This window comes from Mesorhizobium sp. WSM4816, assembly GCF_055811535.1.
The window spans coordinates 64,364-120,845 of sequence record NZ_JBVVQR010000005.1 but is presented as its reverse complement, the minus strand read 5'-3'; the positions used below and the strand labels follow the sequence as shown (position 1 = coordinate 120,845).

Here is a 56,482-nt window from a genome sequence, read left to right as displayed (position 1 = left end):
CAGCCCCGTATCCGGGTTCCGACAAGTCGGTTGCCGACACCATCAAGGACGCTGTCGGCACCATTGGCGAGAATCTTGGCTTCCGCCGTTCGGCCAAGCTCACCGTCGAGCAGGGCGCCGTCGCAACCTACGTCCACAATGCGGTTGCCGACGGCCTTGGCAAGCTCGGCGTGCTGGTCGCCATCGAGACGTCAGGCAACGCGCAGGCCGCCAACGCCTTTGCGCGTCAGGTCGCCATGCATGTCGCCGCCACCAACCCGATGGCGCTGACCGCGGAAGAACTCGACCCGGCGGCGGTCGAGCGCGAGAAGGCGATCTTCGCCGACCAGGCGCGCCAGTCCGGCAAGCCGGAAGCGATTATCGAGAAGATGGTCGAGGGCCGCCTGCGCAAGTTCTACGAAGAGGTCGTGCTGCTCAAGCAGGCTTTCGTGCTCAATCCCGACATCACCGTCGAGAAGGCGCTGCAGGATGCCGAGAAGGAAATCGGCGCACCGGCCAAGATCACTGCCTATCTGCGCTTCGCGCTCGGCGAGGGCATCGAGAAGGACGAGACCGATTTTGCGGCGGAAGTCGCGGCGGCGGTCAAGAAGTAAAACGCACTCTATCTTTCTGAAAGACTTTACGGCCGGTTGTCCGCGAGGATGCCCGGCCGATTTCTTGCGCGGTATCGATGAAGGCCAGGCGTCGGCGACAGGCCGGCTGGCTATCTGCTCATGCCCGGATCTGCTCATGCAAGATTCTGCATGCACAAGTTGCATTTTCCGGTGTAAGCCAATGGCTGGAAGAGCGTTTGCCGGTTCCGGCGCCGCGTGACATCGCAGCGCCCTTCGTGTATCGGAACGCCAATGTTTCGGGGCAGCGCCTGAGCGGGGAAGCCGCCCCGGGCGCGTCACACGCATAATGATGAGGACCAGATGACGGTGAAGCCCCTCTACCGACGTGTCTTGCTGAAAGCGTCGGGCGAAGCGTTGATGGGTGAGCAGCATTTCGGCATCGACGTGTCGGTGGTCGATCGCATCGCCGCCGACATCGCCGAGGCCCGCACCCTTGGCATCGAGGTTGGGGTCGTCATTGGCGGCGGCAACATCTTTCGCGGCGTGGCCGTTGCCTCCAAGGGCGGCGATCGCGTCACCGGCGACCATATGGGCATGCTCGCCACCGTCATCAACTCGCTGGCGCTGCGCACCTCGCTGAACAAAATCGGGGTCGACGCTGTGGTGTTGTCTGCAATCGCCATGCCTGAGCTTTGCGAGAGCTTTTCGCAGCGCCAGGCGACCGCCTACATGAACCAGGGCAAGGTCGTCATCTTTGCCGGCGGCACCGGCAATCCGTTCTTCACCACCGATTCGGCCGCGGCGCTGCGCGCGGCGGAAATCGGCGCCGACGCGCTGTTCAAGGGCACCCAGGTCGATGGCGTCTATTCCGCCGATCCCAAGAAGGACCCGCATGCGACCCGCTTCGAGCGCATCAGCCATGGCGAAGTCATAAAACGCGGTCTTTCGATCATGGATACGGCCGCGATTGCACTTGCGCGCGAAAACAACATCCCGATAATCGTCTATTCGATCCACGAGAAGGGTGGTTTCGGTGATATTCTGAGGGGCGGCGGACGTTGCACGGTCGTCACGGACGACTGATCGGGAGCCCGATGCCGAACCGAAGGTTTTCCGTAGGCGAAAAACGGGAACCGGTTTTCGGATCGAGGCTTGAATACGGGTTACCCTGAAGTGAACCCGGCTAACGGGTCGAGGAGACGATGATGAGTGGCGAATACGATGATCTCAAACGGCGCATGGACGGGGCGATCGCTGCGTTCAAGCACGATCTGGCTTCGCTGCGGACCGGCCGCGCGTCGAGCAACCTGCTCGACGCGATCCAGGTGCAGGCCTACGGCACCACCATGCCGATCAACCAGGTGGCAAACGTGTCGGTGCCGGAGCCGCGCATGATTTCGGTTTCGGTCTGGGACAAGTCGATGGTCGGTGCGGTCGATCGCGCCATCCGTGAATCCAATCTCGGCTTCAATCCGATCGTCGACGGCACCAATCTCAGGATTCCGCTGCCCGAGCTCAACGAACAGCGCCGCAAGGAGCTGGTCAAGATCTCGCATGGTTATGCCGAGAATGCCCGCATCGCCGTGCGCCACGTGCGCCGGGACGGCATGGAATTCCTCAAAAAGGCGGAAAAGGACGGCGATATCAGCGAGGACGATCATCGCAAGCGGTCCGACCAGGTCCAGAAGCTCACCGACGAGATGATCGGCACCATCGACCATCTGCTTTCCGATAAGGAAGCTGAAATCATGCAGGTTTAGGGTCTGGCCACTGCTGGCTCGAAAGCGAGAACATGACAAGCCCCGCGCATGTCGCAATCATCATGGACGGAAACGGACGCTGGGCCAAGGCGCGTGGCTTGCCACGGCTTGCTGGGCATCGTGCCGGCGTTGAGGCGCTGCGCAACACGGTGCGCGCCGCTCCTGGCCTTGGCATCTCGTTCCTCACCGTCTACGCCTTCTCGTCGGAAAACTGGTCGCGGCCGAAGTCCGAAGTCAGCGACCTGATGGGCCTGTTGAAAATCTTCATCCGCCGCGACCTCGCCGAACTGCACCAAAATGGCGTGCGGGTCAGGATCATCGGCGACAGGGCAGGGCTGCAGCCTGACATCAGGAGCCTGCTTGAAGAGGCCGAAACGCTGACCGTCCGCAACGAAGCGCTGACCCTGGTCATCGCTTTCAACTATGGCGGACGCGACGAGATCGTGCGCACCGCGCGCAAGCTTGCCGCGGCGGTGGCGCGCGGCGAGCTCGACAGCGAGGCGATCACGGCCGAATCCTTTGCCGGCTCTCTCGACACCCAGGGTATTCCGGATCCGGAACTGGTCATCCGCACCAGCGGTGAGCTCAGGCTGTCGAATTTCCTTCTGTGGCAAGCGGCTTACAGCGAACTTGTCTTCCTGCCTTGCTACTGGCCCGATTTCAGCCGCGAGCATTTGGCTGACGCATTGCGCGACTTTGCCGGTCGCGAGCGCCGTTTCGGCGGGCTTGGCGCTGAAGGCGTCGCCGTGACAGCCAAGGGATGAGCAACCTCCAGCTTCGCGTTATTTCTGCCGTCGTGCTTGCGGTCGTCACGCTCGGCCTGACCTGGCTCGGCGGACTGCCCTTCCGGCTGCTTTGCGCCGCCATGACGATCCTGATCTTCTACGAATGGACGCGAATGTGCCGCCCGGTCGCCGCCACGGGTCTTGGTCTTTTGCCGGAAGCGCTGCTTCTGGTTTTCGTCGGCGCCTTGGTCGCCGGCCTGCCGGCGTCCTGGCTGCTGCTTCTTGTGGCGGTGATGGTCGTTGTCACCGTGGTCGTGGCTTCGATGCACCAGACTTCGATACATCAAACGGGACAGTGGGACGCGTCCGGCCTTGCCTATGCCGCCATTTCCGGACTGTCACTTGCTCTTTTGCGTGACGGCGACCATTCCGGCCTCGTCGCCATTCTCTTCCTGTTCGCGGTGGTTTGGGCGACCGACATAGCAGCTTATTTCGTCGGTCGCGCTGTCGGCGGGCCGAAGCTGGCGCCATCGATCTCGCCCGGCAAGACGCAGAGCGGTGCGCTCGGCGGCGCCGTCGGCGGCGTGGTTGCCGGGCTGCTTCTGGCCGCTGCGGCCGGAGCCGGCAATCTCGCAGTGCTCGGCGTCGTCGCGCTGGTGCTTTCGCTCGTCTCCCAGGCCGGCGACCTTTTCGAATCATGGGTGAAGCGGCGCCACAACCGCAAGGATTCGGGCACGCTGATACCGGGCCATGGTGGCGTCATGGACCGGGTCGACGGGCTTGTCGCGGCGGCTTTCGCCCTGTACGTCATCGGCTGGATTTCGGCGACCGCCGACCATCCGGCACAGGGGCTGTTTCCAGCTTGATCGGCATTGGCTCTTTATCGGCATTGGTTCGGGGGCCTGGTTTCTTGACCTGCGCAGGATGCGCCATGGATTCGCCTGGATTGATGCCACAGTCGCGGTACCACCGTGCTGCGGACGAATTTTGAGGACATGAATTGAACGAGATTCTTCACGCGGTTTTCAGCACGGAGGGCTTTGTCCTCGGCACGCTGGTGCCTTTCCTGTTCGTGCTGACCGTCGTCGTGTTCGTTCACGAGATGGGCCATTATCTCGTCGGTCGCTGGTGCGGCATCGGCGTGAAGGTCTTTTCGATCGGCTTCGGCCCGGAACTCTTCGGCTTTAATGACAGCCATGGCACGCGCTGGAAGCTCTGCGCCATTCCACTCGGCGGCTACGTCAAATTCGTCGGCGACATGAATGCCACCTCGAGCCAGCCCAGTTCGGAGGAGATCGAAACGCTGACGGCTGCCGAACGCAAGATCGCTTTTCACACGCAGCCGGTCTGGAAGCGCGCGGCAACTGTGGTGGCTGGCCCGCTGTTCAATTTTCTGCTGACGATCGCCGTCTTCGCGGTGCTGTTTTCCGCCTATGGCCGGCCCGTGTTGGAGCCAATGGTGGCTGAAGTCACCGCGGGCAGCCCAGCGGCCAGGGCCGGCATCCTGCCCGGAGACCGCTTCGTCAGCGTCGACGGCAGCAAGGTCCAGACCTTCGCCGACGTCCAGCGCCGGGTCTCGGGCCGCGGTGGCGACCCCATCACCTTCGTCATGCTGCGCGACGGCAAGGAGATCACCGTTACGGCGACGCCGGAATTGATGGAGCAGCAAGACGGGCTGGGCAACAAGGTCAAGGTGGCGGTGATCGGCGTCGTCAACAACCAGGAATTCGGCCAGCCCAGGCTGATCACCTATAACCCGGTCGGAGCGGTAGGGGCGGCGGTCGAGGAGACCGGATACATCATTCAGCGCACCGGTCAGTTCCTGCAGCGTTTCGTTGTCGGTCGCGAAGACAAATGCCAGCTGGGCGGCCCAATCAAGATCGCAAAGATGTCGGGGCAGGCGGCAAAACTCGGCTTCGACTGGCTTGTGCAACTTGTCGCGCTGCTGTCGGTCGGGATCGGTATTCTGAACCTTTTGCCGATTCCTCCGCTCGACGGCGGCCATCTCCTGTTCTACGGCGTGGAGGCCATCATTCGGCGACCGGTGTCGGAACGGATGATGGAGTTGGGGTACAGGGCTGGCCTGCTTCTCGTCTTGGGCTTCATGGGGTTCGTTTTCTGGAACGACCTGTTTGGATGCTGAAATCATGAAGAAATTTGGCTTCAGCACAGCCAATGTTGAGACGCCGTTTACCATGCGTGGGGATATGCGTGACGCGAAAGCCACGCAATTGGGTTAAGTAAATACAAATTAACCAGGAGCCTTGCGTGTAGGGAAAATCCGGTTAATACGGTAGGGGAAATTACCGCACGTCCGGTTTTCTCGCCGTGGGGACTTCGAGAAAAGGTACAAAAGCCCGATGAAGGCAGCATCCAAGTTTCTGAGCGCCGCGTCCGCGGTGGCCCTGTCCGCCGCCCTGGTCGTACCAGGTGCGCTCGCACTGCAGTTCGTTGCCACATCGGCGGCCGAGGCCGCTGTTGTTTCAAGAGTTGAAGTCAGCGGCAATCAGCGTGTCGACGCCGAGACGATCCGCAACTACGTCACGATCAAGCCCGGCAGGCCGTTTTCCAGCGCCGATATCGATGAGGCGGTCAAGGCGCTGTTCGGCACCGGGCTGTTCTCGGACGTCCAGATCAACCAGGTCGGTTCGACGCTGGTCATCAAGGTTTCCGAATATCAGGTCGTGAACCAGGTGCTGTTCCAGGGCAACAAGAAGCTCAAGGACAACGCGCTGGCGGCCGCGGTCCAGTTGAAGCCGCGTGGAACGTTCTCGCAGCAGGCGCTCGATGCCGATGTCGAGGCGGTCAAGGCTGCCTACGGGCGTATCGGCCGCGACGACGCCGCCGTGACCACCCAGATCATGGATCTCGGCGACAACCGCGTGAACGTGGTGTTCAACATCAACGAAGGCGGCCGCACGCAGATCGCCGCGATCAATTTCGTCGGCAACAGCGCCTATTCGAGCCGTCGCCTGTCCGATGTCATTTCGACCAAGCGCTCGACCATCCTTTCGTACGTGCTGCGCGACGACGTCTATGACGAAGACAAGCTCAACGCCGACCAGGAGTTGCTGCGCCGTTTTTATTACAATCACGGCTATGCCGACTTCCAGGTGATTTCCGCGGTCGGCGAGCTCGACGAAACCACCAATAAATACACAGTGACCATCACCGTGCAGGAGGGCGAGCGCTACACCTTCGGCGACATCAGCGTCGAGAGCACGATTCCCGAGGTCGACGGCGCATCGCTGCAGTCGGTGGTCGAAACCCACAAGGGCGATGTCTACAACGCCGAGAACGTCGAAGACACGATCATTGCATTGACCGAGAGGGTCGCCGGTTCCGGCTATCCCTTCGCCCAGGTGACGCCGCGCGGCGACCGCAATTTCGAGAACCACACCATTTCAGTGGTCTATACGATCGACCAGGGCACCAAGGCCTATGTCGAGCGCATCGAGATTCGCGGCAACGACCGGACACGCGACTATGTCATTCGCCGAGAATTCGACGTGAGTGAGGGCGATGCCTTCAACCAGGTTCTCATTCAGCGCGCGAAGAAACGGCTGGAAGCACTCGATTTTTTTGAGAAAGTCGAGGTTTCGACCGTGCCCGGTTCTGAGCCGGACCAGGTGGTGCTGGTGGTTGACGTGGTCGAGAAGTCGACCGGCGAGTTCTCCGTCGGCGCCGGCTATTCGAGCGGTGGCGACACCGAAGGCCCGACCGTCGAAGGATCGATCAGCGAACGCAACTTCCTCGGACGCGGCCAGTTCATCAAGCTCTCGGCGGGCGGCGGCAAGAATTCGCGCGACTACAGCTTCTCCTTCACCGAGCCCTATTTCCTCGGGCGGCGCATTGCCGCCGGTTTCGATGTCTTCAACCGGACCAGGGAACGCGACGACTACAAGAGCGAGACGCTAGGCGCGACAGTGCGCTTCGGCCTGCCGATCACCGACGACATCTCGACGCAGCTGGCGTACAATATCTCCCAGGAGAAGTACGAGCTCGACGAAGACTGCGAGACCGACGGCGACTACGACCCCCTCAAATGCAACATTTCTACGGCTATCCTGGACGGCATCGCGGAAAGCCCGTGGCTCAAGTCGTCGGTCAGTCTCGGCCTGGTCTACAACACCATCGACGACATGAAGAACCCGCATGAAGGCATCTTCGCCAATGTCGCCACGGAATTCGCCGGACTCGGTGGCGACGCCAAATTCGTCAAGGTGACAACGCGTGGCAGCGTCTACCAGACATTGTCCGAGCAGCTTGATCTGGTGGCGGTGATTTCCGGCGGGGCTGGCCATATCCAAGGCTACGGCGGCGATGGCGACCTGCGCATCTTCGATCATTTCCAGAGCAACGACCGCATGATCCGTGGCTTCGCTTACGGCGGTATCGGCCCGGTCGACAGTGAAGACGCCGGCGACCATCTCGGTGGCACCACCTATTTCAATGCCTCGGCGGAAGCCCAGTTCCCAATGCCGGTCATTCCGGAAAGCTTCGGCCTGCGCGGCGCGGTGTTCGCCGATGCGGCGACGCTCTATGGCAGCAAGATCGATGCTTCACTGGTCGATCAATCGACGGTCGACATGCAGTGGCGTGCCTCTGTCGGCGTCGGCCTGATGTGGGCGTCGCCCTTTGGTCCGATCCGCATCGACTATGCGATCCCGGTCCTCGAGGAGGACACCGACGACGTGCAGGAATTCAACTTCGGCATATCGTCCCGCTTCTGATCGGCGGGCAACGATACTTCCGGGCCGTAGCGGTCCGGAAGAGAGTAATTCGACACTACGGCGCCGCGCATCCTCCTGGACGCGCATAGGATGCTGCAGGACTTTGATTTTGCGCATTATCCTTTCCGAAAATCGATTCCGATTTTCGGGGTCATGCGCTAGCTGGATATAGCTTCTGGAATGACCGATCCGGTGTTCTTCGCGCCATCACGCCGGTATACGGCTGGCGAAGTCGCGAATCTGACCGGCTCGGTGCTTGTCGATTCCGACCTCTCCGATAGATCGATCGAAGCCTTGGCGCCCGCAAGCGAAGGCGGCGAGCACGCGCTTGTCTTTGTCGATGGCAGACGCAACTTCGCGCTGATGCAATCGCTGCGAGCAGCGGCGGTTCTATGCCCCGCCGAATTTGCCGGCAAAGCGCCGGCGGGTATCGCGGTTCTGATCCATCCGCGCCCGCAACAGGCTTTCGCAATGGTCGGCCGCCTGCTTTTCCCGGCGGCTGCGACACCGGCACCGATGACGGGCGAAACCGGTATCTCGCCGCATGCCCATATCGATCCATCGGCGCGCGTCGAGGTCGGCGCGATCGTCGAGGCCGGCGCGATCATCGGCCCTCGCGCTTCTATCGGCAGCGGAACCGTCATTGCTCCTCATGCCGTTATCGGTCCCTCCTGCCAGTTCGGCCGCGACGGCTATGTCGGCCCAGGCGCCAGCATCCAGTACGCGCTGATCGGCAACCGCGTCATCATTCATGGCGGCGCCCGCATCGGCCAGGACGGTTTTGGCTTCGTGGCCGGCGCCAAGGGTCCGGAGCGTGTGCCGCAAATCGGCCGGGTCGTCATCCAGGACGACGTCGAGATCGGCTCCAATACCACCGTCGATCGCGGCGCCATGTCCGACACGATTATCGGTCAAGGCACCAAGATCGACAATCTGGTCCAGATCGCTCATAACGTCCGCATCGGCCGCAATTGCATAATCGCCGGCCTTTCGGGTATTTCCGGTTCCGTAACGGTGGGCGACAACGTCACCATGGGTGGCGGTGTCGGTCTTGCGGATCATCTGACGGTAGGGACAGGGGCCAAGCTTGCTGCAAGAAGCGGGTTCATGAGCAACGTCCCCGCGGGCGAGATTTGGGGAGGGTACCCGGCGCAGCCGATGGCGGAAGCCATGCGGGAGATCGCGGCTCTGCGAAGACTGGCCAGGGCGCGCAAATCGGGCGACGGAGGGAAGAGCTGAGATGGTTGCGGCGACAACGCTCGAGGCGGTCGACATATTGGGGCTGATGAAGCTCCTGCCGCATCGCTATCCGTTCCTGATGATCGACCGCATCATCGATATCGATGGCGACGAGTCCGCCACCGGCATCAAGAACGTGACCATAAACGAGCCGCATTTCCAAGGTCATTTCCCGGATCAGCCGGTCATGCCCGGCGTGCTGATCGTCGAGGCGATGGCGCAGACGGCCGGCGCCATCTGCATCCGCAGCCTAGGCACCGAAAAACCGTCGCTGGTCTATTTCCTGACCATCGACAATGCCAAATTCCGTAAACCGGTCGTTCCCGGCGACCAGTTGAAGATCCATGTGAAGAAAATCAAGAAACGCGGCAACCTTCTCAAATTCGCCTGCGAGGCTCTCGTCGACGGCGTCAAGGCCGCGGAAGCCGAGATATCGGCGATGATGGTCACGAGCGACTGACGATCGAATGCTTATGAAAATCCAGACAGTCATCCATCCATCGTCGGTCATCGAGGCCGGCGCAAAAATCGGCGAAGGCGTCCGCATCGGGCCATTCTGCCACATCAGCGCCGACGCGGTGCTCGGCGACCGCGTCGAACTGGTCAGCCACGTCTCGGTGATCGGCGCGACCACCATCGGTGCGTCGACCAAAGTCTATCCGATGGCGACACTGGGCGCGCCGCCGCAAAACAACAAGCACAAGGGCGGCCGCACCACGCTGGTCATCGGTGAGAACTGCACGATCCGCGAAGGCGTGACCATGCACGTCGGCACCGATTCCAGCCGCGGCGAGACGACGATCGGTGACAACGGCAACTTCCTTGCCTATGCCCACATCGCGCATGATTGCATCGTCGGCAAGAACGCCACCTTCGCCAATCAGGCGACGTTGGGCGGCCATTGCGAGATCGGCGACAACGTCTATATCGGTGGTCTCAGCGCAGTTCATCAGTTTGTCCGCGTCGGCGACAACGCCTTTCTCGGCGGTTGCTCGGCATTCGTCGGCGATGTCATTCCCTACGCCATCGCCGTCGGCAATCGCGCCAGCCTTCGCGGCCTCAACATCATCGGCCTGAAGCGCGCCGGCCTGCCGCGCTCCGAGATCCACACGCTGCGCAAGGCCTACAAGACGATCTTCGATCGCTCCCGAACCGTCGGCGAAAACATCGAGTTCGCCAAGGCGGAATTCGCCTCGTCACCGACCGCCATGAAGATCATCGATTTCATCGCCAGTCGCGGTAAGCGGCACTATGCCGTCCCGTCGCTCAAGGCCGGTGGCGGCGACGATGCCGATGACGAAGATTGAGGGCACCCGAACGGGCCTTGATCTCGCGCCAGACGCCAAAATCGGCATCATAGCTGGCGGCGGCAGTTTACCGGTCGAAGTCGCCAGGGCGCTTGCTGTGCAAGGCAAGTCTCCCTTCGTGGTAATAGTGGCGGGCGAGGTCGACCGCATATCCGACTTCGACGCCTATGAGCAGGCGACGTTGAGGCTGGAGGATGTCGGCTCTCTGCTGCCGACGCTCAAAAATAGTCATGTTACCCATCTGGTGACAGCGGGCCATATCACACGGCGCCCCAGACTGAGCGCCATGCGCCTCAATCTCGGCCTGCTCGCCTGGGTGCCCAGCCTTCTTGTCGGTGTAACCCAAGGCGACGACACCGTGCTGAAACTGTTCGTGCGAAGGGTCGAGCGCAGCGGCATCAAGGTGGTCGGCGCTCATGAGATCGTGCCGGAACTGGTCGCCGCCGAAGGCGCGCTGACCAAGGCAGCGCCGCGGAAATCCGACTGGCGCGACATCAAAGCGGCCCACGCAGCGGCAATGGCCATCGGCGCGCTGGATATCGGCCAGGCGGCTGTTGCGATCGGCGGCCGCGCCATCGCGCTGGAAGGCATCGAGGGCACCGACGGATTGCTCGATCGAACACGGCAGTTGCGCGGCCATGGCAGGCTGGCCGGCAGAACGCGCGGCGTCCTGGTCAAATGCGCCAAGCCTGGCCAGGAGTTGCGCGCCGATCTGCCCTCCATCGGCCCGCAGACGATCGAGGCGGCGCATGCCGCCGGACTTGCCGGCATTGCCGTCGAAGCCGGCCGCTCGCTGGTTCTCGAAGGCCCGACAGCCGTCGCTCGCGCCAACGCGCTCGGCCTGTTCGTGATCGGCCTGCCTGCTGCGGAGCCGGTGCATGGCGACTGAGCGACCGCTGAAGATCGCCATCGTCGCCGGCGAGGAATCCGGCGATCTGCTTGGCGCCGACATCGTAGAGGCGCTCAAGCGCGTGACCGGCCGCGAGGTCCGGCTCGTCGGCATCGGCGGCCGGCATTTGCAGGCGCTCGGCCTCACGCCGCTGTTCGACGGCGGCGAGATCGCGCTGATGGGATTGAGCGCCATCCTGCGCGATCTGCCGCGCCTGATGCGACGGATCAGCCAGACGGCCGGTGCGGTCGCCAATGAAAAGCCCGACTGCCTGATCACCATCGACAGCCCGGATTTTTCGCTGCGCGTGGCGAAAAAGGTGCGTGCCGCCGATCCGGCAATCCCGATCGTCCACTATGTCTGCCCGAGCGTCTGGGCATGGCGGCCGGGCAGGGCGGTGGCGATGAAACCGTATGTCGACCACATCCTCTGCATCCTGCCTTTCGAAGTGAGGGAACTCGCCCGCCTCGGCGGTCCGACCGGCACCTATGTCGGCCATCGCCTTACCCACGATCCAGGCGTGCTCGGCGCCGCCAAGGCGCAAAGCCTGCCGCGCGACCTGTCCGACGATCGTGTGAAGACACTGCTTGTGCTGCCTGGCTCGCGTCGCGGCGAGGTGCGACGGCTGGCCGGCCCGTTCGGCAAGACGATCTCGATCCTGCGTGCGCGCGGACACCGCTTGCGCCTGCTGTTGCCGACCGTGCCGCATGTCGCCGACCTGATCAGGGCTTCGGTGGCAAGCTGGGACGAGAAGCCGGAGATCATCCTTGATCCCGAGCGCAAATGGCAGGCCTTCGGCAAGGCCGATGCAGCGCTGATCGCATCGGGAACGGTGTCGCTGGAACTGGCGCTGTCGGGTGTGCCGATGATCTCCTGCTACCGGCTCGATCCGGTCATGCGGATGGCCCAACGCCTGATCACCGTATGGAGCGCCTCCTTGCCCAATCTCATCGCCGACCGCCCGATCGTGCCGGAAAGCTACAACGAATATGTGCGACCGCACTACCTGGCGCGGCAGTTGGAGGCGCTGTTTTCCGACACCCCCTATCGCGCATGGCAGAAGGACGGTTTTGCCGAGGTGGCCAGACGCATGGCTGTCGACGGACCTTCGGGCGACATCGCTGCGGGGGTCGTGATGAAGTGTATCAAGCGGTGAATGGTGAAGTGGTGAATAGTGAATGGTCAAAATCGTGCTTGACCATAGGCCACAAAGAGACCCTGCTTCACTATTCACTATTCACTATTCACTATTCACCGTTTAGCAATCGGCACATAATCCCGTTCCGGCGCACCTGTATAGAGCTGGCGCGGGCGGCCGATCTTCTGGTGCGGATCCTCGATCATCTCTTTCCACTGCGCGATCCAGCCGACGGTGCGGGCGACTGCGAACAGTACGGTGAACATGGTGGTGGGGAAGCCCAGCGCCTTCAGCGTGATGCCGGAATAGAAATCGACGTTCGGATATAGCTTCTTCTCGATGAAATAGGAATCGGTCAGGGCAATCCTTTCCAGTTCCATGGCGATGTCGAGCAGCGGATCGTCCTTGATGCCGAGTTCGCCCAAAACCTCATGTGCGGTCTTCTGCATGATCTTGGCGCGCGGATCGTAGTTTTTGTAGACGCGATGGCCAAAGCCCATCAATCGGAACGGATCGTTCTTATCCTTGGCGCGGGCGATGAAATCCGGGATGTGGTCGACTTGGCCGATCTCGCCCAGCATGTTCAAGGCTGCCTCGTTGGCACCGCCATGGGCCGGTCCCCACAGGCAGGCGATGCCGGCGGCGATGCAGGCGAACGGATTGGCGCCCGACGAGCCGGCGAGGCGAACGGTCGAGGTCGAGGCGTTCTGCTCGTGATCGGCGTGCAGGATGAAGATGCGCTCCATCGCACGCGCCAGCACCGGGTTGATCTTGTATTCCTCGCACGGCACGGCAAAGCACATATGCAGGAAGTTGGCCGCGAAATTCAGCTCGTTCTTCGGGTAAATGAAGGGCTGGCCGATGTGGTATTTGTAGGCCATCGCCGCGATCGTCGGCATCTTGGCGATCAGCCGCATCGATGCGACCATGCGCTGGTAGGGGTCCGAGATGTCGGTGGAATCGTGATAGAAAGCTGACAGCGCACCGACCACGCCGCACATCACCGCCATCGGGTGGGCGTCGCGGCGAAAGCCGGTGAAGAAGCGCGACATCTGCTCGTGCACCATGGTGTGGCGCGTCACCCGGTAGTCGAAATCGTCCTTCTGCGCCTTGGTCGGCAGTTCGCCGTAGAGCAGGAGATAACAGACTTCGAGGAAGTCGCCGTGCTCGGCCAACTGGTCGATCGGATAACCGCGATGCAAAAGGATGCCGGCATCGCCATCGATGAAGGTGATTTCCGACTCGCAACTTGCCGTCGAGGTGAAGCCGGGATCGTAGGTGAAGGCCCCGGTGGTGCTGTAAAGCGCGCCGATATCGATGACGTCAGGTCCGACCGAGCCGCTTCGCACCTTGAGTTCGTGAGTTTTGCCGCCGAATTCAAGTTTCGCGGTCGACGCGTGGGTTTTGCCGCCAAATTCCATTTTTGTCGCAGCTTCGGACATTGCAAACTCCTTTTTGTTTTCTCATGTCGGCAAAGGCAAAATTTCTGCAACGCAACACGTCGAAAGTATCGGAGTTCGCGCGTTTGCGCCCGCAATTGGATTTGCGTGCCAAATTGGGCCAAGACCTAATGTTGCACTGCGAAACCCACCTTTCAATGCCAATCTTCTTGGGCCAGTTTTGCTAATCGATTTGATCCGCGACGCGCGCCAGGCTTTCCTCGCGGCCAAGCACGGCAAGCACGTCGAACACGCCGGGCGAGGTGCTTTTGCCGGTGAGCGCGGCGCGCAAAGGTTGGGCCACAGCGCCAAGCTTACGACCGCCGGCAAGCGCATATTGGCGGATCGCCGCTTCCGCCGCTGCGGCCGTCCAATCCCCTGAAATCGCCTTCAGCGCCGCATGCGCGCCCCGCAGGATCTCGCGCGCCTCACCGCCGAGCAGCGCCGCCGCCTTCTCGTCGATCGGCAGCGGCCGCTCGGCAAACAGGAAGGCGGCACCGTCAACCAGCTCGACCAGCGTCTTGGCGCGCTCCTTCAAGCCGGGCAGGGCGGCCAGCAACTGCGCCTTGCGTGTGTCGTCGAGGCGCGCTGCGATCGCCGGGCCGCCTTCGAGATAGGGCAAGGTGTTGATGAAGATATCGAGCAATTCGGCGTCGTTCATGCGCCGCATATGCACGCCGTTCAGCGCCTCGAGCTTGGCGAAGTCGAAGCGGGCGGCCCCCTTGTTGACATCGCCGATGTCGAACCACGCAATCATGTCGGCGATCGACATGACCTCGTCGTCGCCGTGGCTCCAGCCGAGCCGCGCCAGGTAGTTGAGCAGTGCCTCGGGCAGATAGCCCATGGCGCGATAGGCTTCGACGCCGAGGGCGCCGTGCCGCTTCGACAGCTTGGCGCCGTCGGCGCCATGGATCAGCGGGATATGCGCCATTGACGGCACCTCCCAGCCCAAGGCTCGATAGATCACCATCTGGCGGGCGGCATTGGTCAGATGGTCGTCGCCGCGGATGATGTTGGTGATGCCCATGTCGTGGTCGTCGACGACGACGGCATGCATATAGGTCGGATTGCCGTCCGAGCGCAGGATGATGAAATCGTCGAGGTCCTTGTTGGGGAAGCGGACTTCGCCCTGCACGCGGTCATGCACCACCGTCTCGCCTTCGGCCGGCGCCTTGATGCGGATCGCGCCCCTGGCGCCAACCGGCGCCTCTGACGGGTCGCGGTCGCGCCAGCGGCCGTCATAGCGGGGAGGCAAGCCCTTGGCCCGCGCACTCTCGCGCATTGCCTCCAGCTCAGCCGGCGCCGCATAGCAGTAATAGGCTTTGCCGAGGCGCACCAGCTCCTCGGCGACCGCGCGGTGGCGCGGCGCGCGCTCGAACTGCGATACCGGCTCGCCGTCCCAGGTGAGGCCGAGCCAGGAGAGCCCATCGAGGATGGCAGCGGTTGCCGCATCGGTCGAACGCTCGCGATCGGTGTCCTCGATGCGCAGCAGCATCCTGCCGCCGGTGTGTTTCGCATACAGCCAGTTGAACAGCGCCGTGCGCGCGCCGCCAATATGCAGGAATCCGGTGGGCGAAGGGGCAAAACGGGTGACGACCTTGTCGGGCATGGAACTCTCGGGGCAAGCGCAGGAAACGGATGTGGCTGCGCGGACTTTCGCGCGTTGCGCGTTCATGTAGCATAGGAGGTCAAGGGCGCAAGGGGCGAACCCTATGGCTGGACCAGGCCGCGGCGTGGACGAGAGCGAGGGCGCGAACGCAAGCGTCAGCGAACGATCGCTGTTCGCCGACGTTCCTCACGCTGAGCCGCTACCCGTTTCGCTGCCTGCGTCGCCGCCGGGCATCCAGCCTCTTTCGCCGGATCGCTCGGCGCCGATACCGGCTCCAGCACCCGGCCCTGTCATTCGTTTTCGCCGACAGCTCAGCCATCTTTCACCATCCGGTGTCCGCAACAAGGTGGCCTCGGCAGCCGGCCTGGAACTCGACCGCGGCGTCGCCTTCCTGCTGGTGCCGGTTTTTCTGGCATGCGGGGTGATCGTCTATTTTTCGCTTGCCGTCGAACCGGACTTTGCCCAGCCCATCTCCGTCGTGGTCCTCACGGCATTGTGTGCGGCCGTCACGCGCTCACGCCGCAAAACGCATCTGTGCTTCATGGCAGCGTTGCTGTGCGCGCTTGGTGTGCTCGCCGCCAAGGTGGAAACCTGGCGCGCCGGAACGAAGATGCTCGGTTCGGAAATTCAGACCCGGCTGACCGGCCGTGTCGTCAGGCTCGACCAGATGGCGAACGGCCGGATCAGGCTGACCATCGACGTGATGTCGACCGCCCGGCCGACACTGCGTTATGCACCCGAACGTGTCAGGGTATCGGCACGCAAGATTCCCGCTGAGATGACCGCAGGCTCGGTGGCAACCGGCTATGTGAGGCTTCTGCCTCCGACTGGCCCGGTCAGACCGGACAGCTTTGATTTCTCCTTCGACAGCTATTTCGCCGGTATCGGTGCCAGTGGCTTTTTCCTCGGCAGTCCAAAGATCGTCGTCTCCGAAGATGCACCGTTAACCGCACGCCTTTCTTCGTCGATCGAGAAGGCGCGCGAAACCATAGCCGACCACATCAGGGACAGCATCGGTGGTGCCGAGGGGGAGATTGCCGCTGCGCTGATCGTCGGCGTGCGTGCCGGCATCCCCGAAGAGATAAACGAATCGATGCGGCGCACCGGCATCTACCACATCATCTCCATTTCCGGCCTGCACATGGCGCTTGTCGCCGGCACCGTCATGGGATTGCTGCGCGGCGCCTTTGCGCTGTTTCCCGACTTTTCGTCGCGCCGGCCGGTCAAGAAATATGCGGCTGCTGCCGCACTCGTCTCCATCGCTGCCTATCTGATCTTTTCCGGTATCGTGGTCGCGGCTGAACGCAGCTTCATCATGCTGGCGGTAATGCTTGTCGCCGTGCTGTTCGACCGGGCGGCACTCACCATGCGCAACCTGGCGATTTCGGCCATCGTCGTCATCGTCGTGTCGCCGCATGAGGTGGTCGGCGCAAGCTTCCAGATGTCGTTCGCCGCGACTGCGGCTCTCGTGGGCGCCTATGCCGGTTGGTCCGACTATCGTGCCGACAAGGCCACGGCGCCGCAACGGCGACGGTCACCGGTCGCTTTTGTCACGCGCAAACTTGTCGCTGGGGCAGGCACCATCGCAATGACCTCCATCATTGCCGGCAGCGCCACCGCGCTGTTCGCCATCTGGCACTTCCAGCGCGTCTCGCCGCTTAGCCTGTTCGCCAATCTGGCCGTCATGCCGATCGTCACGATCGTCATGTTCCTGGCCGTCCTCAGCGCCTTGGCAATGCCTTTTGGCCTCGACGGCCCTTTCCTCTACATGATGGGCAAGGGCCTGACGGCGATGATCGCAATTTCGGGATGGATCTCGGAGCGTTCGCCGGTCGATGCAGTCGGCCTGATTTCGTTGCAATCGGTCCTGCTGGTGACGGTCGCCCTGGTCATCGCCACGATGGCGACGACATGGCTGCGGCTTGCCGCACTTCCCTTTGCGCTCGCCGGCCTGCTGACGATTTCCGAGACGCGCACCCCCGACGTGCTGATCTCGGAGGATGCGCACCTGGTGGCGATGCCGATCGGCGGCGGTGAACTTGCCGTCAACCGGGTGCGTTCGAACGAATTCACCACCGACAACTGGAAACATGCGCTGGTTTCAACGACGATCGTCGAGCCGGAGACATTCGAAAAAGGAGATGTGCGGTTCGACATCGCCGACCCGGCCGACCTGCCGCCGGGAGCGCCTTTCACCTGCACTGCCGGCCTGTGCCTGGCCCGGCATCCGTCCGGCGCGCTCATCGCGCTCGCCGACAACCGCAAAACCGCGCGGCCGGCCTGTGCCTTTGCGGATTTGATCGTCATCGACGATGCCACAGCCTATTACAAACCCTGCCGCAACCCGCTGGTTCTCGTCGTCACCAAACGGCAGCTCGCACGCATGGGCAGTGCCGCCGTGTTCTTCGATCCGCTATCGGCGACGACGCGCGCAGAAATCCGTTTTGCCGTCAGACAGCCATACAGACCCTGGCATGAGCAGCGGCGATTTTCGCGCGAGGCGAGGGGCCTGCCGCCATACCGCAGGGCCGAGAAACCCAAGAAGCCTGCTCTTCAGTAACGCCGGATCAGTCCGACGAGCTTGCCCTGCACCTTGACCCGGTCCGGCCCGAAGATGCGCGTCTCGTAGGCCGGATTGGCGGCTTCCAGTGCGATCGAGGCACCTTTGCGGCGGAATCGTTTCAGCGTCGCTTCCTCCTCGTCGACCAGAGCGACAATGATCTCGCCAGGCTGGGCGGTATCGGCGTTGCGGATGATGACCGTGTCGCCGTCGAAGATGCCGGCCTCGATCATCGAATCACCCTTGACCTCCAGCGCGTAGTGCGTGCCGCCGGTGATCATGTCCGGTGGCACCGAGATCGAATGCGTCTGGTGCTGGATGGCGTCGATCGGCACACCGGCAGCGATGCGGCCCATCACCGGTATGGAGACGGTGGCAACGACGTCGTCGTCATTGCCGGCAGCACGCATGCGCGAAGGCGCCGGCTTGATCTGGCGTCCGAGGCCGCCCTGTCCAAGCCCGCCCTGGCCAAGGCTGCCTTGAATGACGCTCGGCGAGAATTTGCGCGCCGCATTGAGGCCCGGCGCGATCGAATCGGGCAGGCGCAGCACCTCCAGCGCGCGGGCGCGGTTGGGCAGGCGGCGAATGAAACCGCGTTCCTCCAGCGCCGTGATCAGCCGGTGGATCCCTGATTTGGAGGCGAGGTCGAGCGCTTCCTTCATCTCGTCGAACGAGGGCGGAATGCCGCTTTCCTTCAGCCGTTCGTGAATGAACATCAGCAGTTCATGTTGTTTGCGTGTCAGCATCGCCACCCCCAACAGAATCAGAAAAACAAACCCAGAACAAACACTATCTGTTCCAGTTGTGTTCCGCAACCATTTAAAGTTTAATGAATGTGTTGACGTTTTGTTCAGCGTAGCATCAGCACGCTGCAGGCGGCGCCCGCTGCGGCTGCGGGAGCGAATGGCTCGCGCACGACCAGTCCGTTGGCGTCGGCCAGCATTCTGAGCATCGAGGAATCCTGGATACTGAACGGCGTTGCCTCAAGCGTGCCAGCTTCTTCCTTCACCACCGCGCGTACATAGTCCTGCCTGAGATCGTTGGCCGGCATGGCGGCGCCGAGCCGCGCCTGACGCATGTCCTGGCGGAAGGCGCGGCCGCTGAGCCGCGCCAGCAGCGGCTTCAGAAAGAGCTGCGTGCAGACCAGGCTGGCCACCGGATTGCCGGGCAGGCCGATGCAGCGGATGGCGCCCAGCCGCCCGAACATCAGTGGCTTGCCGGGCCGCATGGCGATTTTCCAGAAATCGAGCGCCATGCCTTCGCCGGTCAGCACGTCATGGACGAGGTCATGGTCGCCGACCGAGGCGCCGCCCAGCGTGACGATGACGTCCGCGCCTGCGTCGACGGCTTTTGTCACCAGCGCGGCGATCGCCTCCTTGCGGTCGGGGGCGATGCCGAGATCGAGTGCGCTGGCGCCGACCGAGCGGGCCGCGGCGGCGACACCATAGGCATTGGAGGAGATGATCTGGTCGGGGCCAAGGTCGCTGCCCGGCGGCAGCAATTCGTCGCCGGTGGCGATGATGGCGACCAGCGGCCGTTTCACTACGCGGACCTGCTGGTGGTTGGCCGACGCCGCCAGCGACAATGCCGCCGGATCAAGCAGGCGGCCTTTCTCCAGCAGCATGTCGCCCTTCGAGAAATCGAGCCCGAGGCGGCGGATGTTGCGGCCTTCAACCGTGGGCGCGGTCACTTCGACGATGCCGCCACCGAGGTCGCGGACATTCTCCTGGATGACGATGGTGTCGGCGCCTGCGGGAAGCGGCGCGCCGGTGAAGATGCGCACGGCCTGCGCCGGGCCGACTGTTCCGGTAAAGCCGCGACCGGCCGGCGCCATGCCGATCACCGAAAGTCTCGCGGGCACGGACGCGACATCGTCGGCCCGCACGGCATAGCCGTCCATGGCCGACGCGTTGAATGGCGGCTGGGTGCGGAGCGCCATGAGCGGCTCCGCCAGCACGCGGTCGGCGGCATCCATCAGGGCGACGCTTTCAGCCTGCAAGGGCGCAGCATCGGCAAGCAGGTGCTCGAGCGCCTCGGCGACCGCAAGCAGCGCCATTATTGGCCTGCCCCCTGGGCATCCGCCTTGTAGTCGCCGGATTTGCCGCCGGTCTTTTCCACCAGCCTGATGCCGGAGATCGCCATGCCGCGATCGACCGCCTTGGCCATATCATAGATGGTCAGGCAGGCGACCGAGACGGCGGTCAGCGCTTCCATCTCGACGCCGGTCTTGCCGGTGACGCGGGCCAGCGCCGTGACCTTCAGGCCGGGCAGCGTCGCGTCAGGTTCGATGTCTACCGATACCTTGGTCAACAGCAGCGGATGGCAGAGCGGGATCAGCTCATGCGTCCTCTTGGCCGCCATGATGCCGGCGATGCGCGCCGTGCCCAGCACGTCGCCCTTCTTGGCATCGCCGTCGAGAATCATTTTCAGCGTTTCGGGCCGCATCGAGACAAGACCTTCGGCGATTGCCGTGCGGGTCGTCTCCGCCTTGTCGCCGACATCGACCATATTGGCTTCGCCTTCCGCGCCAAGATGGGTGAGGGCGGCCGACATCGTCAGGTCACCCTGGAGCGACGTGCGTCCGTTTGGACGCACAAACTACACTCTGACGCTTTGTATCTATGCATCATGCTCTCCGAACATCGATTCCGATTTTCGGGCAGATGCATTGGCGGGCGCCTTGCCCGTCAAAAGCAGGTGCGTCGCAGTGGCCACGTCCTGTTGCCGCATCAGGCTCTCGCCGACGAGGAAAGTGCCAATGTCGCTCCGTTCCAGCCTGCGGCAGTCCTGGTGCGAGCAAATACCGCTCTCGCTGACCAGCAGTCGGTCGGCCGGCACCATCGCCGCGAGCCGCTCCGATGTCTCGATGCTGGTTTCGAACGTCCGCAGATTGCGGTTGTTGATGCCGATCAGCCGCGACCACAGTTTCAGCGCGCGTTCCGTCTCGGCCTCGTCATGCACCTCGACCAGCGCATCCATGCCGAGCTCGAACGCCGTCGTTTCGAGTTCCCTGGCCACGGCGTCATCGACGCTCGCCATGATGATCAGGATGGCGTCCGCGCCCCACGCACGGGCCTCGAACACCTGATAGGGCTCGAACAGAAAATCCTTGCGCAAAGCCGGCAATGTCACGGCGCTGCGCGCATCGGTGAGGAATTCAGGCGCCCCCTGGAAAGACGGCGCATCGGTCAGCACCGAGAGGCAGGCAGCCCCACCTTTGGCATAGGCCGTGGCCAGCGCCGGCGGATCGAAATCGGCGCGGATCAGGCCCTTGGACGGGCTCGCCTTCTTGATCTCGGCGATCAGCGCGAAACTGCCGGTTTTGCGTTTGGCTTCAAGGGCCGAGAGAAAGCCGCGTGGTGCGTCGGCATCCTTTGCCCGCGCCCTGATTTCGGCAAGCGGCACCCGCGCCTTCGCCGCCGCGATCTCGTCGCGCTTGTAGGCTTCGATCTTGCGCAGGATATCAGACACGGCGCTATCCGTTCGAAATCTCGACCAGCCGGTCAAGCACCTTTAGCGCCCGGCCGCTGTCGATGGCTTGCGCCGCCGTCGCCATGCCATCGGCAAGCGTCGTCGCCTTTCCCGCCACCACCAGTCCGGCGCCGGCGTTCATCAGCACCGTATCGCGAAAGGCGCCGGCAGCGCCGCCCAGCATGTCGCGCAGCGCCTGGGCGTTGTAGGCGGCATCGCCGCCGCGCAACTCGTCCTTGGTATGCCGCTTCAGCCCGACCGCTTCCGGGGTCAGCGTAAAGCTGCGGATCTCGCCGCCGACCAGTTCGGCGACCTGGGTTTCGCCGGTGGTGGTGATCTCGTCATAGCCGTCGCCATGGGCGACCCAGGCGTGCTCGGCGCCCAGTGCCTTCAACGTCTCGGCCACCGGCATGATCCATTCCGGCAAGAAGACGCCAACCATCTGCCTGACGACACCAGCCGGATTGGAGAGCGGGCCGAGCAGGTTGAAGATTGTGCGGGTGCCGAGCTCGACGCGGATCGGGCCGACATGCTTCATCGCCGGATGATGCGCCGGCGCGAACATGAAGCCGACGCCTGCGTCGTGGATGCAGCGGCCGATCGTTTCCGGCGGGATGTCGAGCTTGACGCCGAGCGCGGTCAGCACGTCGGCGGCGCCGGTCTGCGAGGACAGTCCGCGATTGCCGTGCTTGGCCACCGGCACGCCGCAGGCGGCGATTACGAAGGCGGATGCGGTCGAGATGTTGACGCTGTGCGAATTGTCGCCGCCGGTGCCGACGATGTCGATGGCGCCAGCCGGCGCGTCGACGCGCAGCATCTTGGCGCGCATGGTGGCGACGGCGCCGGAAATCTCGCTCACCGTCTCGCCGCGCACGCGCAGCGCCATCAGGAAGCCGCCGATCTGGCCGGGCGTAGCGTCGCCCGACATGATGATGTCGAAGGCATCGCGCGCTTCCTCGAAGGAAAGCGAGCTGCCGGCGGCGACCTTGGCGATATGGGTCTTGAGCGCGCTCATCTGGTCAGGGCTTGGGCAACGGCGGTCTGGTCGATGCGAACGTCATATTGCGTCTGCAGCTGCGCCACCAACTGGTCGAGCAGGTCGTCGGACATGCCGGCGGTGAACGATTTCTGCGCGTCGTCCGGCACCGAGCTGGCGTCGGCTCCGGCAGGCTCGAAGACTTCGGCGATCCTGAACAGGATCTGTCCGTCGCCGGTGGGCGAGGGGATCAATCCGGTCCCGCCTTCGCCTTCGCCGAACATCGCAGCCGCCCCTTCCTTGCCGAAATCGGCGTCGTCCGCCCCGCGCTTGACGCCGCGCTTGGTCTGCTTCTCAAGCTTGAGTTCGCTCGCGATCACGTCGAGCGTGGTGCCGGCCTCGAGACGCTTTTCGAGCTCCTGCGCTTTTGCGGTGAGCCGCTTGGTCGTTTCCGCCGCCGTCCAGTCGGCCACGACCTTCTGGCGGACTTCATCCAGCGTGCGGTCGCGGGCCGGCGTGATCGACGCCACCTCGTAGAACACGAAGCCATTGTTGGCGGTGGTGAGGTCGGGATTCTCGGTGCCGGGCTCGGCATCGAACACCGCCTTGATGAGATCCGGCGATTCCGGCAGATCCTTGATGATGGCGCCGTCCGGCCTCAGGCCGGTGCGATCGATCGCGTCGACGGTGACGACCTTCAGCTTCAGCTTTTCGGCCGCTTCCTTGAGCGTGCTGCCCGAAGCGCGGCTATCTTCGTAGCTGTCATGGACGTCGAGCAGAATGCGGCTTGCCTCGCCGAGCGCCAGGTCCTTGCGGATGTCGGCGGCCACTTCGGCCAGCGGCTTCACCACTTCGGGTTTGATCTCGGTGACGCGCAGCAGAACCGGACCGAAGGCGCCCTGAACGACCGGGCTGACTTCGTTGACCTTGAGCGCAAAGGCCGCATCCGCCACCGCCTTGTCGGCGATCTTGTCCTTGGACAGCGTGCCGAGCAGCGTGTCGGCCTGCGTCTTGCCCTCGGCGGCGACGAGTTTGTCGAAGGTCGCGCCGGTCTCGAGTGAATCGAGCGCGGCCTTCGCGGCATCGGGCGTTTTGAACACGAGCTGTTCGATGGTGCGCGTTTCCGGCGTGGTGTAGCGCCCCTTGTTCTTGTTGTAGTCGTCGCTGACCTGCTGGTCGGTCACGGCACTCACATCCATGATGTCTTCCGGCTCGAGCCTGACATAGGAGAATTTGCGGTATTCGGGCGCCGCATAGGTCTTCTTGTTTTCCTCGAAATAGGCCGAAAGCGTAGTGTCGGATGGCGCTTCGATCGGCTCGACCAGCGATTTCGGCAAGGTCAAATAGTCGATGGTGCGGTCTTCGCCACGATAAAGCGCCACCGCCCTCAAGAACGTATTCGGGGCCTTGAGGCCGTCGGAAACCGCCTCGACGATCTGCTGGCGCACAGCCAGCTGGGCGCGATTCCTGAGATAGTCTTCCGGCCGCATGCCGACCTGTTGCAGTATGTATTCGAAAGTCCTTCTGTCGAAGTTGCCGCCGGGACCCTTGAAGGCCGGGTCTTCATGTGTGAGTTGGGCCAGCCGGTCCTTGGACAGCCCAAGCCCGAGCTTGCGGGCCTGCTCATCGAGGACCGCGCCCGACACGAGTTGCGCCAGCACCTGGTTGTCGAGGCCGAGCGCCGTCGCCTGCTCGCGGCTGATGCGCTGGCCGAATTGCTGCGACATCACGCTGATCTGCCGGTCATAGGCCAGCCGATACTCGTTGATCGACACTTTGGTGCCGCCGGCCGTGACAACGGCGTCGTGGCCTGCAAAACCACCGACCATCTGTCCGGAAATGCCCCAGACGGCGAAGCTCAACACCAACAATATCAGTAGCGCTTTCGCGATCCAGGTCCCCGCGGCGCTTCTCAAGATACTAAGCATGGTCACTTCCGATTTTTTCGCGCATTTTCGCATGCGCCGAGTCTGAAACAAGCGCAATAGCGTCCTTCCGGCCCACTGTCGATTGCTTTGTGGGCTGAGTTTGGTAGTGAGGACGCAGCCGAATATTGCCCGGAGAAGCAAATCCCATGACGCCTGGAATCCGCCCGTTGGTCGCTGGCAACTGGAAAATGAACGGCACCAGCGCCTCGCTCAACGAACTCAGGATGATCGGCAACGGCTTCATGAGCGGGCTCGATGCCGAGACCGAAGCGCTGGTCTGCGTTCCGGCGACGCTGCTTGCGCATGCCGCGGAGATCTTGTCGCGCACGCCGGTCCGGGCCGGGGGCGAGGATTGCCACAGCAAGGAGAGCGGCGCCCATACCGGCTGTATTTCGGCCGAGATGCTGAAAGATGCGGGCGCCAGTCACGTCATCGTCGGCCATTCCGAACGCCGCGCCGATCACAATGAGGACGACGCCATTGTCCAGGCAAAGGCGTCTGCCGCGTGGCGCGCCGGGCTGGTTGCCATCATCTGCATCGGCGAGACGAGAGCCGAGCGCGAGGCGGGCGCCACGCTCGACGTGCTATCGCGCCAGGTCGCCGGCTCGGTGCCGCCGACTGCAACGGCATCGAATACCGTCATCGCCTACGAGCCGGTATGGGCGATCGGCACGGGACTGACGCCGACTGCCGCCGACGTTGCTGAGGCGCATGCGCATATTCGCGAAAAACTGTCGGAAAGGCTTGGCAGCGCAGCGGCAAAGATGCGCATCCTCTATGGCGGCTCGGTCAAGCCGTCGAACGCGGTCGAACTGCTTGGCGTAAACAACGTCGACGGCGCGCTGGTCGGCGGCGCCAGCCTGAAGGCGGCGGACTTTCTCGGCATTGCCGAAGCCTATCGAAACATCTCCTAAAGCGCGTCGCGTTTGGCCGGCCTAATGCGGGGTCAGGCCCAAGGGCATGCTTTTGCGCGACATGCTTTAGCATCGAAAGGCTGTCGGGCACTTCGGATACTGTGCCGCAGCGGAAAATGTTGCAACGGCCGCATTGCTTCCCATATTCCGGCCACGGGCTTGGAATTGCCGTCAAAGCATTGTATTGAGCCGCCTCCAAATCACCGGTCGTATCTGCGGCCGCGCAAGGCTTTGCCAGGATAAATTATGGAAACCGTACTGATCGTCGTTCACCTCATGGTCGTGCTCGCTCTTGTCGGCGTGGTGCTGCTGCAGCGCTCCGAAGGCGGCGGCCTCGGCATCGGCGGCGGATCGGGCTTCATGACCGCGCGCGGCGCCGCCAACGCGCTGACGCGGGCGACGGCGATCCTGGCGGCGGCGTTCTTCGCCACCTCGCTGACCTTGTCGATCGTCGCCCGTTACGGCGAGAAGCCGATCGACATTCTCGATCGCGTGCCTGTGACGAACGGCGGGGGCGGCGTGCTCAACCAGTTGCCTGGCACCACGACGCCGACACCGCCGTCCGGCAATACGGCGCCAACGCCGCCTTCCGGCAATGATGCCGCAGCCCCGGCCCCCGCTGCACCGCCAGCGGCGGGAGCGACCACGCCGCCGGCCACAAACGGCGCCACCCAGCCAGTAACACCGCAGGTTCCAAACCAGTAATCAGCAGACGTCCGGCGCCGCGATCTGTTGTTGTTTGAACACAGTCGCGGCAAATGCCGCACGATCGCGAGGATTCGACCGGGCGCGGCACGCCAGGGCGCTTGAGGCGTCTCCGATTAATCGATTATAGATTGCGCGCGGCACATTCGGGGTCCTTGGGGGACGCCGGGCGACGCCGTGGCAACAAGCATTGAACGATCGGATCTTCGCCATGCAGCTTCGCAGCTTCATTTTAGCCGGCCTTTGGGCCGTGCTCAGCCTTGGTGCGCCCGCTTACGCGGCCATGCCGGCGGGCAATTCGGCCCCTAAATCCGCAGTCACAACTGACGTCGTCAACGTCGCCGCCAAAAGCGATGCGGCGCAACTAAGGCTGCTCAAGAAGAAAAAAGACCCGAGCGCGGCAGATCTTGCCCAGATCAGGAGGATCGAGGCCAAGATCGCGGCTGACAAGCAAGCTGCTCGAGTAAAGGCGATCGAGGCAAGGAAGCTGGCGATGCGCGAGGCGGCCAAAGCCAGGTCGGACGCGGAACGGCAGGCGTTTCTTGCCAGGAAGGGCCTCGCCAAGAAGGATAAGTCCGCTGGCAAGGCCAGGCTGGCCGATGCCAGGCCGGTCAAGATCATCGAACCGATTCAACCCATCGCTGCAATCCAGTCGGCCGAGGCAATTCCCGCCGAGGCCATGAACGTTGCGCTGACCGGCAACAACGGGGAATTGCGCAGCGAGCCGGTCGGGCAGAAGCCGCAGCGCGTCGGGCTGTTCGCCGGCCTGTTCGGCGGCACGTCCCCGTCGATGTCGCTGCTCCCCGAGACCCGCGCCCTCGATGCCGCGCTCGCCAGCAAGGAAGCCAGGAAGCAGTTCAAGGTGAAGCCGGAGTTCGTGCCGCAAGAGGTCGAGTTCACCGGCTATAGCCCCGGCACCATCGTCATCGATACGAGTGCGCGCCGCCTCTATCTCGTCGAATCCTCCTGGACCGCCCGCCGTTATGCGATTGCGGTCGGTCGTGACGGCCTGCAGTTCAAGGGCACGGTCGCCGTCGGCGACAAGCAGGAATGGCCCCGCTGGATCCCGACGCTCGACATGCAGAAGCGTGAGCCGAAGAATTACGGCCGGTACAAGGACGGCATGCCCGGCGGCGGCGATAACCCGCTCGGCGCGCGCGCCATCTATCTCTACGACGGCAGGAAGGACACCCATCTGCGCATTCACGGCACCATTGCGCCGCAGTCGATCGGGACGAGCTCCTCCAACGGCTGTTTCCGCATGATCAACGAGCACGTCATGGACCTTTATCGCAGGGTGAAAGTGGGCACCAAGGTCGTCATCATCTGACGCCTTGACGGGTCAACAAAAGGGCCGGCCTCGCCGGCCCTTTTGCTTTGGTTCGAGCATCATCAGGGCGCCTTCTTGGGAAAAAGCCTTCGCGGCGGTTTTTTCTCTGGCGGAATCAATTCGGCCGCGTTAAGCGATGACTCCCATGGCGCGATATGTATTCATCACAGGCGGCGTGGTTTCCTCACTCGGAAAAGGCATCGCTGCAGCGGCCCTTGGGGCTCTCTTGCAGGCGCGAGGCTATCGCGCGCGCATCAAGAAGCTTGATCCCTATCTCAATGTCGATCCCGGCACGATGTCGCCATACCAGCATGGCGAAGTCTTCGTGACGGATGACGGCGCCGAGACCGATCTCGATCTTGGCCATTATGAGCGGTTCACCGGCCGCTCCGCCAACCAGCAGGACAACATCACCACGGGCCGCATCTACAAGAACATCATCGAGCGGGAGCGACGCGGCGATTATCTTGGCGCCACCGTGCAGGTCATTCCGCACGTCACCGACGAGATCAAGAATTTCATTCTCAACGGCAATGACGATTATGACTTCGTCCTGTGCGAGATCGGCGGCACCGTCGGCGACATCGAGGCGATGCCGTTTCTGGAGGCGATCCGTCAACTTGGCAACGACCTGCCGCGCAACAACGCCGTCTACGTGCACCTGACACTGATGCCCTATATTCCGACGGCGGGCGAATTGAAGACCAAGCCGACCCAGCATTCGGTCAAGGAATTGCGCGGCATCGGCATCGCGCCCGACATCTTGCTGGTCCGCGCCGACCGCCCCATCCCCAGGGAAGAGCGCCGCAAACTGTCGCTGTTCTGCAATGTGCGCGAGAGCGCGGTCATCCAGGCGCTCGACGTGCCGCACATCTACGACGTGCCGATGGCCTATCACAATGAAGGGCTGGATTCGGAAGTGCTCGCCGCTTTCGGCATCGATCCGGCGCCGAAGCCGCGGATGGAGCCCTGGCAAGCGGTGTCCAAACGCATCCACAACCCGGAGGGCGAGGTGACCATCGCCGTCGTCGGCAAATATACCGGCCTCAAGGACGCCTACAAATCGCTGATCGAGGCGCTGTCGCATGGCGGTCTCGCCAACCGCGTCAAGGTCAAGCTCGACTGGATCGAGAGCGAGATATTCGAGAAGGAAGACCCGGCGCCGTGGCTGGAAAAGGTCCACGGCATTCTGGTCCCCGGCGGTTTTGGCGAGCGCGGCGCGGAAGGCAAGATCCTTGCGGCGAAGTTCGCCCGCGAGCGAAAAGTGCCGTATTTCGGCATCTGCTTCGGCATGCAGATGGCCTGCATCGAGGCAGCGCGTTCGCTGGCCGGCGTCAATCATGCCTCGTCGACCGAATTCGGTCCGACCGAGGAACCGGTCGTCGGCCTGATGACGGAATGGCTGAAAGGCAACATGCTGGAGAAGCGCAGGGAAACCGGCGATCTCGGCGGCACCATGCGGCTCGGTGCCTATCAGGCGGACCTCGCCAGGGGCTCGAAGATCGCCGAGATCTATGGCGACACGCAGATTTCCGAGCGCCACCGCCACCGCTACGAGGTCAATGTCGACTACAAGGAGCGGCTAGAAGATTGCGGCCTGGTTTTTGCCGGCATGTCGCCGGACGGCGTGCTGCCGGAAACGGTCGAATATCCCGACCATCCCTGGTTCATCGGCGTGCAATATCATCCCGAGCTGAAAAGCCGGCCGCTTGACCCGCACCCGCTGTTTGCCAGCTTCATCGAGGCGGCGGTGGAGCAGAGCCGCTTGGTCTAAATCGACAGGCTATCGTGAGATATCCGGGCTAGCATGCAAACCTACGTCGCTCTGCTTTACAGCATCGTCCTGGGCGAGGGGCGGCGTGTCGTCATGTCCGATCTCAGGGCCATGACAGAAGGCCTGGGCCTGAACAACCCGCGCACGCTGGTGGCGACCGGCAATCTGGTTTTCGAGACGAAAGAAACAGAGATTGCCGTGCTGGAGCGCCGATTGGAGACGGCGTTCCAAAAGACTTTTGGCCGCCATGTCGACATCATCGTGCGCCGCGCGGATGACTGGTTGAAGCTTGCGGCCGGCAATCCGTTTCCCGCCGAATCGGCTGCCGCCGCGGATCAGGTAGCGGTGCGCGTGATGCGCAAGCCCGTTGCCGCTGAGGCCGTTGCGGCGCTGGAGGCCTATATCGGCATGGATGAGCGGATGCAGGCCGTCGGCGGTGACATCTGGATATTCTTTTCGCGCGAGGTGCCAAGCTCGCGTCTTGTGGCGGCGATAAGCCATAAACGGCTCGGCATCGGCACCTCGCGCAACTGGAACACCGTGCGCAAATTGGCCGAAATGGTCGGTGGATAGGGCTTCCCCTTCTCCCCGTATAGCGACGGGGAGAAAGACGCCTCGGAAAAGATTTCGCCAATTTCCAGCGTTGCGGAAAGGGTGCCAAGGTTGCCGCCAGCCCCCTTCTCCCCGTTCACTCTCCCTGGGAGAGGTAAATGGAAATCCTGGCGTCGAAACTGTCCGCGACTTCCTTCGAGATGCGATCGAAGTTTTGGAATGGCCTGTTCTCCGGGAAGGGTCCACTTGCAATCGACGACGGATTTGCTAGGTGTAGTTGCGTGCAACCACAATGGAGGCAACAGCAGTGAAACACATCAACATTCGCGAAGCCAAGGCCACTTTGACGGCACTCGTCGATGCGGCCGAGGCCGGCGAACCGATCACGATCACGAGGCACGGCAAGCCAGTGGCAGCTATCGTTCCGATCGACGAAGCGAGGAAGATTTACCCCGAGAAGCCCAGCCTTGCGGAATACCTGCTGTCGTTCCCCGGTTGGCCCGAGGGCTTCGAACCGGAGCGCGACCGCACCCAACAAAGCCGCGAGGTAAACCTTTGACCTCATACCTTTTCGACACCTCGGTGCTGTCGGCGACCGCGCCGGGAAAGCCTCCGCTGCCCCCGAATGCGGCAGCTTGGCTATTGCAGCAGACGGGCAACTTGTTTGTGCCTGCCTTTGCCCTCCACGAACTTCGGAGAGGCATCGCCAAGCTCGACCGCTCGGGAGCCACGGCGAAAGCTCAGACGCTAATGGCGTGGCTGCAGGGCATCATGACGGACTACAGCGCGGAAATCTTGCCGATCGATGCGGCGGTGGCGTTGGAGGCAGGCCTCATGGAAGACGCCGCCACAGCCGCAGGGAGCCATCCAGGGCTGGCTGACATTCTCATCGCTGCGACCGCTAAAGCGAACTCCTTGACGCTCCTGACTGGGAACCTGAGACACTTCCAGCCCTTAGGAGTTCCCTGCCTCGATCCGCTGGCGCTTTGACGGAGAAGAGACCCCAAATGGGTCTGCTGCGGCTAGCCAAATCCGGCTTCGCTACCGCCGACCTATACGACACGGTGGGACACGACCTCGCCACATGTTTGTCATGTTTGGTGATTCGATTTCGGTCGCGTGATGTGAAAGACTTCGTTTTTGGCCCGACTTTTTCATCATAGGGCCTGTTTGCCGGAAACCACATGGTCAACAGTGAGTTTATAGGTTCGATCAGGCACATAGCGATCGACCGGGAGGAAACAATGAATCGCCTGCAATTCTTTACGCCTGTGCGGATTTCGCGCGGGCAGGAAAGTCCTGCCGAAGAAATTGATAGCGTAGCCGAAGCGATGGAGTTCTTGCGTAGATGGCCAGTCGGCCGGCGTGGGCCAGTCTACCAATGCGCGGTGAATTGCTGCTCCGCGGCTCTGGCGGGCAGGATGTCGGCAGAGGAAGCAAGGAAGGCTTTTACCGGCTTCGCCCGCATCACGCGCTTGCTCGACGACGACATGGCTCTGCCGATAGGCGGCGGCAATGTTGACAGCGTGCATGCGCTGAGGCGATGAACGTTCCTATTTGACCCCTGCCAGGAACGGGGCGTCGGCAAAGTCACAGCACCTCGAAAGTCACTGCACCTCGACCGGGGCAGCGAAGACGTAGCCAGCGCCCCGCTCGGTGACAATGAGTTTCGGCTCGCTCGGGCTGACCTCGAGCTTGCGGCGCAGTCGCAGTATCTGCACATCGATACTGCGGTCAAACACCTCTTCGTCGTGAATCCTGCTGGCAGCGAGAAGCTGCTCGCGGCTCAGGATCTGTTGCGGCGATTGCAGGAAGGCTGCCAGCAGGTTGAACTCGCCGGCGGTCAGCGGCGTCGCTTCGCCGGCAGGCGACCTCAGGCGCCGCATCCGCATGTCGAGTTCCCAGCCGGCAAAGCGGTAACGCTTGGGCTTCTTGCCAGGCGACTGCTGGCGTGTTGACCCCGATCGCCGCAGCACGGCGCGAACGCGCGCAAGCAGTTCCCTGAGGCTGAAGGGCTTGGTGATGTAGTCGTCAGCCCCGAGTTCCAGGCCGACGACGCGATCCACTTCGTCGCGCCTGTGGCCGGTGATGATGATGATGGGCGGCGCTTCCGGCGGACTGCCGAGTTGCCGCATGATTTCAAACCCGTCCTCGTCGGCAAGCCGCATGTCGAGGAGCACCAGGTCTACCGGTCTTTCATTGAGGACGCGCGACATGGCCCGGCTGTCGGCAACAGCGCTAACCCTGAAATTCTCGCTCTCCAGGTAATTGGTGAGCATCTCGCGAATTTCGGGGTCGTCATCGACGACAAGAATATGCTTCGCCGCCGCTGCCTGTTCGATTGTGCCTTTCGACTGCTCTTCGTAGCGAGTGTTCTGTTCGGCTGACATCTCAGACCGTCCGCAGGTATGGAACCCATGACCGAGCCGTTGCTTTATTAGACTTAACGCCGATTAACGGCGATTTGTTGGTAAGCACCGATAATCTTCGTGATCGGATACCACAGGCTCACTCGATGGCGTATGGGCAGATTGGTAAGGTTCGGGCGGGGCTTTTGGTTCCGCTTTGCCTGGCAGCGGCGGCACCGTTTGCGTTGGCCCTGGTCAATCAGCCGGCCGCTCCGATCGGCGAGCCGATTGCTCCGATAACGGGCACTGGTCCTTCCGACCAGGCGAAGATCGCCCTTGGCGAGAGCCTGTTCAACGATGTCCGGCTGTCGCATGACGATGTCATCGCCTGCAGCGGTTGCCACAGGCTCGATTTCAGCGGCGACGACGGCAGGGCTCGTTCTGCGGCGGCGGATGGCGGGCAGCTCGATTTCAACGCGCCGACTGTCTTCAGCGCATCGCTCAATTTCCGGCTGAACTGGCGCGGCAATTCCCGCACTGTCGAGGAGCAAAACGAGGCAGTCCTGCTCGATGACAGGCTGATGAACACGAGTTGGGAAGAATTGCTGCCGAAACTGCGTTCCGACCCGGACTATTCGCGGCGGTTCGTGACGCTCTACGGCGCGGCTCCCGGCCGGACCCATGTGCTCGACGCCCTGGCCATCTTTCAACGCTCGCTGATCACGCCCAACGCCCGTTTCGACCGCTATCTCAAGGGCGAGCGCGACGCCATCACGGCGGACGAGGAGCATGGCTATCAATTGTTCAAGGCGTTTGGCTGCATCGCTTGCCATCAGGGCGCCAATGTCGGCGGCAATCTGTTTCAGAAGTTCGGCATCTTTCGGAATCCCTTCGCCGGTCAGAAAACCTTGTCCCAGGCGGATCTCGGCCGCTTCGCCATTACCGGCGTCGAGCGCGACCGCCATGTCTTCCGCGTTCCCAGCCTGCGCAATGTCGCGGTGACGGCGCCGTATTTCCACGACGGCCGCACCGCATCGCTCGCAGACGCAGTGAAGATCATGGCGCGAAGCCAGCTCGGCCGGGAACTCGACCAGCGCGATACCGATCTCATCGTCAAGTTCCTTGCGACGCTGACGGGCGAATATCGCGGCCAGCCGTTGACCAGCGCAGCCGATCGTCTGCAGCAATGAAGTCGCTACCCATCCTGGCGCCGGTCGTCGCGTGCCTGCTCATCGTCCTGACCTTCCTCCTGCTGCAGGGCGCGGCTCCTGATGCCGCGCGCCACGAACGCACGCTCGACGCTCTCAGGACCGTCATCCTCTATAACGCTGCCCTGCAGCGCGACGTGTTGCGGGCACGGGCGGGGCTGTTGCGCAGCTACGATCCGCTTGTGCGGTCGATCGAGAACCTGAATGAGGCGACGCGGACGCTGCCGGCTGTCAGAGATGTCGCAGGCGGCGAAGCACGGGCGGACATCGAGAGGCGGATTGCCGATGTCATCGCCGCGGTGCGCGACGAGGAAACGCTCGTCGAGGCGTTCAAGTCGGACAACGCGCTGCTGCAGAACTCTTTGAACTATTTCAACTATATGAGCGGCCGGCTCACGACCGAGGGCGACGGCCTTCGAGCGGTCGAGATCGGAGCTCTGATGATCGCCATGTCGCGGTTCATCAGCGATCCCCGGCCGGAGGCGGCAAGGCCAGTGACCGCCTCGCTTGACCGGCTGGCCAGGCCATCCGTCGATGCCGTGGCTGCAAGCGATGTCCGCTCCCTTGTCTCCCACGGCCGGCTTATCGTCAGCAGGCTTCCGGCGGTCGACGATCTCGTCTCCCGCCTGCAGACTGCGCCAACGAGCGAACGGGCCCGCGCTCTGCAGGACCTGTATCTCGATATGCATGGGCGCGCCGCGGCACGGGCTGCGCGGTTCCAGACGCTGCTCTACGTCGCGGCGCTGGTCCTGGTGGGCTATGTGGCTTACCTGTTCGCTCGCCTGCGCCACAATGCGCGGATCCTGCGCGAGCGGCTGGAATTCGAAGGCTTGATCGCTTCGATCTCGACACAGTTCATCAATCTGCCGCGTGACCGCATCCGGGCCGGGATCAGCAAGGGCCTCGCGCGCCTGGTGGAACATGCCGGGCTCGACGGTGCCCAGATTTTCGTCAGCCGCACATACGATGCCGATCTTTCCAGCGGCTATTTCTATCGCCGTCCGAGCGGAAGCTCGACGGCCCGCCTGCCGAACGATTTGATCGAACTGGCTTCACACTGGACGCTCGCGGACCATGAACGGCAAGGCTGCATCGACGTCCCCCGCGTCGGCGAGCTTCCCGAGGGGCGGGAGAAGGCATGCCTGCAGGCGCATCAAATTCGATCGTGGCTGTGCATACCGATGTGGCATGCCGAAGAGCGGCTGGGTTTTCTGGCTCTCGATGGCTTAACGCACGAAAAGCATTGGACCGACGACGACATCGCGCTGCTGCGCACCGCCGCCGAGATCTTCGCCAATGCCATCGCGCGCCAACACAACGAACGGGAACGCGAAGCGCTGCAGGCGCGGCTCAACCAATCGCAGCGGCTGGAAGCAATCGGAACGCTGGCCGGCGGCATAGCGCACGAGTTCAACAACATTCTCAGCGCCGTCCTCGGCTATAGCGAGATGGCGCTGGTGGTGCTGCTGAAGGAGTCTCGTGCGCGGCGCTACGTCCAGCAGATCATGAAGGCCGGCAGGCGGGCGCAGGACGTCACGGAACAGATCCTTGCCTTCAGTCGTCGCCGCGAGCGGCAGCATCACGCGCTGCGGGTGCAGCCCGTGATTGCGGAGGCGGTCGATCTGCTGCGCGCCTCGTCCCCCGCCACGCTTGCAGTGGAGACGCATCTTGCAGCCACGGATGCCGCGATGACGGGCGATCCGACCGAGCTTCAGCAGGTGGTGATGAATCTCGGCACCAACGCGGCGCATGCGATGAACAGCCGCGGATTATTGGAGATCGCTCTCGACATGTTTGAGATCGTCGAGGCGCAGGCGCTGTCGCACGGCAACCTGCCTGCCGGCCGCTATATCCGCCTTGCCGTCAGGGACAGCGGCAGCGGCATGGATCAGGCGACTCTCGAGCGCATCTTCGAGCCGTTCTTCACGACCAAGCTGGCAGGGCACGGCACCGGGCTCGGCCTGTCGACGGTGCACGGAATTGTCGCGGCACATCGGGGTGCGGTGGACGTGAAGAGCCAACTGGGCCAAGGCACGACCTTCAAGATTTATTTTCCGCAGATCGAACCCGCTTCAGCCCAAGCGGATGAGGGCGATGGCGAGGCCACCGAGGTTCTGGTCGAGTATGGCAACGGCGAGACGATCCTGGTTGTCGATGACGATACGCCGCTGATGCAACTTGCCGAGGAGATGCTCGCCGCGCTGGGCTACGAGCCGGTCGGGTTCGACCGCAGCCCCGCGGCTCTCAATGCCTTCCGTGCCGATCCGGGGCGCTTCGACCTGGTGCTGACGGACGAGGTCATGCCTGACATGACCGGGGTCGAGCTCTCCGGCAAGTTGCATGAGATCCGGTCTGACCTGCCAATTGTCCTGATGACCGGTTACGGCCGCACGCCGCGATCGCGTCAACTGATGGCGGCCGGCATAAGCGAAGTCATCAAGAAACCGCTGCTGTCGGCCTCTGTTGCACAATGCCTTGCCCGCCATCTGCATCCAGGCTGATCACGGTCGGCCGGGTCCTCGTTACAACCGTAACCAAAATTCCGCCTGGCTGAAATCAACCTGTAGCCGGGCCCTTCGATGTTCCAGTCCAGGCCCGGACCATAATCCTGAGAAGAGCAGGATCCCGAGAAGACCATGGCCCGAAAATTGGAAACCGGTAGGAGAAGCTGATGACACGATGGGCTCTCATCGGAATTGCCGCCCTTGGCCTGAGCGGGCTGCTCGCCACCGTAACGCTCGACCCCAGTGAGATGGGTGCGGCGACGGCGACCGATTCGATCGAGCGCGGTCGATACCTGGCAAAGATAGGTGGCTGCAACGATTGCCACACGCCAAATTATCTGGAGAAGGCCGGCAACGTTCCGGAGGATCGATGGCTGATCGGCGACTCGCTTGGCTTCAATGGGCCGTGGGGCACGACCTACCCGACGAATCTTCGCCAGCTTTTGCGGACCATGGGCGAGGACGACTGGGTACGGTCAGCGCGTACAGTCGAGACGCGCCCGCCTATGCCGTGGTTCAACCTGCGTGCCATGACCGAGCCCGACCTGCGCGCCATCCACCGATATGTGCTTTCGCTGCCGGCGGACGATACGCCGGTTCCGGACTATGTGCCGCCCGATCGTCCGCCGAAGACACCGCATATTGTGTTTGTGCCGCAGGCTCCGAAGCCGTAGTCGCCTCCGAAGACGTAGTCGCCGCCGAAGATCCGGGGGCAGGGTGTTCCCCGCCTGTGCGGTACGTCAGATACGGCCGCCTGTTTCAGTCGTAACGCAATTCCCGATTCCGGAAATCACGTTGTAGCACTGATCGCCGATCGTGGCGGTCCAACCGGGGCGGTCAGATGGATGCCCGGCGATCAGGAAAAGTCAAAACCAGATAAATCGATCAGGGAGTCAAATAATGGACAATCTGCTTGGCCAATACGCGCCGAAGATCGACCGCGATCAGGGCACCACGGATCCGCGTCCCTATGCCTTGGGCTACACGGAACGTGAATTCCAGCGCCTGGAACTGCAGGGAGCGCTCATTCACGACCTTACGGAGGATTTCCTGCGCCGCGCGGGGCTGGGACCGGGTATGCGCGTGCTCGACATTGGCTGCGGCGTCGGCGACGTCTCCTTGCTGGCCGGGAAGCTGGTCGGGCCCTCGGGAAGAGTGCTCGGCGTCGATCGCTCGGCGGGGGCGGTAGACATTGCCGAGCGGCGCGCCACCCAATCCGGCCAGTGTTACTGGACACGCTTTACCACAGGCGAGCTTGATACATTCTCACCCGACGAGACTTTCGATGCGGTGATCGGCAGGCTCGTCCTGATGTATCTGCCCGATCCGGCCGCAACCCTGCGCAGGCTTGTCGGGTTTCTTCGGCCGGGCGGCATCGTCGGCTTCCAGGAAATGGCGATGCCGCTCACCCGCAGTTTTCCGGAGGCGCCGCTGTTCGGCAAATGCCGCGGCTGGATAAGCGAGACGATCGAGCGGGCAGGTTTCGAGGTCGACATGGGTGGCAGGCTGCCGATGGTCTTCGCCGGCGCAGGGCTGCCGGCGCCGCAGATGAATTCCGCCGGCCTCGCCGATAGCGGGCCCGACTCGCCGGTCTACGACTATGTTGCCGAGACCTTGCGCAGCCTGCTGCCGATGGCCGAGGCGGTCGGCGCCGCGACCGCCACCGAAATGAGGGTTGATACGCTCGCCGAGCGACTGCGCAGCGAGGCCGTCGAACAGCAGATGTGCATTATGCTGCCGCCCCTTGTCGGCGCATGGGCAAATACGCAGGGATGACGAAGGAGAGATCGATGCTCGACACTGCCGTCAGCGAGCACGCGGGCCATCTCGTCGATCCATACAATGTTGAGACGCTCGACGTGCTGGGACCTGTGGTCCAGTTTCTTACACCGCCGCGCGATGACGAGCCTTGCGTCATGCGCGGCACCATCCCGCCGGGTGTTGTCGTGCCGCTGCACAGCCACGCCGACCCGGAGACCTTCATCCAGATGTCCGGCGAGATCGAAGGGCTTTCGCAGTCGCCGGAAGGCTTCGTCTGGGTATCCATCCGGCCGGGCGATATTTTCCACGTGCCGGGCGGGGCGAAGCACGCCTTTCGGAACCTGTCGACCGGGCCGGCCGTGATGATCCTCATCAGCACGTCAACGATCGGCCGGTTCTTCCGGGAAATCGGCAAGCCGATCACCGGGGAGAGCAGGCATTCTGATCTTCCCACAGCCGATGCGATGCAGCATTTCCTGAAGACCGCCGCGGCATATGGCTACTGGAACGCAACGCCGGAAGAGAATGCGAGTGTAGGTCTTTCACCGACGCCCCGCTGATCTGGACAGCGCCGGCAACGCTTCCACGGAAGCACGCGAAGTCGCTGCGGGGATCTGTCAGGCGCGGTGGCCTGGCTCGGCGGCTCACGGGCCTGCTTCGAGGAAAGCCCGGGCAAATCCGGGTTGTGCGGCTTCTATCGTTCCATCGGGCAGCTTCAAAAGCCGGTCGATCGCGATGCCGTAGAGCCGCAGCCGATCGTCGAGCAGCCGCGCCGCCTCGTCGACATTGCCTTGCTCGGCCTTCAGCAGGGCGCGGTGCATTACATCCCGAAAGATCAGCCGCAGCTGCAAGAACATCTCGGCGAAGGCTTCCGGGTCGGGCACGTCGAAGATGCCTTCGTCGCTGCCTTTCCTGAGCAGATCGGTGATTACCGGCATGGCCAATTCCCTGCCCGCCTGGTCGACCCGATGGAAGAGGGCAAGGTTTTCGGGCCGGAACAGGACGAAAAATGTCTTGCGCATTTGCGGGGCAAGCTCGACGTTCAGCCGCCGCGAGCCGGCAAACAGGGCATTGAGCCGGCCAAGCCCATCGAGTGAGGGATCGTTGAGCACCGGCTGCAACTCGGTGAAGCTGTCGCGGGCAAGACGTGTGGCGAGCGCCTCTAGCAGGGCCTCTTTCGATGCGAAATAGTGGTAGAACGCGCCCTTCGACAGGCCGGCCTCGCGGATGATGTCGTTCACCGTCGTGTTGTCGTAGCCGCGCTCGAAGAAAAGCCGCTGGGCGCAGTCGAGGAGCTCGGCGGATCGTATCTCCGGCGGCTTTATCACTCGGGGCAAATCGAACCTCACAAAGTGCAGGTGAAGCAAGAGGAGCACGAACCGGAGCTTTATGCAACTTTTATAGACCGACGGTCGGTCTAGTGCTATCATCTGTCACCGCAGGACATTCGGATTCGACCATGAAGGAGAGTCTGTTGCGACGGATACGCTGGACGGCCAGCATCGTTGTTGTCGCGGCCGCGGCTGCTTTCGGCGCTTGGTATCTGTGGCAACCGGCCAAGGTTTCGCTGGTGACGCCACAACGCGGCGACGCGGCGGAAATCGTTTACGCGAGTGGCTCCGTCGAGCCGCGAACCTGGGCCAAGGTAACTCCGGTGGTTCGCGAAAGGATCGTCGAGCAATGCAATTGCGAGGGGTCCAGGGTTGCACAAGGCGACGTGCTCGCCAGGCTCGACGACAGCGAGGCCCGGGCCGTGCTTGGGGAACTCGAAGCGCGTCAAGCGCTTGCCCAGGAAGAGCTCCGGCGGCTGACGGTGCTTGCCGAAAGGCGTGCGGCGAGCCAGCAGGCTCTCGATCGTGCGCAGAGCGAGCTCGGCCAGATCGAAGCGCTGGTCGCCGGACAGAAGGCGCGACTTGATTCCTACGTGTTACGCGCGCCGAGCGCCGGCGTCGTGCTCAGGCAGGACGGCGAGGTGGGTGAGGTCGCCGAACTCGGCACGGTGTTGTTCTGGGTCGGCGAGCCGAAGCCGCTCCTCGTCGTCGCCGAGGTCAACGAGGAGGACATACCCCGGGTCGAGGTCGGCCAGCGCGCGCTGCTTAAATCCGACGCGTTCCCCAGGCAGAACCTGGAAGCCGTGGTCGACAGCATCACACCCAAGGGCGATCCGGTGACGAAGACCTATCGCGTCCGTTTCCGCCTGCCGGACGATACGCCGCTTCGTATCGGGATGTCGACCGACGTGAACATCGTCATCCGCGTTTCGAAAAATGCGCTGTTGATCCCGCCCGTTGCTGTGGACGGGAATAAGGTGTTCGTCGTCGAAGCCGACAAGGCCCGACGACATGAAATCCGAACCGGCATTCGCGGCACCAATGGCATCGAGGTTCTGTCGGGGCTCGATGAGAGGGCTCGCGTCGTCTCGCCCTATCCCGCCGACCTCACCGACGGCGGGCGCGTGAGCATCATCGGCGCCCAGGAGCGATGAAGCACGATGCCGCTCATCTTCGACATCGCCCTCACGCACATTGCCGGCCGCGGTCGCCAGACGCTGGTTGCCGTAATCGGCGTTGCGGTCGGTGTCGGATTCTCCATTGCCATGGCGGCGCTGATGCAGGGTGGGCAGGACGATTTCGTCAGGCAGCTCGTCGACACGATGCCGCATGTCGACATCACCGACGAGCAGCGCACAGCCCGCCGTCAACCGGCCGAGGATGCTTTTGCGACAGTGGCGATTTCCGGGCTCAGGCCGCGTGACGATCGACGCGGCATCATCAATCCGACCGCCGCGACCTCCTGGCTGGAGAGCTGGATTCCCGGTCGGTTCGCGGCAAGCCTCAAAACGCAGGGTGTGATCCGTTTTTCCAGCCGCGAAGTCGGCGCGGCGATCATTGGCATCGAACCGGAGCGCGAGTCCGGCGTGTCGCCGATTGTCGGAAACTTCGTCGAAGGCAGCTTTTCGGCGCTTGCCGCGGGCGGCAACAACGTGCTCGTCGGCGACACGATGGCGAGCCGGCTCGGCGCCGGGTTCGGCGACACGATAACGGCGGTTTCTGCCGAGGGACTGTCGCGCAACTTCAAGATCGCCGGCCTGTTCCACACCGGCACCACCGCGCGCGACGAAGGCGAGGCCTATGTGCTTCTGAAAAACGCGCAGATCCTCTCGGCGCGTCCGAACGCCATCAACGAGATCCGCATCAAGCTCGACGATCCTGACCGCGCTCCGGCGGTGGCGCAGCGTGCCGAGGCCGAACTGGGCTACAAGGCGGTGGCGTGGCAGGAGGCGAATGAATCGATCCTCGAAGCGCTCGTCGTTCGCAACGTCATCATGTACACCGTTGTCGGCGCGATCATGCTGGTCGCTGGCTTCGGCATCTACAACATCATCTCCACCATCACGCACGAAAAGGCGCGCGACATCGCCATCATGAAGTCGCTTGGCTTCCCGGAGTCCGATATGCGCCGGCTCTTTCTGCTGGAAGGCGTCGCGATCGGCGCTGCCGGCTCCGTGCTCGGCGGGCTGCTCGGCGTCTCCATGTCCTATGCGCTGTCGCTGGTGCGTTTCGAGATCGCCGCGACCGGCCAGGAGATGACCCGGCTGCCGATCGCCTGGAGCTTGATGCACTACGTCATCGCGTCGGCCTTCGCGCTGGGCTCGGCGGCAGTGGCCGGCTACCTGCCGGCGCGTCGTGCGGCGCGCCTGAACCCCGTCGAGATCATCAGAGGCGCGTCATGAGCGCACTCATCGAGACCGAGAAACTCACCCGCGTGTTGCCCGAGACGGTTCCCGTCACGCTGGTCAAGGACATCACGCTGGCGATCAACGAAAGGGAATTCGTCGCCGTCACCGGTCCCTCCGGCTCCGGAAAATCGTCTTTGCTCTACCTGCTCGGGCTGCTCGACCGGCCGACCGCCGGGACGTTGACAATAGGCGGCCGCGACGCCGAGCCGATGAATGAAAGGGAGCGCGCGCGGACCAGGCTTTCGATGCTGGGCTTCGTGTTCCAGTTTCATTTTCTGCTGCCGGAGTTCACGGCGCGCGAAAATGTCGAAATACCAATGCGCAAGCTTGGCCGTCTGGCGCGGCCTCAGATGCGGGAACGGGCCGGTGAGCTGCTTTCATCCCTGGGGCTCGGCGAACATCTCGACAAGCGGCCTGACCAACTCTCGGGCGGCCAGCGTCAGCGCGTCGCGGTAGCACGCTCGCTCGCCAACGACCCGCCGCTTATCCTTGCCGATGAGCCGACGGGGAGCCTCGACAGCAAGAGTTCCGAGCAGGTCTTCGCAATCCTGGAGAACCTGGTGCGCGAGGGCGGCAAGACCGTCGTGGCAGTTACGCATGATCTCGACATGGCGGCGCGCATGGATCGCCGCATTCACATCGTGGACGGGAAGATCGGCTGAACCGAAACCAATCGGCGTTCATGGGATCAGGCATGGCGCGAGCCTGTCCAATGATCACCGGGATCGCGATCAGGACACTCGCGCCGCGCCGAAATTGGCCGCGAGCCAGGCTTTCGCCTCGGTCACGTCGTCGAGACCATAGCTTGCAACCGTCGGCCCGCGCGGTTTTACGCGGATAGAGATGCCGTTGGCTTCGTTTATTGCCTCGAAACCGTTTTCGTCCGAAGTGTCGTCTCCAAGGAATACGGGTCGCCGACCGGCAAAGGGCTGGATTTCCATGAAACGCCGGACGGCAGCTCCTTTGACGGCTTCCAGCGGCATGAGTTCAACGCCAGCGTTTCCCGCAATCACGCGGTAGCCGGGCGGAAGTTGCGTCAATGCCTGTTCGACAAGCTGCGTTGCCCGGGCAAGCAGTTGCGGCGCAGCGCGGGTATGGATGGCCAGGACCGGTCCCTTGCGCTCGACGTAGACCTTGCATCCACCCAGTTCGGCCTCAATCTCGTCGGCAAGAGCCGCGATATCCGCCGGAGCGTCGGCAAGCTCGACTTGGCCGTCCGCCGTCAACCGATGTTCGAGTCCGTACAGCCCTGCAACGCGCAGCTTCAGGGGATGAAACAATCCGTCCACGGCAGAGACCGAACGCCCGGTGATGAAGGCGAGGGCGCCGCCCAGCCTCCGCTCGATTTGTCCGAGAAGCTCGCGCAGTTCATCACCGACGAAGACGGCATCCGGATGAGCGGCATGTTCCAGCAAGGTGCCGTCGATATCGAGAAAAAGCGCCCATTGCCCTTCCGGCAGGTCGGGAGCCAGCGGCAGTCGAAGGTCCGTCACGACGCCGCCTTTCGTGCCCGCTCGAAGAGGGAAACGACGTTGTTGCTGTTGGATGGCCGCTCGCCGTTGCCATTCACCCCGCGTTTGCGAAGGCGGGCAGCGTCCAGCAGCATGCTGCCGGCCCAGCGATAGACATTGTTGTCGCGGACCATCTCGCGCATCGGCCGCATGCGCTCGCGCTGCTCGTCCGGCGTCATCGTCAGGGCCTGCAGCAGCGCCTCGCTCATCATGGTTGCATCATAGGGGTTGACGATCAGGGCCTCCAGCAGTTCGCGCGAAGCGCCGGCAAAGGTGCTGAGCAACAGCACGCCCTGTTCGTCGTCGCGTGCTGCGACGAATTCCTTGGCCACCAGGTTCATGCCGTCATGCAGGCTGGTGACCATGCATATGTCGGCGGCGCGATAGATCTGGTAGACCTGCTCCTGCGAATGATGTTCGGCGAGCATCAGGACGGGACTGTAGTTCTCCGCGCCATAGCGCTGGTTGAGCTCTTCGGCATAGCGAAGGCATTCGTCATGAAGCTGCTGGTACGCTGGCAATGAGCCCCGGCTGGGCGCCGCGACCTGCAGGAAAACCACTCTGCCTACCCATTCGGGATGTCGCGTGAACAATTCGTCCAACGCGTGAAAGCGATCGAGAATGCCTTTGGTGTAGTCGAGGCGCTCGACGCCGACGCACAGTTTGACGTTCGCCGGCAGCCCGAATCTTTGGCGGACACGGGCACGGCATTCCTCGACAGCCGGCAATCTTGCCAGCAGTTCGGCCGGCCATTCTATGGAGATGGGGTAAGCGTGGACCAGCGTCGTTTGCCCGCCATAGGAGATCGCCGCGTCCGCCCGTTCTATCCGGCTTTCCAGGAAGCGATCGACGCTCTCGGTGAAATTATTGGCATGAAACTGCGTATGGAAGCCGATGATGGAGCTGCCCAGCAAGCCTTCCAGGATCCGTTCACGCCATGGACAGATACTGTACACTTCCGAGTTGGGCCATGGGATATGCCAGAAAGTGATGATGATCGCCTCGGGCAGGCGCTCACGAATCATGCGCGGCAAGAGCGCGAAGTGGTAGTCCTGGACCAGCACGATCGGCCGCTCGTTGCGCGCTTCGGCAACCACCGTATCGGCGAACTTGCGATTGACGGCCTCATAGGCTTGCCAATCCGAGGCGCGAAAAATCGGGCGGGTGAAGGCGATGTGGCAAAGTGGCCACAGGCCTTCATTGGCGAAGCCCAGATAATAGGCGTGGTATTCTTCCTCGGTCAGCCAGACCCTCCGCAGCGTGTAGGACGGATTGTGAGGCGGCACCTCGACGCGGTCGTTCTCGTCGACGGTGAGGCGATCCGCTGTTCCGCCGCCATACGCTATCCAGGTGCCGGCACAGGCGCGGGTGATCGGCTCAAGCGCCGAAACCAGCCCGCTGGCCGGCACCAGGAGCTCGATGCCGTCATCCCTGGTGTCGTGGATGTAGGGTTCGCGGTTGGATACGACGATCACCTGCGTCTCCGGCAGATCGTCGGCCAGGATCTTGCGCAACGTGTCTGGCGACCATGTGATCAGCGCTGCATCGGCCGAGTGGCCATTCTTTTCAAACTCGCGCAGCACCGTGCGAGCCGCTTCCGAAGTCACGTCATCGCCTGCGGAGGATGCGGCCGTCGGCATGCGGCGCCGGTGAGACATCGAGAACACCAGGGCAACAGCGGAAAGGCCAAGGCTTGCAATGATTAGAACCCAAAGTACCTCTATGCCAAAGTCTGACATTGGAACATCGATTTCCGGCCGGTCGGTGGCCATTTTGCTTGTTTCGAATACGCAGTCGCCAACGTGACAAGCTGCCGTGCGTCGGAACGCTCGGACGGACCATCGGTTCCGCCGATTGCAGCCCCGCGCTTGGTTCCATGCGAAAAAGCTAAACTAGGTCCGCACGACGAGCGGCACCAACCCTTCATGCCGTTCGGCGAGAAAGGCGACGACCCTATCGCCGACACGCTGGAATGTCAGATCCACCTTCCTGGTGCCAACGCCAAGATGCCTCAGCGTGAGCATGTCGATACCAATCGGCAGCCTGGGACGGGTGACGTGGATTTCGCCGTCCCAGCCGTCGATCTCGAGGCCGAGGCAGGCCTGCATCAGCATGAAGGCAGACCCAGCCGACCACGCCTGCGGCAGGCAGGCGACGGGATAGGCGATCGGCGCTTCGCCCGGCGCGCGGGTAAAGCCGCAGAACAGTTCGGGCAGCCGCATGTTGAAATGGACAGCCGATTCGAAGGTGCTGCTCATCAGCCGAATCACGCTTTCACGCTCGCCAAAGCGTGCCAGACCGGCGCCGCACATGGCGGTGTCATGCGGCCAGATCGAGCCGTTGTGGTATGACATCGGGTTGAAGAACACAGCATCGTCAGCGAGCGTCCTCAGCCCCCAGCCCGAATGGAAGGACGCCGAAAGCAGCTGGTCGGCGACCATCTGCGCCCGTGCCGGCGCGGGGAGGCCGACATAGAGAAGGTGCCCGACATTCGACGTCCGCACCTTGCAGGGCTCGCCGGCGCCGTCGATCGCCAACGCGTAGAAGCCGAGATCGTCCAGCCAGAAATGGCGTTCGACAGCGGCGCGCATGGCCTCGGCGCTGCTCTCCCAATGATCGGCCCTGTCGATCTCGCCGCGGCGACGGGCGAGCTCCGACAACCCCCGGAACGCGGCAAAGGCATAGCCTTGCACCTCCACCAGGGCGATCGGTCCCTTGGGGGTTCGGCCGTCGGCATGGAAGACGGAATCGCTGCTGTCCTTCCATCCCTGGTTGGCGAGGCCGGACTCGGCGGCACGCTGATAGGTGACGAAACCGGTCGGCCGGCTTGCCTCCTCGATCCATTCAGCCGCAGCGCAGAGCGACGGCCACAGGCTGTCGACGAACGCCATGTCACCGGTACGGTCCGCATAGGCGCAGGCGAGATGGATGTAGAGTGGCGTCGTGTCGACACCGCCATAGTAGCGGCCGAACGGGAGCTCCCGCAGCGCCGCCATTTCGCCTTTGCGGGTCTCGTGCATGATCTTGCCCGGCTGCGAATCGCTGAACGGCGATGTCTCCGTCGCCTGGTGCTGGGCAAGGAAGGCCAGCACGCCTCGCGCCAAGCCCGGGTTGAGCCACAGCATCTGCAAGGCGGAGATCACGCCGTCGCGGCCGAACGCCGTCGAAAACCAAGGGATGCCCGCATAGGGGTAGGGTCCGGTCGTAAGCTCGGTGGTCAGCAGCGCCACATCCGCGCGGGCGCGCTCGACCCAATCGTTGAAGACGCGCCCGGAACTGTGCACCGTACCACCATGGCGACGCTTGGCCCGCATGCCGAAGCGAGCCCGGGCCGCGGCGGCGCGGAAGCGATCGCGGTTCGGTGTTTCCGCCGTTTCGGGACCGACTTCGACATACAGCACCTTGCCGCTGCGCCTAGTCACGGCAATCAGGAAGTCCGCTCGGTCGCCCGTCAGCTGGTCTGGCGCCTGCGAGAACGATATCGCCGATATCCGCGCAAGCCCGTCCAACCCGTCGTAGCGCAGCAGCACGCAGGTCGCATCCGTCTTGGCAGCATGGGCCATGCCGCGCTTCAGCCTTGTCGATCCGCGCACTTCGAACATGTCGCGGAAATCGGCGGCAAAATGCAGCGAGACGCGGATGATGGAGTGTTCCTGGCTGTAGTTGGAAAGGGTGATGCGTTCAAACAGCCGGTCCTGCCAAAGCAGCCTGACGCGTTCGATATGGATCGCGCCCTGCGGAATGTCCCGGCCGCGGACGCTCTGCATCGGCAGATTGGTCAGGTTGGAGGTGAAGAGCACATTGTCCTGGCTGAGCGACGCACCGAGCAGCGATGTCTGCCGGTCGCCGACGGTCAGCCGGAATTCGGAAAGCACTCGCGTGTCGTCACGGAAGAAACCGTCGCCGGCGCCGCGGATATCGCCGTAGGCGTCGGCCACGGCAAAACAATCGCCTTGCTTGAGGGCGAACAGCCGATGCGGCTCTCGAGGTGCGGTGGCGTCCAGGGACGCAAGTGCTACCGCGGGATCAAGCTGGCGCTCGTCGAGTTGGGCCATTCTCTACATATCCCTCTCGTTTCGCCCCCCTGAGGTAATGCCGCTCACGACGCTCTTGCTTCGGCCGAGGCGCCGATCAGGCGCGCATAAGCGGAAACATAGTCGCGGGTCATTCTTTTGGCAGAAAACCGCCTTTCGAAGACAGTTCGCACCTTCCGCCTGTCGAGCCGCAGCAGGTCGGGCACCGAGGCAACCGCGCCTTGCATGGAATCCACGATAAAACCGGTCACGCCTTGATCGACGATTTCCGGCAAGGCGCCGGATTTCCAGGCGATCACCGGCGTGCCGCAGGCCATCGCTTCTATGACGGCAAGACCGAACGGCTCCGGCCAGTCGATCGGGAATACCAGGCCGGCCGCGTTGCCGAGGAATTCCGCCTTCTTGTCTTCCTCGATCTCGCCGACATAGTCGACACGATCACCATCGACCAGCGGCTCGACCATTTTGCGGAAATAAGCCCGGTCGTCGTCGCCTATCTTTGCTGCAAGCTTCAGTTTCAGCCCCGAGCGCAGCGCGATCTCGATGGCGCGATCCGGACGCTTGTCGCGCGACATCCGGCCAAGGAAGGCGAGGTAGGGCTCCCCTGGGCTCGGCTCGAAAACCGGCTTGTAGAGTTCGGTCGGCAGCCCGTGGTGGATCGTCGCCAGCCAGTTGGCGTCGGCCAGCCCCGTCCTTTGGCTGCCGGACACGGAGATCATCGGAAAGCGCGGAAAACGCTCATAGGCCGGTGCCAGATCGACGTAGTCGAGCCTGCCATGAGGCGTCGTCACCGTCCGCTCATGGATGTGCTCGAAGAAGGAAAAATGCAGGAAATGGCTGAGGTGGAAGTGAATGATATCAAATTCTTGAGCTCGTTTCCTCACCTCGGAAAGCATCGAAAGGTGCGCGGCTGTCTCGGATTTCAGCGGGCTTGGGTCAAGACGCAGCGCACGCTCGCGGCACGGCACTAATTTTGCCGAGGTCCTTGTATCGCCACTGGCGAACAAAGTTACGTCATGGCCTAGCTCCACCAACCCTTCAGTCAGATAGGAGACAATGCGCTCCGTGCCTCCATAGAGCCGAGGCGGCACGGATTCGTGGAGCGGCGCCACATGGGCAATTTTCATAGACTGGCATTTCCCAGAAAGACCATCGCTGATGTCGAAATGCACCACTCCCCCGAACGTTCCGCAACGGCAAGAAGTCGGGCGATGACTGGCGATTCACCCAGCCGGCCCGCTGCCGTTTATCAAGGCCGTGGGCGTTTTTGCCGGGAACCAATTAGCTGGCCGTGAATTTAACTAGGTTCGATCGAACGCATCGCGATCGACGGGAGGAAAAGATGAATCGCCTGCAATTCTATACGCCGGTGCGCATTGCGCGCGGGCACGGAGAACCTGTGCAAGAAATCGACAATGTCAGCGAAGCGATGACGTTCTTGCGCCACTGGCCGAAGGGTAGGCGCGGCCCGGTGTATCAATGCGCGCTGAACTGCTGCGCTGCGGCACTGGCAAGTCAGATGTCTGCCGAGGAAGCAAGAAAGGCTTTTAAGGGCTTTGCCCGGATCACCCGGCTCCTGGATGATGACATAGCGCTGCCGATACGCGGCGAAAAGATGGACAGCGCATACACGCCTCGGCGATAGACGCCAGCGCTCCCAGGTGCCAGTTTACCGACCAGCCCAGTTGGCGAGCAAGCAGCACCGCGACAGCGGCGATCTGCGTCGGTGGGCAGGGTGCCCGGGCGCCTGGATCCAGGCCGACCCCAAAATCATGGCAAGACCGAAATGCGTCCCAGAAGAGCCACCAGTTCCGCCTGACGTCTAGTTTCGGTCTTGGCGAACAGCGACGCAAGCTGTGAGCGGATCGTGGTGCGGCTGAGCCGCCAGCTGCGGGCGATCTCCAACGGCGCATCGCCCTGAGCCAAACGCAGAGCCAGATGCGTTTCCGCGCTCGTCAGGCCAAACATCCTTTGCAGTGTCTGAGGGTTTGGCCCCGACCTGTTCACACGGCCAAGCAATGCCACGATGCTGGTTCCATCGGGGGCGATAAGACCGTTCTCTTTCAGTACAACCGGCCTGTCACCTGTGCTGCGGATCACCACCCAGGAAAGGGAGCCCGGCAGGAAAGGCGCCGGAACATTTGCGACCAGCCGCCTTAGGGCTACCGAAAGTGCACTGGCTGTATCAGCCGCTTCGCCTTTGTGCTCCAGAGTGGGGCGCTCCGGTGTGGGGCGCTCCAGCGTGGTTAGAGCGGCCGCGTTCCATTCGATTACTTTTCTGTCGCGGTCTAGTACGAGATAACCACAGCCAAGGCGATCAAGCATGCCGGTGACGGATTCCAGGCTGCGTCTCCTTGGTTCGTCGCCCCCGGTCTCCGGCCGATCTGATGCACGAGCTGAAGGATAAGCATACGAGGGCCGCGTCACCTGCTCGTCAGGGTTATACTTGACTCCTGTCGTGATGTACCGGTCGCCCGCAACGGCATCACTGTATCTAACGATCATAGCCATTTTCCAACCTCCCCAAAGGTCCATCAGTCCGTAGTAACGTGCCCGGGATTTACGAACAGTCTTCTTGCGCAGGGCTCGCAAAAAATGCGCTCCCTGCTGTCTTGAAACTCGTTATATTCTGATGAGTTCTGTTCGCCCCTGTTTGATAAAATGCGCGCTGTGATAGTGGTATGGCAATCCCGCAGTCGGACTAGGTTGTACGTTTTTTGCTCTAGTCTCGATGGCCTAGTCAAAAGGTAGTAGTCGATGTCGATGAACTGGCAGTCGCGCAGGTCGGATTTGAACCCAACGGGCAGACTGCTAACTCACATTGCCTCCGCATCGGTGCTGGCTGCTACGCTGATATTTGAAACAAAAGCGTCAGCATACATCGGAGAAGGGTCGAGTTTCCTGGAATTTATTCCAGCTATTATTATCATTTCCTACCTTGAAGACCGTGGTCCTGCGCTTGCGGCAACGGTCCTGATGGTGGCTGCCGGCTTGTGGACACGAAGCACCCTGCATGGTCAGATCTCCGGCGAAGATTGGGCGCGCGCCATTCTGCTGCTGATTTCCGGTTGCGTGATTGCCATGACATTCCATCGGCTGCGGCAGGACGTGCGTGAGCTGCTGGAGGTAGCCGAAGCCAGGCTCGCTGCCGTCGAAGCAACCGAAAGCCGCTATCGTTGGGCTTTCGAGCGCGCCGCAATGGGGTTCGCAAACATCAACGAGAAAGGTGAGCTGCTGCAATCCAACAGACGCCTCAGCGAGATGACAGGCTACGAGGAGGACGAGCTTGCCCAATTGCAGCTGGAGACACTCGTCCATCCGGACGACCGTGGTGCCTTGGCGCAATTGTTGGCTGGCCTGGGCAAAGACTCTGCTTCGTTCGCTTCGGAGGTGCGTCTCTCAAGAAAGAACGGTTCGGCATTCTGGGCGCGGCTAACGCTGTCTTTGTCCGTGCCCGACGGGGTTCTCTCAGAGACCATTTTCGTGGTGGTCGACGATATCTCGGGACGACGAGCCGTGCACGAAGCGCTTCGGGCTCAGAAGGAGTGGCTGGATCTCGCTTTGTCTGCTGGACGCCTGGCCACGTGGCGGATCGACCTTAAAAACGGCATCGTCACCGGTTCGGGTGCGTTCTGGGACATTCTCGGACTGCCCCCGGCCGGCAGCCGCCGGTTGGAGGAACTGTCGGCCGTCGTTCATCCGGCGGACTGGCCAAAGCTGGCTGTATCGAGAAAGCTCGTATCGGTCACCAACTACGACGTCGAGATTCGCGTCCGACGACCGGACGGACATATCCGCTGGGTTGCTCTGCGCGGAAGGGAAGAGAAATACGATGATCGTCTACAGCGGCTCGGCGTGGCCGCCGACCTGACCGAGCGACGGCAAACCACGCTGCTGCGTGCCGCGGCAAAGAAGCGGGAGCGCATCATGCTCGAGCAACGCCACAGGTTCATTAACCTGTTCCCGGTGATCACGGCACTGGTGAACATGGTCAATGATCCCGAGGACAATATCGCCAGGTACAAGGAGACGCTGGTCGACAGAATTCGTTCGCTCGAGGCAACGCATCTGCTGCTTTCGGGCAACAGCAGCGGGTCGGGGATGCTTCACGATCTCGTTGTCCAGGAGCTGCAACCGTATATGGGGACACGCGAAATATCTGTCGGCGGTCCCTCGGTTACGATGTCGGGAGGCGCCGCCGAGAGCTTTGCGATGATTGTTCACGAGCTTGCGACCAATTCCTTGAAACATGGAGCACTTGGCGATTCAAAGGGCCGGGTCGAGGTAAATTGGACGTTCGCATCGGAAGATGCGGGCGGTGACATCGTGTTCGATTGGGTGGAATCAGGGCGGCGGCGGCCGCCTCCAAAAATTGTCCGCCATGGCTTCGGTTCAATGATAATCGGAGTGGATGGGGCGCCGCTGGTCGGTCACTCACCCAAGCTGGAAATGACGGATCACGGGCTGCGCTATTCGCTGCGGCTGTCACGCAAGGAAATCGGCCCCTGACGCCAGCGGCCAAGGCCCCTTGCGTATCAAAAGAACGTGGTGCTGTAATTAGTTGATATCTCTCGTTAACCACGTCTTCAGCATAACGGCAGCCTCGGTCCGATTCCGCACCCCAAGCTCACGCAAAACTGCAGCGGCATGGATTTTCGTCGTGGCTTCGGCGATCTCCAGATCGCGGGCAATTTCCTTGTTCGAATACCCTTCCGCCATCAGCTTGAGGACCTCCTTTTGCCTCGAGGTCAGCCTGCCAAGATTGCCGGTGTTGGTGCGTCGCTGCGGGACAGGCTCGGCGGGAGCAGGTACGTGAGTTGTTTGCGCAGCACCGGGGCGCGACAGAAGTGCAGGGACGTAGATGCGGCCCGAGAGGATTTCGTTGACGGCCATGACCACCTCCTCGTCTTTTTGCGACTTTACGATATAGCCGTGGAGACCGATCGACAGAGCCGTGAGTATCTCCGAGCGTGAATCGTTTCCGGAAACGATGGCAAATCGCGTATCCGGATAAGCCGATAGAATGCCGCTGAGCACTTCCTGATTGAACAATCCCGGCATGTTCAAATCCAGGATCGCAAGATCAACGGACTCCTGCTCGGCCAGCAGACTGAGCGCGGCGTCGAAACACGACGCCTCAAATATCTCCACACCTGGAATGCCTGCGCTCAGAGCCAAGCGCAGGCCACGACGATACAGGCCGTGATCGTCGGCGATGACGATTCGATACATTGAACTACCCCAACGAAACCTGCATGGATTGAACGGTCACCGGCCTTTGGAGTCGTGGCCAATCACTCGTCAATTCATCCAGTCAACGCCAGCGGTGCCCCAACACCGCAAGCCCAGCTTGCTAATATAATCCTAAAAGGCAGGTAAGGCTCCTCTTTTTTTGAACGCTGTCAACGGGAACCGCTGAACACGTCGAATCTTCCGTTCCTATCCTCCAGGACCATGTGCCAACGCCTTGAGACGATGCCGATAGCTCGCGATCGCCAATGCCCATGGCGAGGCGTGTTTTTCGATTGTCGATCGGGAACTTAGTGGTTTAACTTCCACTCAATTGTCGGGCACCGCGACCGGCAAGACAGGGAGGGAGCTGTTGTGAGCGAAGAGATCAGTGTCGCCGAAGCCTACCGCAGAGGCCGCACCATCTTCATGGGGCTGGAGTTGCTCATCGCGCCCGGTGCGCTCGTTCCCCGGCCGGAGACGGAGTTGCTCGGCACGACAGCACTTGATGTTCTGCGGCAAATGAACCTGTCGGCGCCGCGGGTTGTCGACATGTGCTGCGGGGCCGGCAATCTGGCCTGCGCCATTGCGCATTACGTCCCTGCCGCGCAGGTCTGGGCGAGCGATCTCACCGATGGATGCATCGAGGTCGCACGCCGCAACGTCGCCCATCACGACATGGCAGATCGCGTGTCGGTGCTGAGGGGTGACTTGTTCAGTGCTTTCTCGGGCTTGGAGCTCGACAGCACGATCGACGTGATCGTCTGTAACCCGCCATACATTTCGGAAAAGCGGCTCGAGGGCGACCGCGCGCATCTGACCGAGCTCGAGCCGCGTGAAGCGTTTGCAGCCGGCCCCTACGGCCTGAGCATCCATATGCGGGTGATCAAGGACGCGCCGCGCTACTTGCGGCGCGGAGGCATTCTGCTCTTCGAGGTCGGTCTCGGCCAGGACCGGCAGGTCATGCGTTTGCTGGAGCGCTCCAAGTCCCTCGAGGGGATCCGGGCGGTCACGAACGAAGCCGGCGAGGGAAGGGTGGTGGTGGGACATACTACGCCGTGAGCGTCAGCCATGCCGCAACGGCTGGCTTAATTCGCGGTGTTCACGGTTCTGGCGCGCTCCAGCAAAAAGCAAAAAAGGTGGCGCTTACTCGCGTCCCTGATCAGCTTTTTGGGCTTTTCTTGATTTATTCAGTGCTATTACAAGCCCGCTGTTGTCCGGGTTTGCGTCGGAGACAAAGCTGTATGCAAAGATGTGTCCCCGGTTCTCGTCGGTTACTCGGATCCAATCCTTTTCCCACCTTCGCAGCGTAACGTGTCGATCTGTCGACATGGCGGCGGCTTTGAACGGGCTCGGCGCGTTGATGACACGCACCGTAATCACGTCATCGCCCTCCATTTGTTCGACGAGATACGTCTGCATAAAGGCCTCCCCAGCGCCCGTTGCAACCTTAACGTCAGCCAAAAAGTTCGGTTGCAGCGTAGCAAAGAGATTTTCGACAAATGTGACGAACCGAAGAGGCGTGTGGGCCGAGGGGTTAGCCCTGGATCGACCAAGCGGCGCGCAGGTCGTTGGCTTGGGCGATCCTGACGCCGCAAGCAGCCAGAGCGCCTTTGGTCGCTGTTACGAGCGCGGCATTGTCCTTGGCAGTCGTGCCGTCGGCCAGGGTAAAATTGTTCTCGAAGCCGACGCGGGCATGACCGCCCAGCAGCGCACCGGCCGTAACGCAAGCGGTTTCTTGCCGACCGAAGGCACAGACCATCCAGTGCGCGAAGCGCGGGCGGTCCTGCGCAAGGAAGGGCAGCAGATCGGCCGGTCGCGAAACCTGTCCCGGCGTGTAGCGGCCGAGCACATAGAGCACCGGGATGTCGTTGAAAGGCACCAGCCCGCGCTGCTGCATGGCGGCTAGGGCCGACACCTCTTCGGGCGCGTAAAGGATAATCTGAGGGGCGATCCGCTCGCTCTTTAACCACGCCAGGAACTGCGCGAAAGCGGTCTCATGGGCGGCGTCCGGCACCAGTTCACGCAGCGCCAGCGAAACCGCCTCAGGGCGGACAGCGCGCACCACCGCCATCTGCTCGGCCGGCTGGTAGCGGCCGATCGCTTCGCTGGTGATCTGGATGATCAGCCGCTCGCCCACCGCATCACGTATCGCTTTCGTCGTCTCGAGATAAGCGTGCGCGTCGAGCAAATGGCCGCCGTCGCGGTCGCGGACATGGGTATGGATCATGGCGGCGCCGGCCTCAAGGCAGGCGGCGGCGGTCCGGGCCAATTCCTGGGTGCCGATCGGCAGGGCAGGGTGGTCTTGCTTGCCACGCCGTCCACCATTCGGCGCAACGGCGATTGCCGTCGGTGCGATAAGTCCGGGGCCGGTCGCGTCCCTGTCGACGGTCATAGGCTCAGTCCATTTGTTTCAGTATTGCGCAGTGTGTAACATATGTTGCATGATAGGTTCGCTGCAAATCGCGCCATCGTCAATCGGGGAAGGCATGACACACATCCTGCACCGCCAGATCCATGCGAGCCGGCCCGTCGCGGTGGGCGGCAAGGGCATCGAACTGTTCGACCGCGATGGCCGTGCCTATATCGACGCGTCAGGCGGTGCGGCGGTTTCCTGCCTCGGCCACGGCCATCCCGAGGTGACAGCCGCGCTCCATGCGCAGGCCGACAAGCTCGCCTATGCCCACACCAGCTTCTTCACCAACGAGCCGGCCGAGACATTGGCCGACAAGCTCGTCGCCGGCGCGCCACAAGGTATCAGCCACGCCTACTTTGTGTCCGGCGGCTCCGAAGCGGTGGAGGCGGCGCTCAAGATGGCCCGCCAGTTTTTCGTCGAGACCGGCAGGCCAGAGCGGCAAAACGTCATCGCCCGCCGCCAGAGCTATCACGGCAACACGCTCGGCGCTCTCGCTGCCGGGGGCAATGAGTGGCGCCGCGCCCAATTCCGCCCTTTGCTGATCGACACGCATCACATCGACCCGTGCTATGCCTACCGCTACCAGAAAGCCGGTGAGAGCGAGGCGGCCTACGGACTGCGCGCCGCCCAGGCGCTCGAGGATAAAATTCTCGAACTCGGTCCGGACACTGTCATGGCCTTCGTCGCGGAACCTGTGGTCGGCGCGACAGCAGGAGCTGTGCCCGCGGTTCCCGGCTATTTCAGGCGCGTTCGCGAAATCTGCGACCGCTACGGTGTGCTCCTCATCCTCGATGAGGTGATGTGCGGCATGGGCCGCACCGGGACGCTGCACGCCTGCGAGCAGGACGGCGTTGCGCCCGACCTGATGACGATCGCCAAAGGCCTCGGTGGCGGCTACCAGCCCATCGGTGCGGTGCTGCTTTCGCGCCGCATCTTCGACGCTTTCGCCGAAGGCTCCGGCTTCTTCCAGCACGGCCACACCTATATGTGTCACCCGATGGCCTGCGCGGCGGCGCTCGCCGTCCAGGAGGTGATCGCTCGCGACGATCTGCTCGCTAATGTCCGGGCGATGGGAGAGCATCTTTCGCGGCGACTGGGCGAACGGTTCGGCAACCATGCCCATATCGGCGACATTCGCGGGCGCGGCCTTTTCATGGGTGTAGAGTTGGTCGAGGATCGCTCGACCAAGGCGCCCTTCGAACCGACGCGGAAGCTCAATGCGAAGATCAAGCGCGAGGCGATGGCGCGCGGCCTGCTGGTCTATCCCGCAGGGGGCACGATCGACGGCGTGCGCGGCGATCATGTGTTGCTGGCGCCGCCCTTCATCATAGACGCCGCGGCAATCGACGCGGTTGTTGAACGGCTCGGCGACGCGATAGACGCTGCAGTGGCATAGCGCCAGCGCCTTCATTCCGGCAGATAGGCCCCGAACGCCTGTAACTCCAATTCCGTCTCCCTGACACGAGCCGCGGCTGCCGGCCCGCTGCGCGCCAGCATCGTTGCGGCTAGCGCTTCCACGATAGCCATGGCTGCGGCTACCGACGGGAAGAAGGACGGGCTGTCGGTAGAGAATCGCAAGACAACCTGCGCATGCCGCGCGATCGGAGCAGCCATGCTGTCGACGATCGCGACAATCGGAACGCTGTGTCGTTGCGCAGCCTTTACCACGGGCCCGAGTTCACGCGAATAGGGCGAAAAGCCGATCGCGACGACCGCTTCCTTCTTTCCAAGCGCTGCCAGTTCCGCCTCGATCGCACCGCCGTCGCCGCCGAGCAGGGTGATCTCGCGCCGAAACATCCGGCAGAGATAGACGAGCGCGTGGGCGGGCGCGCGGCAGCTTCGGAACCCGGCGACACGTATGCGCTGAGCCTTCTCCAGTATCGCGCAGGCCCTTGCGATTTCTTCGCTGCCGTTGACCGCTTCGGCCGTCGCCAGATTGGCCACCGTTGTCCTCAGCGATTCGGCGAAGATCGTCTCCGACCTGCGCCTGACAAGCGCATCGGCCCTTGCCGCGAAAGGCGTCTTGCCGGAGCGCAGCCGGTCTTCGAACGGCTTGCGCAGCGCCGCCCAGTCGCCAAAACCCAGTCGCCGCGCCAGTCGCACGAAGGTCGTCGGTGTCACCTCTGATC

Annotated in this window: 52 protein-coding genes (2 of these 52 cut by a window edge); 33 read left to right on the top strand and 19 right to left on the bottom strand. The window is 62.7% G+C overall.

The features are described from left to right. The 12 genes from tsf to lpxB form a co-directional block, all read left to right on the top strand. On the top strand, nt 1-593 hold the 3' portion of the coding sequence (tsf, locus tag AC0L3H_RS08360) for a translation elongation factor Ts (protein ID WP_023801220.1). The gene continues 331 nt to the left of window position 1, outside the view; only the last 593 of its 924 coding nucleotides appear in the window; the start codon falls outside the window, past its left edge; its stop codon occupies nt 591-593. Nucleotides 594-914: 321 nt separating this feature from the next. Beyond that, nucleotides 915-1,637: a UMP kinase gene (gene pyrH / locus AC0L3H_RS08355; RefSeq protein ID WP_023801221.1), complete on the top strand. Its 723-nt coding sequence runs from the start codon at nt 915-917 to the stop codon at nt 1,635-1,637. Nucleotides 1,638-1,759: 122 nt separating this feature from the next. Further along, nucleotides 1,760-2,314, top strand: coding sequence for a ribosome recycling factor (gene frr, locus AC0L3H_RS08350; protein ID WP_077384157.1), 555 nt, complete (start codon nt 1,760-1,762; stop codon nt 2,312-2,314). A gap of 32 nt (nt 2,315-2,346) precedes the next feature. Next, a complete protein-coding gene (locus AC0L3H_RS08345; protein WP_236374111.1) occupies nt 2,347-3,078 on the top strand; it encodes an isoprenyl transferase in 732 nt (243 codons plus the stop codon). Further along, nucleotides 3,075-3,905, top strand: coding sequence for a phosphatidate cytidylyltransferase (locus AC0L3H_RS08340; RefSeq protein ID WP_473585139.1), 831 nt, complete (start codon nt 3,075-3,077; stop codon nt 3,903-3,905). Before AC0L3H_RS08345 ends, AC0L3H_RS08340 begins: the two co-directional genes overlap by 4 nt. Nucleotides 3,906-4,039: 134 nt before the next feature. Continuing rightward, complete coding sequence (gene rseP / locus AC0L3H_RS08335; protein WP_473490199.1) at nt 4,040-5,182, top strand: RIP metalloprotease RseP; 1,143 nt, start codon at nt 4,040-4,042, stop codon at nt 5,180-5,182. Nucleotides 5,183-5,399: 217 nt separating this feature from the next. After that, nucleotides 5,400-7,772, top strand: coding sequence for an outer membrane protein assembly factor BamA (gene bamA, locus AC0L3H_RS08330; protein WP_473585138.1), 2,373 nt, complete (start codon nt 5,400-5,402; stop codon nt 7,770-7,772). Nucleotides 7,773-7,952: 180 nt separating this feature from the next. Then, the gene (gene lpxD, locus AC0L3H_RS08325) at nt 7,953-9,011 is read left to right on the top strand and encodes a UDP-3-O-(3-hydroxymyristoyl)glucosamine N-acyltransferase (RefSeq protein ID WP_287222067.1); all 1,059 of its coding nucleotides are present in this window, start codon (nt 7,953-7,955) and stop codon (nt 9,009-9,011) included. Nucleotide 9,012: 1 nt separating this feature from the next. Continuing rightward, nucleotides 9,013-9,471 (top strand): 3-hydroxyacyl-ACP dehydratase FabZ, encoded by a 459-nt coding sequence (gene fabZ, locus AC0L3H_RS08320; RefSeq protein WP_292484378.1) that lies wholly within the window; start codon nt 9,013-9,015, stop codon nt 9,469-9,471. A 13-nt stretch (nt 9,472-9,484) separates the two neighbouring features. Continuing rightward, the gene (gene lpxA / locus AC0L3H_RS08315) at nt 9,485-10,318 is read left to right on the top strand and encodes an acyl-ACP--UDP-N-acetylglucosamine O-acyltransferase (RefSeq protein ID WP_473490197.1); all 834 of its coding nucleotides are present in this window, start codon (nt 9,485-9,487) and stop codon (nt 10,316-10,318) included. After that, the gene (locus AC0L3H_RS08310) at nt 10,305-11,207 is read left to right on the top strand and encodes an LpxI family protein (RefSeq protein WP_473585137.1); all 903 of its coding nucleotides are present in this window, start codon (nt 10,305-10,307) and stop codon (nt 11,205-11,207) included. Before lpxA ends, AC0L3H_RS08310 begins: the two co-directional genes overlap by 14 nt. After that, a complete protein-coding gene (lpxB, locus tag AC0L3H_RS08305; RefSeq protein WP_473585136.1) occupies nt 11,197-12,363 on the top strand; it encodes a lipid-A-disaccharide synthase in 1,167 nt (388 codons plus the stop codon). The genes AC0L3H_RS08310 and lpxB overlap by 11 nt, the downstream gene beginning before the upstream one ends. A 95-nt stretch (nt 12,364-12,458) precedes the next feature. Here the strand turns inward: lpxB and gltA are convergent, their stop codons facing one another. Both gltA and gltX read right to left on the bottom strand, forming a co-directional pair. Beyond that, nucleotides 12,459-13,787 (bottom strand): citrate synthase, encoded by a 1,329-nt coding sequence (gene gltA, locus AC0L3H_RS08300; protein ID WP_473585135.1) that lies wholly within the window; start codon nt 13,785-13,787, stop codon nt 12,459-12,461. A gap of 181 nt (nt 13,788-13,968) precedes the next feature. Next, complete coding sequence (gltX, locus tag AC0L3H_RS08295; protein WP_473585134.1) at nt 13,969-15,393, bottom strand: glutamate--tRNA ligase; 1,425 nt, start codon at nt 15,391-15,393, stop codon at nt 13,969-13,971. 103 nt (nt 15,394-15,496) lie between these two features. Here gltX and AC0L3H_RS08290 point away from each other — a divergent pair, with 103 nt between their 5' ends. Continuing rightward, on the top strand, nt 15,497-17,953 hold the full coding sequence (locus AC0L3H_RS08290) for a ComEC/Rec2 family competence protein (protein WP_473585133.1): 2,457 nt from the start codon (nt 15,497-15,499) through the stop codon (nt 17,951-17,953). Here the strand turns inward: AC0L3H_RS08290 and lexA are convergent. The 6 genes from lexA to AC0L3H_RS08260 all read right to left on the bottom strand — a co-directional run bounded on the left by lexA (nt 17,947) and on the right by AC0L3H_RS08260 (nt 24,328). Continuing rightward, complete coding sequence (lexA, locus tag AC0L3H_RS08285) at nt 17,947-18,699, bottom strand: transcriptional repressor LexA (RefSeq protein WP_027151887.1); 753 nt, start codon at nt 18,697-18,699, stop codon at nt 17,947-17,949. The two genes, AC0L3H_RS08290 and lexA, sit on opposite strands and share 7 nt — an antisense overlap. Before the next feature lie 104 nt (nt 18,700-18,803). Beyond that, complete coding sequence (locus tag AC0L3H_RS08280) at nt 18,804-20,009, bottom strand: molybdopterin molybdotransferase MoeA (RefSeq protein ID WP_473585132.1); 1,206 nt, start codon at nt 20,007-20,009, stop codon at nt 18,804-18,806. Next, nucleotides 20,009-20,506, bottom strand: a complete 498-nt coding sequence (gene moaC, locus AC0L3H_RS08275; RefSeq protein ID WP_473585131.1) for a cyclic pyranopterin monophosphate synthase MoaC — start codon at nt 20,504-20,506, stop codon at nt 20,009-20,011. Before moaC ends, AC0L3H_RS08280 begins: the two co-directional genes overlap by 1 nt. Before the next feature lie 66 nt (nt 20,507-20,572). After that, complete coding sequence (trpC, locus tag AC0L3H_RS08270) at nt 20,573-21,424, bottom strand: indole-3-glycerol phosphate synthase TrpC (protein WP_473585130.1); 852 nt, start codon at nt 21,422-21,424, stop codon at nt 20,573-20,575. A gap of 4 nt (nt 21,425-21,428) precedes the next feature. Beyond that, nucleotides 21,429-22,439 (bottom strand): anthranilate phosphoribosyltransferase, encoded by a 1,011-nt coding sequence (gene trpD / locus AC0L3H_RS08265; RefSeq protein WP_473585129.1) that lies wholly within the window; start codon nt 22,437-22,439, stop codon nt 21,429-21,431. Beyond that, nucleotides 22,436-24,328, bottom strand: coding sequence for a SurA N-terminal domain-containing protein (locus AC0L3H_RS08260; RefSeq protein ID WP_473585128.1), 1,893 nt, complete (start codon nt 24,326-24,328; stop codon nt 22,436-22,438). Before AC0L3H_RS08260 ends, trpD begins: the two co-directional genes overlap by 4 nt. A gap of 146 nt (nt 24,329-24,474) precedes the next feature. On the opposite strand from AC0L3H_RS08260, the gene tpiA reads away from it, so the two are divergent. From tpiA to AC0L3H_RS08220, 8 genes are all read left to right on the top strand, one after another. Next, nucleotides 24,475-25,242 (top strand): triose-phosphate isomerase, encoded by a 768-nt coding sequence (tpiA, locus tag AC0L3H_RS08255; RefSeq protein ID WP_473585127.1) that lies wholly within the window; start codon nt 24,475-24,477, stop codon nt 25,240-25,242. Nucleotides 25,243-25,488: 246 nt separating this feature from the next. After that, nucleotides 25,489-25,947: a preprotein translocase subunit SecG gene (gene secG / locus AC0L3H_RS08250; protein ID WP_023801242.1), complete on the top strand. Its 459-nt coding sequence runs from the start codon at nt 25,489-25,491 to the stop codon at nt 25,945-25,947. Between the two features lie 211 nt (nt 25,948-26,158). Continuing rightward, nucleotides 26,159-27,277, top strand: a complete 1,119-nt coding sequence (locus AC0L3H_RS08245) for a L,D-transpeptidase (RefSeq protein ID WP_473585126.1) — start codon at nt 26,159-26,161, stop codon at nt 27,275-27,277. A 136-nt stretch (nt 27,278-27,413) separates the two neighbouring features. After that, complete coding sequence (locus AC0L3H_RS08240; protein WP_084833810.1) at nt 27,414-29,051, top strand: CTP synthase; 1,638 nt, start codon at nt 27,414-27,416, stop codon at nt 29,049-29,051. 33 nt (nt 29,052-29,084) lie between these two features. Beyond that, nucleotides 29,085-29,624, top strand: a complete 540-nt coding sequence (locus AC0L3H_RS08235) for a DUF1697 domain-containing protein (RefSeq protein WP_473585125.1) — start codon at nt 29,085-29,087, stop codon at nt 29,622-29,624. 286 nt (nt 29,625-29,910) lie between these two features. Beyond that, nucleotides 29,911-30,162, top strand: coding sequence for a type II toxin-antitoxin system Phd/YefM family antitoxin (locus AC0L3H_RS08230; protein WP_473585124.1), 252 nt, complete (start codon nt 29,911-29,913; stop codon nt 30,160-30,162). Further along, on the top strand, nt 30,159-30,593 hold the full coding sequence (locus tag AC0L3H_RS08225) for a PIN domain-containing protein (protein ID WP_473585123.1): 435 nt from the start codon (nt 30,159-30,161) through the stop codon (nt 30,591-30,593). Before AC0L3H_RS08230 ends, AC0L3H_RS08225 begins: the two co-directional genes overlap by 4 nt. Nucleotides 30,594-30,847: 254 nt before the next feature. Further along, nucleotides 30,848-31,150 (top strand): DUF982 domain-containing protein, encoded by a 303-nt coding sequence (locus AC0L3H_RS08220; protein ID WP_473585261.1) that lies wholly within the window; start codon nt 30,848-30,850, stop codon nt 31,148-31,150. 60 nt (nt 31,151-31,210) lie between these two features. On the opposite strand, the gene AC0L3H_RS08215 is transcribed toward AC0L3H_RS08220, so the two are convergent. Then, on the bottom strand, nt 31,211-31,993 hold the full coding sequence (locus AC0L3H_RS08215) for a response regulator (protein ID WP_473585122.1): 783 nt from the start codon (nt 31,991-31,993) through the stop codon (nt 31,211-31,213). Between the two features lie 125 nt (nt 31,994-32,118). On the opposite strand from AC0L3H_RS08215, the gene AC0L3H_RS08210 reads away from it, so the two are divergent. The 5 genes from AC0L3H_RS08210 (at nt 32,119) to AC0L3H_RS08190 (ending at nt 37,984) form a co-directional block, all read left to right on the top strand. Next, a complete protein-coding gene (locus tag AC0L3H_RS08210) occupies nt 32,119-33,141 on the top strand; it encodes a cytochrome-c peroxidase (protein ID WP_473585121.1) in 1,023 nt (340 codons plus the stop codon). Beyond that, nucleotides 33,138-35,660 (top strand): two-component system VirA-like sensor kinase, encoded by a 2,523-nt coding sequence (locus tag AC0L3H_RS08205; protein WP_473585120.1) that lies wholly within the window; start codon nt 33,138-33,140, stop codon nt 35,658-35,660. The genes AC0L3H_RS08210 and AC0L3H_RS08205 overlap by 4 nt, the downstream gene beginning before the upstream one ends. A 170-nt stretch (nt 35,661-35,830) precedes the next feature. Continuing rightward, the gene (locus AC0L3H_RS08200; protein ID WP_473585119.1) at nt 35,831-36,337 is read left to right on the top strand and encodes a hypothetical protein; all 507 of its coding nucleotides are present in this window, start codon (nt 35,831-35,833) and stop codon (nt 36,335-36,337) included. A 226-nt stretch (nt 36,338-36,563) separates the two neighbouring features. Then, a complete protein-coding gene (locus AC0L3H_RS08195; RefSeq protein ID WP_473585118.1) occupies nt 36,564-37,439 on the top strand; it encodes a class I SAM-dependent methyltransferase in 876 nt (291 codons plus the stop codon). A 14-nt stretch (nt 37,440-37,453) separates the two neighbouring features. After that, nucleotides 37,454-37,984: a cupin domain-containing protein gene (locus AC0L3H_RS08190; protein ID WP_473585117.1), complete on the top strand. Its 531-nt coding sequence runs from the start codon at nt 37,454-37,456 to the stop codon at nt 37,982-37,984. A gap of 84 nt (nt 37,985-38,068) precedes the next feature. Here the strand turns inward: AC0L3H_RS08190 and AC0L3H_RS08185 are convergent, their stop codons facing one another. Beyond that, nucleotides 38,069-38,752, bottom strand: coding sequence for a TetR/AcrR family transcriptional regulator (locus AC0L3H_RS08185; protein WP_473585260.1), 684 nt, complete (start codon nt 38,750-38,752; stop codon nt 38,069-38,071). Nucleotides 38,753-38,883: 131 nt separating this feature from the next. On the opposite strand from AC0L3H_RS08185, the gene AC0L3H_RS08180 reads away from it, so the two are divergent. From AC0L3H_RS08180 to AC0L3H_RS08170, 3 genes are read left to right on the top strand one after another with little or no spacing between them, the layout of a single operon-like run. Beyond that, a complete protein-coding gene (locus AC0L3H_RS08180) occupies nt 38,884-39,909 on the top strand; it encodes an efflux RND transporter periplasmic adaptor subunit (RefSeq protein WP_473585116.1) in 1,026 nt (341 codons plus the stop codon). Between the two features lie 6 nt (nt 39,910-39,915). Next, entirely contained in the window at nt 39,916-41,157 is a 1,242-nt protein-coding gene (locus tag AC0L3H_RS08175; protein ID WP_473585115.1) for an ABC transporter permease, read from the top strand. Then, on the top strand, nt 41,154-41,825 hold the full coding sequence (locus AC0L3H_RS08170) for an ABC transporter ATP-binding protein (RefSeq protein WP_091593840.1): 672 nt from the start codon (nt 41,154-41,156) through the stop codon (nt 41,823-41,825). The genes AC0L3H_RS08175 and AC0L3H_RS08170 overlap by 4 nt, the downstream gene beginning before the upstream one ends. Nucleotides 41,826-41,894: 69 nt before the next feature. On the opposite strand, the gene otsB is transcribed toward AC0L3H_RS08170, so the two are convergent. The 4 genes from otsB to AC0L3H_RS08150 form a co-directional block, all read right to left on the bottom strand. Beyond that, nucleotides 41,895-42,656, bottom strand: a complete 762-nt coding sequence (gene otsB / locus AC0L3H_RS08165) for a trehalose-phosphatase (RefSeq protein WP_473585114.1) — start codon at nt 42,654-42,656, stop codon at nt 41,895-41,897. Then, nucleotides 42,653-44,413 (bottom strand): alpha,alpha-trehalose-phosphate synthase (UDP-forming), encoded by a 1,761-nt coding sequence (locus AC0L3H_RS08160; protein WP_473585113.1) that lies wholly within the window; start codon nt 44,411-44,413, stop codon nt 42,653-42,655. Before AC0L3H_RS08160 ends, otsB begins: the two co-directional genes overlap by 4 nt. Before the next feature lie 153 nt (nt 44,414-44,566). Then, a complete protein-coding gene (locus AC0L3H_RS08155; protein WP_473585112.1) occupies nt 44,567-46,729 on the bottom strand; it encodes an amylo-alpha-1,6-glucosidase in 2,163 nt (720 codons plus the stop codon). 44 nt (nt 46,730-46,773) lie between these two features. Beyond that, entirely contained in the window at nt 46,774-47,835 is a 1,062-nt protein-coding gene (locus AC0L3H_RS08150; RefSeq protein ID WP_473585111.1) for a glycosyltransferase family 4 protein, read from the bottom strand. Between the two features lie 215 nt (nt 47,836-48,050). Here AC0L3H_RS08150 and AC0L3H_RS08145 point away from each other — a divergent pair, with 215 nt between their 5' ends. After that, nucleotides 48,051-48,353 (top strand): DUF982 domain-containing protein, encoded by a 303-nt coding sequence (locus AC0L3H_RS08145; RefSeq protein ID WP_473585110.1) that lies wholly within the window; start codon nt 48,051-48,053, stop codon nt 48,351-48,353. Between the two features lie 125 nt (nt 48,354-48,478). Here the strand turns inward: AC0L3H_RS08145 and AC0L3H_RS08140 are convergent, their stop codons facing one another. Beyond that, nucleotides 48,479-49,219: a helix-turn-helix transcriptional regulator gene (locus AC0L3H_RS08140; RefSeq protein WP_473490166.1), complete on the bottom strand. Its 741-nt coding sequence runs from the start codon at nt 49,217-49,219 to the stop codon at nt 48,479-48,481. 246 nt (nt 49,220-49,465) lie between these two features. Here AC0L3H_RS08140 and AC0L3H_RS08135 point away from each other — a divergent pair, with 246 nt between their 5' ends. Next, nucleotides 49,466-51,217: a PAS domain S-box protein gene (locus AC0L3H_RS08135; protein ID WP_473585109.1), complete on the top strand. Its 1,752-nt coding sequence runs from the start codon at nt 49,466-49,468 to the stop codon at nt 51,215-51,217. Nucleotides 51,218-51,265: 48 nt separating this feature from the next. On the opposite strand, the gene AC0L3H_RS08130 is transcribed toward AC0L3H_RS08135, so the two are convergent. Beyond that, complete coding sequence (locus AC0L3H_RS08130; protein WP_473585108.1) at nt 51,266-51,940, bottom strand: LuxR C-terminal-related transcriptional regulator; 675 nt, start codon at nt 51,938-51,940, stop codon at nt 51,266-51,268. A 372-nt stretch (nt 51,941-52,312) separates the two neighbouring features. On the opposite strand from AC0L3H_RS08130, the gene AC0L3H_RS08125 reads away from it, so the two are divergent. Beyond that, nucleotides 52,313-52,999: a N5-glutamine methyltransferase family protein gene (locus tag AC0L3H_RS08125; RefSeq protein WP_473585107.1), complete on the top strand. Its 687-nt coding sequence runs from the start codon at nt 52,313-52,315 to the stop codon at nt 52,997-52,999. An 84-nt stretch (nt 53,000-53,083) separates the two neighbouring features. On the opposite strand, the gene AC0L3H_RS08120 is transcribed toward AC0L3H_RS08125, so the two are convergent. Both AC0L3H_RS08120 and AC0L3H_RS08115 read right to left on the bottom strand, forming a co-directional pair. After that, a complete protein-coding gene (locus AC0L3H_RS08120) occupies nt 53,084-53,359 on the bottom strand; it encodes a hypothetical protein (protein ID WP_473585106.1) in 276 nt (91 codons plus the stop codon). A 115-nt stretch (nt 53,360-53,474) separates the two neighbouring features. Beyond that, complete coding sequence (locus tag AC0L3H_RS08115; RefSeq protein WP_473585105.1) at nt 53,475-54,332, bottom strand: beta-keto acid cleavage family enzyme; 858 nt, start codon at nt 54,330-54,332, stop codon at nt 53,475-53,477. A 94-nt stretch (nt 54,333-54,426) separates the two neighbouring features. Here AC0L3H_RS08115 and AC0L3H_RS08110 point away from each other — a divergent pair, with 94 nt between their 5' ends. Then, complete coding sequence (locus tag AC0L3H_RS08110) at nt 54,427-55,749, top strand: aspartate aminotransferase family protein (protein WP_473585104.1); 1,323 nt, start codon at nt 54,427-54,429, stop codon at nt 55,747-55,749. Nucleotides 55,750-55,760: 11 nt separating this feature from the next. Here AC0L3H_RS08110 and AC0L3H_RS08105 read toward each other — a convergent pair whose 3' ends face one another. Then, a protein-coding gene (locus AC0L3H_RS08105) for a MurR/RpiR family transcriptional regulator (RefSeq protein ID WP_473585103.1) crosses the window boundary here: on the bottom strand, nt 55,761-56,482 show its 3' portion. 151 nt of this gene lie beyond the right edge of the window; only the last 722 of its 873 coding nucleotides appear in the window; the start codon falls outside the window, past its right edge — the gene reads right to left on this strand; its stop codon occupies nt 55,761-55,763.

What these genes read in the sequence shown, in the direction of transcription:
- pyrH (WP_023801221.1), top strand. Translation starts at nt 915, where the DNA reads ATGACGGTGAAGCCCCTCTACCGACGTGTCTTGCTGAAAGCGTCGGGC.
- frr (WP_077384157.1), top strand. Translation starts at nt 1,760, where the DNA reads ATGAGTGGCGAATACGATGATCTCAAACGGCGCATGGACGGGGCGATC.
- AC0L3H_RS08345 (WP_236374111.1), top strand. Translation starts at nt 2,347, where the DNA reads ATGACAAGCCCCGCGCATGTCGCAATCATCATGGACGGAAACGGACGC.
- AC0L3H_RS08340 (WP_473585139.1), top strand. Translation starts at nt 3,075, where the DNA reads ATGAGCAACCTCCAGCTTCGCGTTATTTCTGCCGTCGTGCTTGCGGTC.
- bamA (WP_473585138.1), top strand. Translation starts at nt 5,400, where the DNA reads ATGAAGGCAGCATCCAAGTTTCTGAGCGCCGCGTCCGCGGTGGCCCTG.
- lpxD (WP_287222067.1), top strand. Translation starts at nt 7,953, where the DNA reads ATGACCGATCCGGTGTTCTTCGCGCCATCACGCCGGTATACGGCTGGC.
- fabZ (WP_292484378.1), top strand. Translation starts at nt 9,013, where the DNA reads ATGGTTGCGGCGACAACGCTCGAGGCGGTCGACATATTGGGGCTGATG.
- lpxA (WP_473490197.1), top strand. Translation starts at nt 9,485, where the DNA reads ATGAAAATCCAGACAGTCATCCATCCATCGTCGGTCATCGAGGCCGGC.
- AC0L3H_RS08310 (WP_473585137.1), top strand. Translation starts at nt 10,305, where the DNA reads ATGACGAAGATTGAGGGCACCCGAACGGGCCTTGATCTCGCGCCAGAC.
- lpxB (WP_473585136.1), top strand. Translation starts at nt 11,197, where the DNA reads ATGGCGACTGAGCGACCGCTGAAGATCGCCATCGTCGCCGGCGAGGAA.
- gltA (WP_473585135.1), bottom strand. Translation starts at nt 13,787, where the DNA reads ATGTCCGAAGCTGCGACAAAAATGGAATTTGGCGGCAAAACCCACGCG.
- gltX (WP_473585134.1), bottom strand. Translation starts at nt 15,393, where the DNA reads ATGCCCGACAAGGTCGTCACCCGTTTTGCCCCTTCGCCCACCGGATTC.
- AC0L3H_RS08290 (WP_473585133.1), top strand. Translation starts at nt 15,497, where the DNA reads ATGGCTGGACCAGGCCGCGGCGTGGACGAGAGCGAGGGCGCGAACGCA.
- lexA (WP_027151887.1), bottom strand. Translation starts at nt 18,699, where the DNA reads ATGCTGACACGCAAACAACATGAACTGCTGATGTTCATTCACGAACGG.
- AC0L3H_RS08280 (WP_473585132.1), bottom strand. Translation starts at nt 20,009, where the DNA reads ATGGCGCTGCTTGCGGTCGCCGAGGCGCTCGAGCACCTGCTTGCCGAT.
- moaC (WP_473585131.1), bottom strand. Translation starts at nt 20,506, where the DNA reads ATGTCGGCCGCCCTCACCCATCTTGGCGCGGAAGGCGAAGCCAATATG.
- trpD (WP_473585129.1), bottom strand. Translation starts at nt 22,439, where the DNA reads ATGAGCGCGCTCAAGACCCATATCGCCAAGGTCGCCGCCGGCAGCTCG.
- AC0L3H_RS08260 (WP_473585128.1), bottom strand. Translation starts at nt 24,328, where the DNA reads ATGCTTAGTATCTTGAGAAGCGCCGCGGGGACCTGGATCGCGAAAGCG.
- tpiA (WP_473585127.1), top strand. Translation starts at nt 24,475, where the DNA reads ATGACGCCTGGAATCCGCCCGTTGGTCGCTGGCAACTGGAAAATGAAC.
- secG (WP_023801242.1), top strand. Translation starts at nt 25,489, where the DNA reads ATGGAAACCGTACTGATCGTCGTTCACCTCATGGTCGTGCTCGCTCTT.
- AC0L3H_RS08245 (WP_473585126.1), top strand. Translation starts at nt 26,159, where the DNA reads ATGCAGCTTCGCAGCTTCATTTTAGCCGGCCTTTGGGCCGTGCTCAGC.
- AC0L3H_RS08240 (WP_084833810.1), top strand. Translation starts at nt 27,414, where the DNA reads ATGACTCCCATGGCGCGATATGTATTCATCACAGGCGGCGTGGTTTCC.
- AC0L3H_RS08235 (WP_473585125.1), top strand. Translation starts at nt 29,085, where the DNA reads ATGCAAACCTACGTCGCTCTGCTTTACAGCATCGTCCTGGGCGAGGGG.
- AC0L3H_RS08220 (WP_473585261.1), top strand. Translation starts at nt 30,848, where the DNA reads ATGAATCGCCTGCAATTCTTTACGCCTGTGCGGATTTCGCGCGGGCAG.
- AC0L3H_RS08215 (WP_473585122.1), bottom strand. Translation starts at nt 31,993, where the DNA reads ATGTCAGCCGAACAGAACACTCGCTACGAAGAGCAGTCGAAAGGCACA.
- AC0L3H_RS08210 (WP_473585121.1), top strand. Translation starts at nt 32,119, where the DNA reads ATGGCGTATGGGCAGATTGGTAAGGTTCGGGCGGGGCTTTTGGTTCCG.
- AC0L3H_RS08205 (WP_473585120.1), top strand. Translation starts at nt 33,138, where the DNA reads ATGAAGTCGCTACCCATCCTGGCGCCGGTCGTCGCGTGCCTGCTCATC.
- AC0L3H_RS08200 (WP_473585119.1), top strand. Translation starts at nt 35,831, where the DNA reads ATGACACGATGGGCTCTCATCGGAATTGCCGCCCTTGGCCTGAGCGGG.
- AC0L3H_RS08195 (WP_473585118.1), top strand. Translation starts at nt 36,564, where the DNA reads ATGGACAATCTGCTTGGCCAATACGCGCCGAAGATCGACCGCGATCAG.
- AC0L3H_RS08190 (WP_473585117.1), top strand. Translation starts at nt 37,454, where the DNA reads ATGCTCGACACTGCCGTCAGCGAGCACGCGGGCCATCTCGTCGATCCA.
- AC0L3H_RS08180 (WP_473585116.1), top strand. Translation starts at nt 38,884, where the DNA reads ATGAAGGAGAGTCTGTTGCGACGGATACGCTGGACGGCCAGCATCGTT.
- AC0L3H_RS08175 (WP_473585115.1), top strand. Translation starts at nt 39,916, where the DNA reads ATGCCGCTCATCTTCGACATCGCCCTCACGCACATTGCCGGCCGCGGT.
- AC0L3H_RS08170 (WP_091593840.1), top strand. Translation starts at nt 41,154, where the DNA reads ATGAGCGCACTCATCGAGACCGAGAAACTCACCCGCGTGTTGCCCGAG.
- AC0L3H_RS08160 (WP_473585113.1), bottom strand. Translation starts at nt 44,413, where the DNA reads ATGTCAGACTTTGGCATAGAGGTACTTTGGGTTCTAATCATTGCAAGC.
- AC0L3H_RS08155 (WP_473585112.1), bottom strand. Translation starts at nt 46,729, where the DNA reads ATGGCCCAACTCGACGAGCGCCAGCTTGATCCCGCGGTAGCACTTGCG.
- AC0L3H_RS08150 (WP_473585111.1), bottom strand. Translation starts at nt 47,835, where the DNA reads ATGAAAATTGCCCATGTGGCGCCGCTCCACGAATCCGTGCCGCCTCGG.
- AC0L3H_RS08145 (WP_473585110.1), top strand. Translation starts at nt 48,051, where the DNA reads ATGAATCGCCTGCAATTCTATACGCCGGTGCGCATTGCGCGCGGGCAC.
- AC0L3H_RS08140 (WP_473490166.1), bottom strand. Translation starts at nt 49,219, where the DNA reads ATGGCTATGATCGTTAGATACAGTGATGCCGTTGCGGGCGACCGGTAC.
- AC0L3H_RS08135 (WP_473585109.1), top strand. Translation starts at nt 49,466, where the DNA reads ATGTCGATGAACTGGCAGTCGCGCAGGTCGGATTTGAACCCAACGGGC.
- AC0L3H_RS08130 (WP_473585108.1), bottom strand. Translation starts at nt 51,940, where the DNA reads ATGTATCGAATCGTCATCGCCGACGATCACGGCCTGTATCGTCGTGGC.
- AC0L3H_RS08120 (WP_473585106.1), bottom strand. Translation starts at nt 53,359, where the DNA reads ATGCAGACGTATCTCGTCGAACAAATGGAGGGCGATGACGTGATTACG.
- AC0L3H_RS08115 (WP_473585105.1), bottom strand. Translation starts at nt 54,332, where the DNA reads ATGACCGTCGACAGGGACGCGACCGGCCCCGGACTTATCGCACCGACG.
- AC0L3H_RS08110 (WP_473585104.1), top strand. Translation starts at nt 54,427, where the DNA reads ATGACACACATCCTGCACCGCCAGATCCATGCGAGCCGGCCCGTCGCG.